Origin of the sequence: Streptomyces sp. NPDC056628 (assembly GCF_042792555.1) — a bacterium.
Lineage (GTDB): Bacteria > Actinomycetota > Actinomycetes > Streptomycetales > Streptomycetaceae > Streptomyces.
This window is the reverse complement of sequence record NZ_JBHTWG010000004.1, coordinates 240948-295427: the sequence shown is the minus strand read 5'-3', so window position 1 is coordinate 295427 and position 54480 is coordinate 240948. Positions and strand designations below refer to the sequence as shown.

Below are 54480 nucleotides of genomic sequence, written 5' to 3'. Positions count from 1 at the left end.
GCAGGAGCCCTGGAAGGTCGCCAAGGACGACAGCGCGCCGGGCCGAGCCCGACTCGCGACGATCCTCCACACCGCCGCGGAGTCGCTGCGCGCCCTCGCCGTCCTGCTGCACCCGGTCATGCCGGAGACCTCGCGGCGTCTGTGGGACTCCCTGGGCGCGGAGCCCTCCCTCGGCCCCCTCGCGGACCAGAGGGTCCAGGACGCCGGGGCGTGGGGCAGGCTTCCCGCCGGTACGCGGGTCACGAAGGGCCCGGCGCTGTTCCCGCGCCTGGAGGAGGCGGGGCGGGGGTGACCCCGCAGGCGCCGCTCAGCCCGTCAGGGGCCGGGTGGCCGGCTTGAGGCGGCTCGGCGGGCCCGACGGGAGCCGTACGTGGGCGCCTGCCCGGCCCGGTCCTCGTGTCCGGGGGCCGCGACGAGACGGTGTTCGCGTTCCGGCTGACGGACGACCGCGGCACGCGGATCCGGGCCGTACGCACCCCGGACCCCCTCCGGGCGTGGGACCTGTCGCGCCCGCGCCGCCCACGGCCGGGCCGGCGATGTCCGACCCGCCTGCCATGATCCCCGCATGCCGCTGATACCGGGATACGAGTACGGCCCCTTGGCCGAGGGGCACGCCTACCTGGACCACCCCCTCTTCTGGCCGGTGCACCTCGGGAGCTGCCTGCGGGGAGAGGCCGCCGAGGAGGCCGCGTTCGGTGCCGACTGGGACGCGGCCATGGAGCTGTACCGCACCCTGTCCGCGGAGCACGAGTGGCCCGTGTTCAGCGTGCCGCTGCGCTCGGGCCACACCCTGCACGTCGTCTACCGCAACCTCGACGGAGACCGGGGAGAGGACTACCTGATCCATCACCCGTCCTGGTCCGGCGCGGAGACGCTCGCCGTGGACGACGGCCACTTCATGGGACCGGGGACGGCCTGGCACGAACTGCTGGCGGTCGCGGACCAGCCGGCGACGACCGGCGTCGTCGACGCCGACGCCCGTCTGCTGCTGCTCTTCCCCACCCTCGGCGACGCGAGCCTCCCCGACGACGCGGCCCTCCGTCTCACGGCCGCGCTCGACGCCCTCACCGCGATGGAGGAGCCCGCCAAGGTGGCGGACCTGCTCCTGGAGCACCAGGGCCAGTGGGAACCCGCCCACTGGACGCGCACGGACGGCGTCTGGACCAACGACGGCGGCCACTCCTACCGCAACCCCGCGAACCCCTTCGCCCTGCCGGAGGCACGGCTCCGGGAGATCAGTGCGGCGCTGAACGGGTAGGCCCCCCGGCGGGTCCGAGCGGCCCTCCGGCACGCCGTGAAGGCGGCGGCGACTGCCCCGTCCGGGCCGCCCATCCCGTCAGCTGAAGGGGACCGCGTCCTTCGGCGCCGTGTGCCAGTTGGTGACGATCGCCCTGTCGACCGTGATGGTGCCGACCTTCAGGGAGACCGGGTTCGCGTCCGAGTCGTCGACGGCGACGATGATGGAGTCCAGTTCCTTGCCGTCGTTCGTGCTGGTGGTCTTCGGGTTCACACCGGCGTACGCGGTGGTGCCCCCGGTCAGCTTGATCGGCTCGCCGACGGCCTGCTCCACGGGGCCCGCCTCGGTGCCGTCGGACCCGAAGGCCACGATCGGGTGGGTGCCCGGCAGGTAGCAGGTGATCCCCGGCTTGGCCTTGGCGACGACCAGGATGTAGCCGCCCGCCTGGGTCTCGGACCTGGTGCTCCACGTGATGTCGTTGGCACCGCAGCCCTGCTCGACCGGCACCCGCGTGCCGTCGCCGGCGTCGACGCCGGAACCGGAGTCGGCCGCGTCGGTCCCCTTGTCCTTCGCACCGGAGCCCTTGCCGCTGCCGGCGGCCACCGAACCGGACGGCTTGGCGGCCGCACCGGCGTCCGACGCGGGCGCGGAACTCCGCGCGGCACCGGTGTCCTTGGCCGCGTCCCCGTCCTCGCAGGCGGTCATCAGCAGGGTGCCGCCCACGAGGGCGGCGGAGACGAGAAAGGCCTTGCGGTGCGTGCGGAACATCGGATCCCCCAGGAGAAACAGTGGTCAGTGGTGATTCATGACGCAGCCGCTTCCGGCTCCGTGGTCACTCGATGACTATGAGGGCCGCGCAGGCCGGAAGGGTCCGCCCGCCGTCGTTCCAGGACACCGTTGTCACAGACTGCGGACATGGTGAAGGAGATCTGGGGGACCGTCCCCACGCCGCGGCCGCACCCTTGTCCGACGAGGAACGCACCCGACGGTCCGACGAGGAAGGCACCCGATGGTTTCCCGACCGCGTCGGGGTGTGCGGTGTGCCCCCTTCCGCCGCCGAGGCGGGCGTAGCCTCGAGGGCGCCGAGGGCTTCTCGTGTGCCGGCGCATGTGCCGAGTGCCGTTCTCGGCGAACGACGACGCCGGACCGGACCTCGTCCGGGCCGGGGCAGGGTTCGCCTCATGACCGAGCACGTGCCGGACCGCCCGCCGACCGCCCGCACCGCGACACCGGGCCGACACGGGGCGCCTCCCGCGACACCGTGCCCGCCGCGGCGGCACGGAACCCCGCCGGAGAGAGGCGTGTTCGTCCGTCCGCTCACCCGGCGCCAGATCGGCGACCGGATGGGGGAGCTCGGAGAGTTGTACGGTCACACCTCGTCGAGCGAGCCGCACGATCCGGGGTTCCTGGACCCGTCGGACCGGGCCGGATCCGCCGCCTTCCGGCGGCGCCTCGCGGGTCATATGCGGCGGCCGGGGTTCGAGCTGCTCGTCGCGGAGGCCGTCCGCCCCTCGGGCGCCACCGTCCTCACGGCCTGTGCCTACGGCTTCCCCGTACGGGGCACCGACCCCTGGTGGCAGGGCCTCGACGGATATCTCCCGGAGGCCCTGTTCCGCACCGCCCTCTCGGGCAAGCTCCTCGCGGTCGCCGGCGTCCTCGTGGAGCGCCGTGTGCGCACCCAGGACCCGACCCGCGAGTGGAACCTCGCCCGGCGCCTGCAGAAGCGGCTGCTGGGAGACCACACCGGCGCACTCGGCGTCACCTTGGTCGACCGCGGTGACGTGGACACCTACCGGGCACTGCTGGCCTGGGGCTGGAGCGCTCTCCCCGCAGAGGACGGCGGGGCGTCCCGTTTCGCTCCGCGCCGCCTGCTGGTGCTCGGCTGAAGGCGTCGGGCTTGCAGCAAGTCACGGCGAGGCCACCAGGCTCCGTCCAGCGGACCGTGGCTGACGCTTCTGTGAGGAGGACGGGGCCCCATGCCCCCGTGGCGTCACGCGGACGACATCAGGCCCCGCCAAGTCGCCCTCCCGCGTGTGCAGCAGAGCCCCTTCGCGTTGCCTGATGTGCGGCTCGTCCGGCACGTCTGCAGGACCGGAGGAGCCTGGGCCGGGTCAGTCCCCAGGGGACGTCGCTGAACCGGCCTGGCACACCAAGTCCCCCACCACGCCGAACGCACACGTCCGCGGCACGGTTCTTTCAGATCTCCCGGTCTCTGTTTCTTGCTGCGCGAGCGGTGCGCGGCGCGGATCGCCTCCGACATCGACCAGGCGACCGTCACCGGTCCGGCAGACGCACGGCGAGCACAGCCACGTCGTCAGTGCTGCCGGGCGTCATACGCACGAGGAGCTGGTCGCACAGTGTGTCCAGCGGTGAGTGGGCGAGCGCGAGGGCGTGGCGGCGCAGCCGGTCCAGGCCGGTGTCGAGGTCGCTGCCGGGGATCTCGATCAGGCCGTCGGTGTAAAGCAGCAGGGTCGACCCCGGCTCCAGGGGCTGCGTGGCGTTCGGCCGGCTCTCGCCGGTGCCCTGGGGGGCGCCGAGGACCACTCCCTGTCCGGCTTCGAGGTAGCGCGCGTGTCCGCCGGGGGTCAGCAGGAGGGGCGGCGGATGTCCGGCGCTGGTCCACCGCAGGGTCCATGGTCCGGTGTGCGGGTGTCCTTCGATCCGGGCGAGGACGAGGGTGGCCATGGGGACGGTGGTGATGGCGTGCATGGCGTCGTCGAGCCGGTCGACGACCGTGCCGGGCGGCCCGGCGTGGTCCCAGGCCAGTGCGCGCAGGATGCCGTGCAGTTGGGCCATGCCGGCCGCCGCGGTCAGATCGTGGCCCACGACGTCGCCGATGACCAGGGCGAGCGTGCCGTCCTTCAGCTGGAACGCGTCGTACCAGTCCCCGCCCACCTGGGAGCCGGCCGGGGCGGGTTGATAGCGGGCGGCCAGCCGCAGGCGGCCGGGCTGGGGCAACGGGGGCAGCAGATTGCGCTGCATGGCCTCCGCGACGGCGCGCTGGCGGCCGAACCGCTGTGCGTTGTCGATGACCAGACCGACCCTGCGGCCGATGTCGCTCACGATCTCCAGGTCGTCGCTGTCGAAAGGGTGCTCCGGGTCGGTGCGCACCAGCGTCAGGGCACCGGTGATCGGCCGCCTGGCGCCCAGCGGCACCGTGACGGTGGAGGTCGCGTGCACGGTCCGCAGGAAGTCGCTGTGGGCGGCAGCCACGGGAGAACCGGGTGGGGAGGTCTCCGCCTCGTCCTCACCGATCAGTACTACGGGATCGCCTCCGTTCAGCACCTGGACAAGAGACGAGCGGTCTGCCGCCGCGCTCTCGGGAAGACGCTCGCGCCCGCCCTCCAGCTCTCCGGCCCGGCCCCCGGGACCGGTCACCGCCACCCGGTGGACCCACCCGGAACCGGTCCTGAGGTCCACTGCGGCCCAGTCGGCCAGGCGAGGAACCAGCAGGTGGCCCAGCCGAGCGAGGGCCTCGTCGGTGTCCAGGGTCTGCCCCAGCACGTCGGTGATCTCCGCGACGAGCGTCAGCCGCTCGGTGAGGTCCTCCAGAGCGCTGGTGTAGGCCGCCCGTTCCCGGCGGGCACTGCGGTCACCCGTGATGTCGTTCAACAGCACGACCACGCCCGTGAAGGAGACGCCGTCCGTCAGGGGAGAAGCGGACCAGGAGATCGTGACCAGACGACCGTCACCCCGCAGAAGGCGGTCGCCCTCCCCGCGCGCGGCGCCCCTCTCGGCCAGCGACCGGAGCAGTGGGCACCGCTCCCGCGGGACTGTGCCGCCGTCCGCGGTCCGGTGCAGCAGATCGTGCGCGTCCTTCCCGCGCATGGCGGCGACGGCTCGGCCCAGCAGCCGTTCGCCGGCCAGGTTGACGGCGAGGATCCGTCCAGCCGGATCCACCGTCATCAGGGCTGTGCCCAGCTGCTCGACGACCTGCCGCCAGAAACCCGGCTCGAACGCCGGCCCCGACCGCCCCTCACCTCCCGCACCGGGCACCGCGTCCTCCACGACACCGCCCTCCAGTCATGGCAGCCACCCACCGAAGCCAGCAAGCGCATCAGAGGAACCTTCGCACCGGTGACCGATGGTCTCCGTCAAACGACGGTCTCCCGACAGGAACCCACTCGCATGGCCGACACGGGCACCTGCCCCCCCACCTCCGCCGTGCGCGTTCTCCCCTGCCGGACAGCCGGGACGCTCCGGGTCGACCACGTCACGGTTGCGCCACTCGCGGAAGGTCGGCCGAACGCATCACGCCCCGCTTCGGAGACTTCAGGGAGGCCGCTGCCTTCCCTGCCTTCATACAGGGCCTTCATGCCGCTTCGCGGCGGTTGGGGCAGTGGCCGGGTGTCGTCGCTCACCGGGAACGACACCAAGGTGGAGCCGATGTGCGAAGTGCTCCCGACGAGTTCACGCTACTCCCGAGAAGAACCGGGCGGACCGGACAGCGTGCCGCGGGCCGAACTCCTCCTCAGCCATGCAGAGTTGCCGGTCAGCGGCTACGGGCCTGCGGGCCGGACCGCTCCGTTCGGGAGTGGCCGGGACGGTCGTGGGGAGAGCCTCTGGCAAAGCACAAGCCCCAGGCCGCTGACCTGGGGCTTCGAAAAGAGCGGGTGACGCGAATCGAACTCGCGCTCTCAGCTCGGGAAGCTTGGGTGCTTCAGGGGCGGGATGCCTGCTGATCTGCGGCGGAACGATAGCGGAGCCTGAGGCCCGCGGCCCGCGGCCTGCGTTCCCCGGTGTTCCCCGTCGCTTCCCGTACGACCTGGCACGGTTCTGGCACGTCTGCGGGGGCCGACACAGGAACAAGGTCGCTGTCAGTGGGGGCTGTTAGGTTCCGTGGCAGAGATGGGCCGGTTCGGTGTTCTCGCCGAGGAACACGGCGGCCAAGGGGGGTGGCCGGATAGGGGTCCCCGGACCATTGCGTCCCGGGACGCCGAACGGCTCCGCACCCACCCCCCTCACAACCTTCTGATCCGTAGCTCTGGAGAGGTCGGTCATTGGAGGTCATACGGGCCGCGGGGAGTTTGTGGGAACCAGTGTTGGGTGCTGGCGATTCCTAGGGTTGCAGTACTCCGCTGCTGTACAGAAGGAGCGGGTGATGTCCCGATCAGTGGGCGCGCACACTGCCGACCCGTGCCCTCGGTGCCGCGCTACGCCTGGGCCGATCGTCCACTGAGGTCCGGCGCCGATCGCTGCTGTTCGCGCTTGTTGGTGTCAGCCGCCGGTATCAGCCGCCGCACGCAGGCTTGACAGCGCATGCGGCTCTACTCCTCGGCGGAAAGAATCACGTCAGCAGCACGCGCGTACCCCTTCGGATCGTCCACTGCCACCCGCAGTCGCCACCGTTGTGGTCCCCCGATGTACTTGACGAATCGGCTCTCTCCGAGCACGTCCCCGATCACGAACCGCCGGTCCGCCAAGTAGAGCGACCCGTCAAAGACCGTGGTGAACGACGGATCAGAGGCAATGCCCTCGCCGTAGTCCTGGAACAGCCGCACCTTGATCAGAACCGTCTGTGCTTGTACACGGACAATGACGTGAGTATCGGAAGACGCGGCGGGGGCACCCCCCAACTCCAGATCCTCACGAATCCAGTCTGGGGACCCCAAGGCCATGATCGGATGATTGACGTACAAATCCACTCCCGCTATCTGCACGGGTCCCACCCCTCTGTCAGCCTTGGGCCTGCCGACATACTCGCGTACACCCGGCATCCAACCCGCGCCCCCCTACCTATCCCAGCTCCCATCCCGTCCGCCGTCGACCCACACACCGTGGAGCGGGCGTGGTTCATGGCGTCGAGGTGGAGCGCGCCACTGCACGAACGACCTTGACGCACTGAACCGCGTCTGCTCGGCTCTGCCTGGGTCGATGGCGGACGGGACGGGAACCCACAACGTTCGCCACGATGTGACCGCGACAAGGACACGATGGTCCGCGCCGGGCAGTCGTCCGAGAAGGCGGCGCCGATCTACCAGCACTCCGACGAGGACCGGCAACGGGAGGTCGCCGCCGGGCTCGACGCGACCGTCCGGAAGGCTCGGGTCGCCGCCGCTCGAAAGGCCGACGGGGATCGTTCTGGCACGGATCTGGCACGCGACGAGTGATCAGCACCAGCAGCAAAAAGGCCCTGGTCTCTGACCTGGGCCTTAATCATGGAGCGGGTGACGAGAATCGAACTCGCGCTCTCAGCTTGGGAAGCTGATGTTCTACCATTAAACTACACCCGCGTAAGACGCCCTGTCCGGGGTAACCGGGGGGTGTCCGATCGCCTCGTCACTCTACCCCATCTCCAGGCCCGGGCGCTGTCGCGTCGGGGCCTGAGTGCGTTTCAGGGCGTGGACGCGACTGCGGGGCACCGGAGTTGGGGCGTACCGTGGAGGAGTGGAAGGGGGTCCGGGCGGGGCCGGAGTGCCGCCTGGAGGGCCGTCCCTTTGGTCCCGTAATGTGGCCTCTCGTCGTCCGGCAGGTAGCAGCCGGGCGCGGCTCTTGGGGAAGGGACTCTAGGACTTGATGGAGCGCACCGTCGTCCAGTGTGCCGATGGGCACGTGTTCAGCACCGCGACGTTCCCGATGCAGCAGGCCGAGCGGCTCGGCCCCGGCCGGCTCGTCCGATGTCCCCGTTGCGCCCGGCTCCGCAGCGCGGTGCCGGTCCAGGGGGAGAAGCGGTAGCCGGCGACACGGACAGAGCGGGCGTGGGGCGCGCGGACGGTGCGGTTGGGACCGGTACGCGCGCCTTGCGTATCCTCAGGGCGTGCTTCTCTCAGACAAGGACATCCGGGCCGAGATCGACGCCGGGCGGGTACGGATCGATCCCTACGACCACTCCATGGTGCAGCCGTCCAGCATCGACGTACGGCTGGACCGGTACTTCCGGGTGTTCGAGAACCACCGGTACCCGCACATCGACCCCTCCGTCGAGCAGGCGGACCTCACGCGGCTGGTGGAGCCGGAGGGCGACGAGCCGTTCATCCTGCACCCCGGGGAGTTCGTGCTCGCCTCCACGTACGAGGTCATCACGCTGCCCGACGACCTCGCCTCGCGGCTGGAGGGCAAGTCCTCGCTCGGGCGGCTCGGGCTCGTCACGCACTCGACCGCCGGGTTCATCGACCCGGGGTTCAGCGGGCACGTCACCCTGGAGCTGTCGAACCTCGCCACGCTGCCGATCAAGCTGTGGCCGGGCATGAAGATCGGCCAGCTGTGCATGTTCCGGCTGACCTCGCCCGCCGAGTTCCCCTACGGCAGCGAGCGGTACGGGTCGCGCTACCAGGGTCAGCGCGGGCCGACCCCGTCCCGGTCCTTCCAGAACTTCCATCGGACCCAGGTGTGAGGACGGCATGAGCGACGCCCCCGCGCGGGAGAACCTGACCTACGAGCGCTTCGGCACCGCCGTCCGCGAGCTGGCGCAGACCATCGCCGACGACGGGTACGAGCCGGACATCGTGCTGAGCATCGCCCGGGGTGGCGTCTTCGTCGCCGGCGGGCTCGCCTACGCGCTCGACTGCAAGAACCTGCACCTGGTGAACGTCGAGTTCTACACCGGCGTCGGGACGACGCTGGAGATGCCGGTCATGCTGGCGCCCGTCCCGAACGCGATCGACTTCACCGACAAGAAGGTGCTGATCGCCGACGACGTCGCCGACACCGGCAAGACGCTCAAGCTCGTCCACGACTTCTGCGTCGAGCACGTCGCCGAGGTCCGCTCCGCCGTGATCTACGAGAAGTCCCACTCCCTCGTGAAGTGCGAGTACGTCTGGAAGCGCACGGACGACTGGATCAACTTCCCGTGGAGTGTCTTGCCTCCGGTACATAAGTCGGGTGAGGCACCCAAGGAGAACCCGGAAGCGCTCTGACCTGCGCGCATTGCGGGCTCCTGCGGTTCCGGCACAGCGAGAAGCCCTCGGCCGATCGCCGAGGGCTTCCACGTACGGGCTCTGCGGAACGCGGCAGCTACCCCACTCGCTCAAGGGTCAGTTCACTGCGCGTGGGCTCGGCTCGCCACATCGCCGCCAGCGGGGGACAAGCATGGATAGACCGGCGCATCTCCGCGAGTGCGGCAGTCCTGGCGGCCCCGATCTCGTCGAAGTCGTATCCGGTGTCCTGACGCCCGAGGCTGTCGAGATCGGCCCACGCGGGGTCCTCGGCGAAGACGAGCTGAAGTTCCACCTTCCAGTACTCGGCCTGCCACTCGGGATCATCCCGTCCCTCGGCCCCGGTGATCGCTAGCAGCCGCCCGAAGGACAGAGACGGCTGGTCGTCGTTCCAGTCCCACCGGCCCCATTCGGCGATGAAGCCGTCGCCGTCGTCCTCGGGCCGCTCGATCCCGTCGACCTCGAGCTGGCAGAACTCGCCGAAAGCGTCCCAGGCCGCATCGACGTTGCGTACGGCAGCGGGCTCGATCCCGCGCTGCCTCAGGATCTGCGCGAACATGTCGGCGCTGGATCTCCATGGAATGGGCATGCGGGATGCTACTGGCCCGGCCCGGTGCCGGGGCCTTTCGCGGTTCACGCGGTTCATACGGTGACGCGAAGCGGCAGCGCGTCCTCTCGGCCGTAGGCCAGGACCTGGGCAAGCACCTCGCGGAAGCGGGCGATGTCCTCGGCCGGCGCCTCCAGGACCGCCTCGATCTCCGCGTCCTCCAGGTCCAGCGCGGGCAGTGCCGCGGGATCCAGGGAGACGCGCAAGACGTTTCCGGTCAGCTCGACCGACCGTACGCACCCGTACGCCGTGCCCTGGTCGGGGGTGACCACGCAGTGCGTGTCGAAGCCCAGGGAGACGTCCTGCTCGTCCGGTTCATCGCTGCTGCACTGGAACAGCATGAAGAAGCCACTGCCGTCCTCTTCCTCCGCGATGGTCGCCTCTATGCAGCAGTCGTGGTCGAGGTCGATCTCCGCCCCGGCCGCGCGTGCAACGAACCTGTAGGTCATGGGCGTGTTCTATCAGCAGGAGACAGCAGCCCCGCACCTGGCTGACCTGTGGCATGGGAAGGGCCCCTGTCGCCGTCCGCGGCAGGGGCCCTTCCATAGGCCGAGGGCTAGAACGTGCCCAGTTTCACGATCGACAGCAGGGCCACCAGCTGGATCGCGCTCGCGCCCAGGGCCTTCGGCCACGGGAGGTCGTGGGACTTGGAGACCATCAGGGTGAGCAGGGCGCCGCCCGCCACCCAGGTGGCCCAGCCGAGGATCTGGACGAACGAGGCGTCGCCGCCCGCGAACATGGCGACGACCAGGCGCGGGGCGTCCGTGAGGGACATGATCAGCATGGAGAGGCCGACCGTGGGCTGCCAGGCGCCGTCGCCGCCGAGCTGGCGGGCGAGGGTGTGGGTGACGACGCCCAGGACGAAGGCCGACAGGACCATGGCGACGGCGGTGGTCAGGACGATCGGGATGGCGTTGGAGAGGGTCGCGTTGATCGCGTCCTCGCGGGCGCCGTCGAAGCCGAAGACCGCGAGCAGGCCGTACAGGAACGTCACGATGAGGGCGGGGCCCCACATCGCGTAGTCGCGCATCTGCAGGAACGTCTGCTGGGGCGAGAGGATCACGCCGCGCAGCAGGTCCTTCCAGTGCAGGCGGGGGCCGATCGGGCCGGCCGGGGCCGTGCCCGCGCGATAGGTGTCACCCTGGGTGTACGGATCGTCGCCCACGGTGAACGCCTGGGTGTGACCGGGGTTGTTCGCCGCGTACGGGTCGACGGGGGCGTGCGGGTAGCCGCCGTCGCCGAAGTACTCCGGCTCGCCCTGGCCGGCGGGGCCGTGACCACCGGGGCCGTAGCCGCCGTGCCCGCCGCCGTGCGCCTGCGGCCAGCCGCCTCCGCCGCCCGAGCCGCCGTACGGCTGCTGCGGCGGCGGAGGGTAGCCGTACGACGGTCCCTGGGGCGTCTGCTGCGTGTGCGGGGTGCCGTTGTTCCTGCTGCCCCGTCCGATCCTGAATCCAGCCACGTCTTCGAACGTACCTGGTCCTGGCAAACGGTGTGCCGGGCCCGGCGGTTCGGGCCCGGCTTTGCTGCCGAGCTGTGACATCCCCTAAGGGATGCCCCGAGGGGATGTCGTCAGTGGAGCATGTCCTGGCCGAGGCGCAGGTAGCCGGAGGGCAGGCCGAGCGAGCCGGGGCCGAAGCTGGTCGCGTTCGTCGTGGTCACGCCCGTGGCGGAGCCGCGCAGGCTGTAGATCGAGCCCGCCGGGTGGTTCTCGCCGTCGGCCCCGACGGACAGGTCGGCGCGGCCGTCGCCGGTCAGGTCGGACAGGCGTACGGAGGCGCCGAAGCGGTCGGCGGACTCGGCGGTGCCGGGGACGCCGGCCGTGTCCTGGGTGAAGGACTTCGCGCCGGTCGCGGTCAGGCCGGCGGCGGAACCGCGGAGCACGGTGACGCTGCCGGCGATCTCGGCGTCGCCGAGCGTCTCGTGGACGGTGCCGACGGCGAGGTCGGCGTAGCCGTCCTTGTCGATGTCGCCGAGGGAGAGGGCGTTGCCGAACCAGTCGCCTTCCTCGTCGGCGCCGGGGACGCCGGGGGTGTCCTGGGTGATCGTGGTCTGGGCGCGGGTGCTGATGCCGTTCGGGGTGCCGAGGTAGGCGCTGACGGAGCCGCCGAGGCTCTTCACGCCGTCGCCGTAGGTGGAGGCGACGATGTCGGCGTAGCCGTCGCCGTTGAGGTCGCCGGTGGCGGCGACCTCGTAGGCGCCGTTGACCAGGAGGGTCTGGCGGGTGAGGCCGGAGGGGGAGCCCAGGTAGACGAAGGTGCCGTTGTCGTAGGTCTCGGCCTGGGTGCCGCTGATGACCAGGTCGTCGGTGCCGTCGCCGTTGACGTCGCCGGCGGCGAGGCTCTGGGCGCCGTAGATGGAGCCGGTGTGCAGGTCGGTGGTGAGGGCCTGGCGGGACGCGGCGCCGGATGCCTTGAGGAAGCCGCCCTTGTGGATCCAGATGTCCTTGCCGGTGCTGCCGACGGCGAGGTCTGCCTTGCCGTCGCCGGTGAAGTCGCCGACGGTCAGGGACATGCCGTACTCGTCGTGGGCGGAGGGGGCGCCGTCGGGGACGGACTGGCCGCCGGACAGGCCGTTCGTGCCGCCCCAGACGATCGTGACGGCGCCGCCGTCCACGTCCGAGCCGACGTCCTCGCCGGGGCTGGCGATCACGAGGTCGGCGTAGCCGTCCCGGTTGAGGTCGCCGGAGGCGAGGCCCTTGCCGAAGCGGTCGCCCTGCTCGGCGGTGCCGGGGACGCCGGTGGTGTTCTGCGTGATGGTCGTGCGGTGGGAGGCGCTGAGGCCACTCTGGGAGCCGTAGGTGACCACGACGGCGCCCGCGTCGGTCTTGCCGCCGACGGGGGTGTACGGCGCGGCGGTGGCGAGGTCGCGGTAGCCGTCGCCGTTGAAGTCGTCGGCGTACTTCGCGGGGGCGGCGGCCGCCGGGGCGGCGGTCAGCAGCGGGGCGGCGGTCAGGGTGGCGGCGACGGTGGCCGTGGCGAGCGCGAGGGAGTGGAGGCGCTTGCGGTGGTGCCGGAGCATGTGGAGTCTCTCCTGCGGTGTCGGGGGTGGCCCGTGGGGGCCGGCCGCCGCGGAGGGCGGCCGGCCCCTGTCGGAGGTCCGGGGGTGGGGCGGGTCAGCCGGCCAGGACGTCGCCGAAGTAGGCGAGGCCGGAGGGGCCGCCCAGCGCGGTGCTGCCGAAGGACTTGGCGTCGGTGGCGGTGACGCCGGAGGCGGTGCCGCGCAGCGTCCAGACGGAGCCGGCGCCGTCGTTCTCGCCGCGGGCGCCGGCGACGAGTTCGGCGCGGCCGTCCTTGCTCGCGTCGGTGAGCAGGACGGAGTGGCCGAAGTAGTCGTAGGACTCGGCGGTGCCGGGGACGCCGCTGGTGTCCTGCGTGAACGACGTGGAACCGGTGCCGGTCAGGCCGGAGGAGGAGCCGCGCAGGACCACGACCGATCCGGCGTCCTTCTTGCCTCCGAGGTCCTCGTCGGCGACGCCGACCGCGATGTCGGTGTAGCCGTCGCCGTTGGTGTCGCCGGCGTCCAGGCTCCAGCCGAAGGCGTCGTTCGTCTCGGAGGCGCCCGGCACCTTCGCGGTGTCCTGGGTGATGCGGACCGGGGTGCGGGTGCTCAGGCCTCCGGCCGCGCCGTAGGTCACGGTGACGGCGCCGCCGTGGCCGCCGTCGGGCTCGTCGGCGGACTTCTCCATGAAGTTGCCGGTGACGATGTCGCCGTAGCCGTCCTTGTCGACGTCGCCGATGACGGACGCGTAGCCGCCGGCGACCTCGGCGCCGGGGGTGAGGCCGGAGGCGGAGCCCTTGTAGAGGACGCTGCGGGTGCGGTACCCGCCGCTGTACTCCTCCTGGCCCATGACGAGCAGGTCGGTGCGGCCGTCGCCGGTGACGTCGCCGGAGGTGATCTGGTCGGCGCTGACGCCGGTCTGCTCGTAGGGGTCGACGCCGACGAGCGCGGCGGCCTTGCCGGTGCGGGTCAGCGGGCCCTTGAAGATGTTCAGGTCCGGGGAGGCCAGGTTCACCGAGGCGAGGTCGGTGGCGCCGTCGCCGTCGAAGTCGCCGGTGGCCACGGACCAGCCGAGCTCGCTGCGGTACTGCGGGAGCGGGGAGGTGATGTCGGTGCCGGACTTGACGCCGTTCGCGCCGCCCCAGAGCACGGTGAGGACGCCGAAGTCGTCGGTCGAGCCGATCCGTTCGCCGTGCACGCCGACGACGATGTCGGTGTAGCCGTCGCCGTCGAGGTCGCCGGTGGTGACGCGGTCGCCGAAGTAGTCCTCGCTCTCCGGGACGCCCGGGATTCCGGCGGTGTCCTGGCTGATGATCTGCCGCTTGCCGGTGTTCGGGCCGGTGGCGCTGCCGTAGACGACGGCGACGTAGCCGGCCTTGCTCTTGCCGGCGACCTTGGCGAGGGGCGCGCCGACGACGGTGTCGCGGTAGCCGTCGCCGTTGATGTCGCCGGGCAGGCCCGAGGGGGCGGCGGTGGCCGTGGTGGCCGGGAGCGCGGTCAGCAGACCCGTGGTGAGGGCCGCCGCCAGCAGGAGGCTGCGCTTGCGCAAGGTCGGGTCCTCTTTCGTGAGGGAGGGGTTCGGGAGCGGAGAGCGGGCGGGGCGCGTCACGGGGCGATCGGCCAGCCGGGCGTCACTGGGCGATCACCGAGCCGACGTAGTAGCCCTTCACGGAGACGTCGGCGGCGGTGATGCCCTGCGCGCCGCTGGTGGTCAGGCCGGTGGCGGAGCCGCGCAGGGTCCAGACGCCGCCGGTGCCGTTCTCGCCGTCGACGCCGATGGTGAGGTCGGCCCTGCCGTCCTTGGTGACGTCGGTGAGGTCGACCGCGGAGCCGAAGCGGTCGCCGGTCTCGGCAGTGCCGGGGACGCCCGCGGTGTTCTGCGTGTACGACTTCGCGCCGGACGTCGTCAGCCCGGACGCCGAGCCGAACAGGACGGTGACCGAGCCGGCGTCCTGCGCGTTGTCGGTGTCCTCACCGGGGGCGGCCACGACGACGTCGGCGTAGCCGTCGCCGTTGATGTCGCCGGTGCTCAGGGCGGAGCCGAAGGAGTCGCCGGTCTCGCCGGAGCCGGGGACGTTCGTGGAGTCCTGGTGGACGACGGTCGGCTTCTGGGCGGGGTCGGGGCCGGTCGGGCCGCCGTACCAGACGGTGATCTGGCCGCCCTTGTGGCCGACGGGCTTGTCGGCGCTCGGGTCGGAGGAGTCGCCGAGGACGAGGTCGCCGTAGCCGTCGCCGTCGATGTCGGCGATGGAGCCGCTCATGCCGTCGGCCTGGGCGAGTTCGCCGAGCTTGTAGCTCGTGCCGGTCCAGCGGTAGGTGAAGATCGTGCCGCCGGGGTCGTCGTCCACCCCCATGGGGTAGACGCGTTCGGCGGCGCCGTCGCCGCTCAGGTCGCCGGCGATGACGTCGTACGTCGTGCCGACCTCGCCGACGCGCTGGTGGCTGAGCGGGCCGCCGGTGCGGGTGAACGGGCCCTGGTAGAGGCGGGTGTGGTTCTGCCCGGTCAGCGTGACGTCGATGTCGCCGTCGCCGTCGAAGTCGGCGGCCGCGGCGCCCCGCGAGAAGCCGCCCCACCGGGCGAGGCCCGACGGCTGGGGCAGGCCCTTGCCGCCGCTCAGGCCGGACTTGGAACCCCACAGGACGGTGCCGGACCCGACGCTCTCGTTGTCGCCGACGGTCTCGCCGGAGGAGCCGACGACGAGGTCGGAGTAGCCGTCGCGGTCGAGGTCGGCGGCGGCGAGGGAGGAGCCGAAGAGGTCGCCCGCCTCGGCGGTGCCGGGGACGCCGGTGGAGTTCTGGGTGAGCACGGCCTTGCGGCTCGCGGAGAGGCCCGAGGAGGAGCCGTACAGCACGATGACGGCGCCCGCGCAGGACTCGGAACCGACCTGGGCGCACTGGGCGGACACGGCGACGTCGCGGTAGCCGTCGCCGTTGAAGTCACCGGCCAGTTTGGAGGGCGCGGCCGAGGCGCCGGTCGCGGGGAGCGCGGTGAGGAGGCCGGTGGTGAGGGTGGCGACGAGGAGGAAGGGGCGCTTGCGCAAGGTGGGTACTCCTGGGAGGCGGGTCGGGGCCGGGCCCGTGGGGACGGGGGGAACGGGCCCGGCGGGCGGCGGGACGCCCGCGACCGTGCGGGTGACTCGGTGCGGGACGTGGGGTCCGCCGCGGGGGTGACCGTCCGTCTCCCTCGGCCGTCCCCCGCGTGGGCGGGGTGTGGTCGGCGGGGAGGGCGGGCGGCCGGTGGCCGGGCGTGGGTCAGGCGGCGAGGAGGGCGCGCGGGCGCGGGCTTCCGGAGGCCGGGGTGCGGCGGGCGGTGCCGCGCGGGACGGCCGGGCGGCCGGTCCGCGCGGCCGTGCCGGGGGCACGGCGTGGACCGGCGTGCCGGCGCGGGTGCGCGGACGCGTACGCGTGGTGCATGCGGGTTCTCCTGCGGCATGCGGATGCCCGGCGGGGCATCGCGGACGGGGTGCGACCGGCCTCGTTCACCTGGCCTTGGCCATGGCTTTACGAAGGGTCGACTCTGAGGAGACGTTCAGCCGGGCCCGAGGGTTGTATGCGAGTCGGCCGAGATTTCCGGGGCCCATCGGGTGAATGCGAACGCGCCGGGCGCTGGGCCCGCGGCGGGACGGGAAGGCCCTCGGCCGAAGCGCAGTGGCGGCGAGCAGGTCAGGAGTGTCCGATGCCGAAGTTCCTCATCCAGGCCACCTATACGGCCGAGGGCACCCAGGGGCTGCTGAGGGAGGGTGCGAGCGGGCGCCGCGCGGCGGTGGAGCAGGTCGTGTCCGGGCTCGGCGGGACGGTCGAGGCGGTGTACTTCGCCTTCGGCGAGCACGACATCGTCCTGATCGTCGACTTCCCCGACCCGGTCGCGATGGCCGCCGTCAGCCTGGCGGTCAAAGCGAGCGGCGCCCTGCACACCCGGGCCACTCCCCTGCTCGGCCTGGCCGAGGTCGACGAGGCCGTACGCCGCCAGGTGTCCTTCCGGGCACCCGGGGCGCCGGGCCCCGCCGGGGCCTGAGCTCAGTCGCCGGACCGCTCGGCCCGCGTGGGGGCGACGAACGCGTTGGCGTGCCCGTGCCCGAGGCCGTGTTCGGTCTTCAGCCGGCCGACCGGTTCCCTGTGCCGGGTCAGCGGCGAGGTGCGGATGAGGTCCTTCCAGTACGCGACCGGACGGCCGTACGTCTTCTCGATCGCGGGGAAGCAGGAGGCGGGGCCCTTCACCGGCGCGCTCATGTCGTCCCGTCCGTTCAGGTGGCTTTTCCTGTCGCTGTCCGGACCGGCGCGCAGGGCGGAGCTGATCGCCGTACGCCTGCGAACTGCGTCACCGCGGTCACCGGGTGGAGTGACGGCCCGTGCGGAACTCCGCGGGAGCGGCGGGAGTTCTCCACGTGACGTGCGGGAGCGCGCGGACGACCGAGCAGACGGATACGAAGCCGAGGTGGCACGCATGGCGATGTGGGACCGGATCAAGGACCAGGCCAAGGGGTTGCAGCAGCAGGCCCAGGGCCGCGGCTCCGGCGGGCACGGGCGGCCGGGCTCCGGGTCCGGGGGCTCGAAGGCCCAGCTGGTGAGCGCGCTGAAGTCCCAGCTCACCTCGCTCAAGACGGAGTTGAAGAGCGGCGCCTACCGGGACGCGAGCATGGCCATGTGCGCGCTGGTGGCCGCCGCCGACGGGCACGTCGACCCGGCCGAGCGGCAGCACGTGGAGTCGCTGATCCTGAACAACGACGTCCTGCAGAACTTCCCGTCGGAGCAGCTGCGCCAGCGCTTCAACAAGCACGTCGACCAGATGGCGGCCAACTTCCCGCAGGGCAAGGCGGACGCGCTCCAGGAGATCGCCAAGGCCGCGAAGAAGCCCACCGAGGCCCGCGCCGTCGTCCAGACGGGCTTCGTCGTGGCGGGCGCGGACGGCTATGTGGCCCCGGCCGAGGAGCAGGTGCTGCGGGAGGCGTGCGGGGTGCTCAACCTGTCGCCGCAGGAGTTCGGGTTCTGACGTCGAGGAGCCGGTGACGGCTCAGCCGTGGTGCGGTGGGCCCGGCAGGGTCGTGAGGTCCGGTGCCGGTTCGGGCCAGACCAGCAGCAGCGGGCACGGGGCGTGGTCGACGACGAAGCGGCTGACGGGGCCGAGGCTGTGCGGGCCGAGCCGGGTGCGGTCGCCGTCGCGGGCCAGCACCAGCAGGTCGGCGCCGTCCGCCGCGGCGACGACCTCGCGTTCGACGCGGCCGGTGCGCTCCGTGCGGGCGCAGGGCCGGCCCAGCCGTTCGGCGGCGGCGCCGAGGAGGCTCTCGGCGGAGGCGGCGGCGAGGTGCTCGACCCGGGTGCCGGGGTCGCGTTCGCGGTGCCCCCGGCCCAGCAGCCCGGCGAACGCGCCGTGCGCGGCGTCGGCCACGTCGTCCCCGGTGACGTGCAGCAGGACGATCTCGGCGTCCTCGGGCGCGTGCCGGCGCGCGGCGTCCACGCAGGCCGGCCAGGTGCCCTCGACGATCCAGACGACCACGGCCATCGGCTTCAGCCTCCTCCGATCACGGCCAGTGAGGCCCACAGTGCCACCACGGCGGCGCACAGGCTCGCGGGTACGGCGTACAGGCCGAGCCGGGTGAACTCCCCCAGCCGTACCTCGGTGTCGTGGGCGTGCACGATACGCCGCCACAGCAGGGTGGCCAGCGACCCCGCGTAGGTCAGGTTCGGCCCGATGTTCACGCCGAGCAGCACCGCGAGGACGGCGCCCGGCCCGGACCCGGTGGTCAGCGGCAGCAGGACCAGGACGGCGGGCAGGTTGTTGATGACGTTGGCGAGGACGGCGGCCAGCGCCGCGATGCCGAACAGCGCGGCCAGACCGGTGCCGTCGGGGACGAGGCGCCCGAGGGCGGTGTCGAGCCCGTTGTCCACGACCGCGCGGACGACGATCCCGAGGGCCAGGACGAACGCGAGGAACGGCAGGGACGCGGCGTTCAGCAGCGCCTTCGCGGTGGTGCGGCGCCGCAGCAGGGCCCGCACGGCGAGGACGGCCGCGCCCGCCAGGGCCGCCCAGGCCGGGTCGACGCCGACGGCGGAGGTCACCACGAACCCGGCCAGTGTGCAGGCCACCGTCACCAGGGCGAACAGCGGCAGTTCGGGGGCGTCGCCGCCGGACGGGGCCTGTGCGCCGGCGTCCAGGTCGGTGGCGAAGAAGCGCCGGAAGACGGCGTACTCGACGGCGATGGCGGCCAGCCACGGCAGCGCCATCAACGCGGCGAACCGGGTGAAGGTCAGCCCGCTGGCCGCGAACGCCAGCAGGTTGGTCAGGTTGGACACGGGCAGCAGCAGAGACGCCGTGTTGGACAAGTGGGTGCAGGCGTAGACGTGCGGTTTGGGCCGGGCGCCGAGCCGGGCCGCGGTGGCGAACACGACCGGGGTGAGCAGGACGACGGTGGCGTCCAGGCTGAGCACGGCCGTGATCACGGACGCGGCCAGGAACACCTGGCCCAGCAGCCGGCGCGGCCGGCCCGCCGCCGTCCGCGCCATCCACGCCCCGCACGCCTGGAACAGCCCCTCGTCGTCGCAGAGCTGGGCGAGGACCAGCACGGCCGCGAGGAAGCCGATGACCGGGCCGAGGCGTTCGGCCTCGTCCAGCGCGTGGGCGGGGGAGAGGGCGCCGGTGGCGACGACCAGTGCCGCGGCCGGCACGGCGGTCACCGCCTCGGGCAGTCCGAAGGGACGGACGACGGCACCGGCCAGCACGAGCACGAGCAGGGCCACGGACAACGTCTCCGCGAGCGAGGCGTTCAGCTTCCGGTCCTTCCGGGCGGGGCGGGGGTCCGCCGGTCGTTCTCGCCGCACGGTACTCCGCGCGGGCGGCCCTCCGTCCGTCCCACCCCCTGCGGCCGGCCCGATCCCGACCGCGCGGGCCACCAGGGGGTCACCGGCTCCCGCCCTACCGGCCCTCGGCCGCCTCGCGGGTGGGCGCCCTCGACGGCACCGTCCCCCGCGCCGACGGAGAGGCCGTCGTCTCCGCCCTGCGCCGGGCCGTCTCCTCGTCCTCCGGTGCGGGCGTCGCGCGGTCCCGGGTGCCCTCGGTGGGCACGGAGGGGTCCGTCCGCGCCGGGGGCGACGACGGGGTGCGCCGCGCGGACGGCTCCGTGCTGGGCGTCGGCACCGGCTCCGGTACCGGGGTCGCCGGTGCCGTGCGGCCGCTCGTGGGAGGCGCGAGCGGCGGGGCGGGGGTCGTCGGCGGGTCCGGGCGCTGCGAGGTGAACGGCAGTGCGGCCAGGAGCGCCACGGCACAGGTGACGCCCACCCCGGCGGCCGTACGCGCCAGGCGCCGGCGGGACGCGCGGCGGCGGATCGCCTCGTAGCGGCCGGGCGGCGGGGCCAGGTGCTCGGACGGCGGGCGCAGGACCACGACCAGCGGGTCGTCGTCGGCCAGGGCGCGGCCGTCCGGTTCATCGCCGTCAACGCGAGTGGTCAAGGCTTCTCCTCAGGTGGACGCGGAGCAGTTCGCGGGCCGCGTGCAGGTCGGCCTTGACGGTTCCTTCCTTGCGCCCGGTCAGCACGGACACCTCCCGGATCGGCATGTCAGCGTAGTAGTGGAGAAGGAGCGGGATGCGCAGCCGTTCCGGCAGGGACTGCACCAGCAGCCGGACCGAGGGGTCGGCCTGTTCGGGGTGCGGGGCGACGGCGACCTCGGTGGTCGCGCGGCGCACGGCCCGGCGTTCGCGCTCCAGCTTGCGCCAGTGGTCGCGGACCAGGTTGGCCGCGGTGACGTAGAGGAAGCCGCGCGGCTCCTCCACCCGGCTCCAGCGGGCCCAGAGCCGTGTGAAGGACTCCGACGCGATCTCGTGCGCCGTCTCGTCGTCGTCGACCAGCCGGCGGCACCAGCCGGCCAGACGGGGATAGAGGGCGGCGAACAGCTCGGACGCCGCCTCGTCTCGGGACCGTTTCAACGCTCTCCATGGTCGGGCCGGCGACCTGGTCCGGTGGCCGGGGTGTCACGGGGGAGGATGCCGGTACGGCCGCACGCGTTGCGCGTCCGTGCCGGTTTCCCGCCGCGCCGGGTCAGGGGGATGTGGAGCTCAGCACCGCGAACACGATCACGTTGTCGCGGTACTCCTGTCCCTCCTTGGGCCCGCCGCAGGTGATCAGCCGCAACTCGGGCCGGTCGACGTCCCCGTAGACGTCGTCGGCGGGGAACTGGGCCTTGGCGACGGTGCGGACGGAGCTGACGGTGAACCGCGCGGTGCTGCCGTCCGCCCGGCGCGCCTCGATCCGGTCCCCCGTGCGCAGCCGCACGAGGTCGCGGAAGACGCCGTCGCCGTAGTCGCCCACGGTGACATGGCCGAGGACGACCGACGGGCCGACCTCACCGGGGGTGGGCGAGTGCCGGTACCAGCCCGCGCGGTCGTGGGCCGTGACGGGCGGTACCTCGACGGTGCCGTCCCGCTCCAGCCCCAGCCGGATGAGCGGGGTGTCGACGTCGATGGCGGGGATGCGCAGCCGGACGGGGGCCGAACGCCCCAGGGCGCGTGCGGGGTTCGCGCTCGCGTCGGCGGACCGGTCGCCGGTCTGCCGGGTGCCCCGCGTCCGGCGGGCGGGCGCGCTCGCGGGCTCCGGGGCCCCGCCGCCGCACCCCACCAGGACCGAGGCGACCGCGGCCGTGCCGAACGCGCGCCGGGACAGCGGCGTCATGCGCCGTGCGTCCGCCGGCGCCGGACGACGAACGTCGCCGCGCCTCCGGCGAGGAGCACCGCGGCCGCGCCGCCGCCGACCAGGCCGCCCGCGGCGGTCCCGGACGACGTGCCGGCCACGCCCGTGTCGGGCGCTCCGGACGGGCGGACGCCGACCTGGCCGCGCTCCGCGGGCACCGCGGACGGTGCCCGGGTCGGTTCGGCGGTGGAGGGCACGGGGGAGGCCGCCTCGTCCGCGGGGCGGGTCGAGGGCACCGGCGAGGCGTCCTCCGACGCGCGGGTCGGCGCCGGGCGGGGGGTGGAGCTGTCGGCGAGGGCCGGGGCGGCGCTCGCGAGCAGGGCGGTGCAGGTGAGGGCCAGGGCACTGAACACGGTTCGGCGCATCGGGTCGCTCTCTTTCGTCGTTCGCCCGGCGGAACGTCGGGCGGGTGGTGACGGGTCGAGCGGAGAGACGACGCGGCCCCCGGCCGGGTTGTAAAGAGATGGCAAAGCCGTGTGAGGGGGTTCTCCTGGAACCCGGGACACCCGCACCTGACCGGGCGACAGGCGGCAGGCGCCGGGAATTCCCTTGCCGCGCCCGGAGGTTGACCGGTCACGTCCGCCGACGAAGGAGAACGCCGTGCCCGAGACCCCCGCCGAGCAGCCCGGCCGGGTGCGTGAACTCCGGCTCGTGGTCACGGCCGACGACTACGACGAGGCGCTGCGCTTCTACCGGGACGTGCTCGGCCTGCCCGAGCAGGCGGCGTTCTCGTCCCCGGACGGCCGGGTCACCATCCTGGACGCGGGCCGGGCCACCCTGGAGCTGACCGACCCGCACCACGCCGAGTACATCGACGAGGTCGAGGTGGGCCGGCGGGTCGCCGGACACGTCCGGGTCGCCTTCCAGGTGGACGACTCCCCGGCGGTCACCGCCCGGCTCGCGGCGGCCGGCGCCGAGGTGCTGGCCGAGCCGACACGGACGCCGTGGAACTCCCTGAACTCCCGCCTCGAGGCACCGGGTGCCCTGCAGCTGACGCTGTTCACGGAGCTGGGCGGGGCGGCGGAGGAACCGGCGGGAGGCGATTCCCCCCAGCCGTAGCCCATTCGTCCGTTTTGGTGATAATTGAGGCATGGATACGGCGACGCTTGAACTGGCGGCCACGGGGACCGAGGTCCTTCGCTGGATCGCCGCTCTGGCAGGTGGGATTTTCATCGCCGGCGCACTGGTATGGGCGGTGCAGTTCGGCATGCGGGTCCGCGACAAGGAGTCTCCGCGGCCCACCCCCGAGGAACAGACGCACCTCCCCGAGACCGGTGCCGTCCACGAGATCCGTGAGGTGCGGGAGCCCGACGAGGTGCCGCACGCGCAGGACGCGACCCGTCTCCTGCCGCACGAGCTGCACGCCGCGAGCAGCAGGCGCAGCGAGGACCAGCACCGCAGGCGCTGGGATCCGGGCCACAGCGGGTCCTTCGGAGGCGGTGGCATCGGCCACCGCTGACCCCTCGCGGGTCAGGAGGGGTCCGGGGCGAGGGCCAGGGCCAGGATCACGAAGAAGTCCACGGCCACCATGATCACCGACCAGACCGGCGCGTACGGCAGGAACAGGAAGTGGGCGACCATGCCGAGCGACGCCAGGAGGATTCCGGTGATCCTGGCCCACCAGGCGCCCTTCAGGATGCCGTAGCCCACGCACACGGCGACCACGCCGAGGGCGAGCAGGACCCAGCCCCAGGTCGTGAGGCTCGCCTCGAAGACGTACTGGCCGACCTGGGTGTAGACGTCGTCGGCGGCGAGGGCGGAGATGCCCTGCAGGATGGCGAGCACGCCGTCGACCAGCATCAGCACACCGGCGAAGACCAGCCCGCCGGTGAACCAGTCGGACGCGCGGCCGGTCCCGGCCGCCGGGGCGGGTCGTGCCGTCCGGGGCGCGGACAGGCCGGTGGAGCTGTGGGCCGCGTCGGTGGCGTGCGCCTGCGATGGCTGCTGCTGCTGGGTCATGGCTGCCGTACCCCACTTCTCGCGGTGTCCGCGATCGGTCGTCGAACGGGTGCTGCGGTCGGTACGACGATCCGGGCGCCCCGGGCCGCCCACCAGGGGACACGGGCCGATCGGGTGACGGCCGGGGTGCGCGCGGACCGGTCGCGCCCTTCACTTGAGGAACCGCCGGACATCCCCAGGAGTCGTCATGCACTCTCCCCGCACCCCGCGGACGCGGTCCGCCGTCCTGCTGACGGCCGCCGCGCTCACCGCCGTCACCCTCACCTCGTGCTCGGACGACGGCACCCCCTCCTCGGTGGCCAGCAAGGCGGCGTCCGCGGTCGCCTCGGCCACCGCGGAGGCGGGCCGCGCGCTGGATGAGATCAAGGGCGGCGTGAACGCCAAGGACGCCGTACGGGTGGGCGGCACCACGAAGGACCCCGACGGCCGTGCGAAGGCCGAGATCACGGTGAAGAACACCACCGGCTCGACGAAGTCCTTCGCCGTGCAGGTCGACTTCAAGGACGAGGACGGCAAGCTGGTGGACGCGGCGGTGGTGACCGTGTCCGACGTGGCGGCGGGCGCCACGGGCAAGGGCACCGCTCGCAGCACCCGCGACCTCAGCGGCCAGGTGCGCGCGGAGGTGGCGCGGGCGGTGCGCTACTGAGCGATGCCCCGCACGGACGTCCGGGAGCCGGCACACGGCCGTCAGCCGGCGACCATGATGTCGATCTGCTCGCTGGTCGCGGACATCCCGTTCAGCGTGGCCGTGGCCTGGAGGCGGCCCGGCCCGGCGGGCAGGGCGACGCCCGGCACGCACGACCAGGTGCCGTCCGGCGCGGCGGTCGCCGAGCAGACCTCCTGCTCCAGCGCGTCCAGCACGGTGACCTGGGCGCCCGGGTAGGCGATGCCGGAGGTCTCGGGCGAGCCGACCAGGGCCACGCCGGAGTCGGGGCGGGACAGGGTGGGGGCGGGCAGCCCGACCGTCACGGCGCAGCCGCCGCGCTGGTGGACGATCCCCTTGGCGTCCCGCAGGTCCAGGGAGCAGTCGGGGAGCCGGGTGCCGGGTTCGGCGTCCGGGGACACCGTCAGCATGAAGGGGAACGTACGACCGTGCCAGGCGCCGGCGGAGGCCGCCCCCTCGAAGGCGTACGAGGCGCTGTGGCCCCCGGCGGCCACCGTGCCCCGGTAGCCGGTGTCGGTGAACGGCACACCCGTCACCCGGGTGCCGGCCGGTGCCGTCAGCGTCAGCACACTGCCCGCCCCGAGGGGCGCGCCCTCGTAGCCGCCGACGTGGACGAGGCCCGCGTGGCCGGGCTCGATGGTGGCGCTCGCCCACAGTTCGTGGCCCACGGGGTCGGGCGAGCCGCCGGCCGCCTGCGCCGTGCCGGGCGGTCCGGCCGCGAGCAGCGTGCCGGCGGCGGCCAGCGCGGCGAGGATCGTCGTCTTCCAGGTCCTGCTCATCGTCGGGGGAGCTCCTCACATACCTCGGCGGTACCCCGCCCTCGCCCGCGATTCTCGTGGCCGGGGCCCCGCCCGGCCCGCGCTCGGCGGCCGGACGGGGCCGGTGGGACGACAGCTACCACCCGTCCGGGCGCGGCGGCGGGCGCTCCTACGCGAGCCAGGCCGTCGTGTCCGGGGCGAGCCGGCCCGACTCCAGCGGGGCGCTGCTGAGCAACACCTCCCCCGGCGGCGGCTCGACGGCCTCGGCGGAGAGGTTGGCGACGCAGCGCCAGCCGTCGGAGCGCGCGAAGTGCAGCACCCCGGCCGGGGCGTCCGGGAGCCACCGCAGCTCCTCGCCGTCCAGGAGCTTGCGGCGCAGCCGCAGGGCCCGGCGGTACAGCTCCAGGGTCGAGTCCTGCACGCCGTCCTGGGCCTCGACGGCGTACGCGGCGAAGCGCTGCGGCTGCGGCAGCCAGGCCCCGCCCGCGCCGAAGCCGTACGAGGGGCCGGTCGGCGTCCACGGCAGCGGCACCCGGCAGCCGTCGCGGCCCTTGCGCACCCGTCCGGTCTGCTCCCACACCGGGTCCTGCAGGACTTCCACGGGCAGGTCGGCCACCTCGGGCAGTCCGAGCTCCTCGCCCTGGTAGAGGTACGACGAACCGGGCAGCGCCAGCATGAGCAGGGTGGCGGCGCGGGCGCGGCGCAGGCCGGCCGCCTCGTCGACCTCGGGGGCGTGCCCGCCGGACAGCAGCCAGGCGTTGTCGTCGGTGCCGGGCGGCAGCATCAGCCGGGAGGTGTGCCGGACGACGTCGTGGTTGGACAGCACCCAGGTGGCCGACGCGCCGGCCGAGCGGGCGGTGGCGAGCGAGTCGGTGATGATCCGGCGCAGCTCCTCGGCGTCCCAGCCGGCCTGGAGGTACTCGAAGTTGAACGCCTGGCCGAGCTCGTCCGGGCGGGCGTACAAGGCGCGGCGGGCGCTCGGGTTCACCCAGGCCTCGGCGACCGCCATGCGGGGCGGGCGGTAGGAGTCGAGGATCTTGCGCCAGTCGCGGTAGATCTCGTGGACCTCGTCGCGGTCGTAGAAGGGGTGGCTGCCGGGCGGGAGGTCGGGGAGCGCGTCCTCGCGGCTCAGCTGGGGCGTGCCGAGGTCGCGCAGCGGTTCGTCCAGGTCCTTGGCGAGGGCGTGGGCGACGTCGACGCGGAAACCGTCGACGCCCCGGTCGGACCAGAACCGCAGGGTGGTCCGGAAGTCGGCGCGGACCTCCTCGTTCTCCCAGTTGAGGTCCGGCTGTTGAGGGGTGAACAGGTGCAGGTACCACTGCCCGTCGGGCACCCGCCGCCAGGCGCTGCCGCCGAACACGGACTGCCAGTCGGTGGGCGGGAGTTCACCGTGCACGCCGCGTCCGTCGCGGAAGACGTAGCGTTCGCGGGCGGCCGAGCCCGGTCCGGCGCGCAGGGCCTCCTGGAACCAGACGTGCTGGTGCGAGGTGTGGTTGGGGACCAGGTCGACGATGACCTTCAGGCTGAGGCGGTGGGCCTCGGCGACGAGGACGTCGAAGTCGTCCAGGGTGCCCAGGCGCGGGTCGACGTCCCGGTAGTCGGCGACGTCGTAGCCGCCGTCGGCCAGCTCGGACGGGTAGAAGGGGCTCAGCCACAGGGCGTCGGCGCCGAGGGCGGCGATGTGCCCGAGGCGCTGGGCGACGCCCTTCAGGTCCCCGAGCCCGTCGCCGTCGCCGTCGGCGAAGCTGCGCGGGTACACCTGGTAGATGACGGCCTGGCGCCACCAGTCGGGGTTGCTGGACGAGAGGTCGGGCGTGGAGGTGCGGACGGTCACGCGGTCTCCTCGTGGATGGGTACGGCGACATCGCTAACACTGTCCACTTGGCCCGAAAAGCGAACACCGCGCAGAGCGGATCGAATCATTCCTCCTGTGACGAGATCGTGACGCCCGATTGAACTTCCCTTGCGTTTACGCAGGTTGACACGAGTGATCCGCCCCAAGACGATGTGCTCACGCTGTGGCGCATGTGACCAGTGGGCCCAGTGTTTCTTCTTCGACCACTCTCCACCCCACGAGGGGATACGCATGTCCATAGCGAGACGTGTCACCGCACGGCGGCTGCTGGGGGCGGGCGCCGCGTCGCTCGCCCTGTGCGCCGCCACCGTCGCCTCCGCCTCCGGCGCCTGGGCCCACGGCTCCTCGGGCGGGGACGGCTGGAACTCCGGCGGCAGTTACCGGCCCGGCACCGGCGCCGGCACCCGGACCGCCACCGACCGCTGCGAGTTCTCTCTCGACGGAACGCACTTCACGGCCTCCGTGAAGGTCGACGACCAGAACCTGAAGGTCACCGGCGACGGCAAGGCCCACATCACCGTGCGCGCCGCCGCCGACGCCACGACCTGCACCGCCTCGCTCGCGTCCTACCTCGCCCACGGCTCGACCTTCGCCACCTCCGGCGAGCAGGTCTTCGTCGACTTCGACACGGTCACGGTGCAGCCGGGCGCCACCGACACCCTCGACATCGCCGTCCCGGACGCCGGCTGCTTCGCGCAGATCGACCTGTACCGCGGGGCCGTGAAGTTCGACGGGAAGCACGACGCGAACGACGGCTTCGAGCACGGGGACCTGCCCAAGGGCCCGGACCGCCCGGTCATCAAGGACAAGCTGATCGCGGCCTGGAACGGCGGCACGAAGGACTGCACGGCCGAACCGCCGGCCACCGAGGAGCCCCCCGCCACCGAGCCCCCGGCCACCGAGCCCGGCACGCCCTCCGAGCCGGCGCCGTCCACCCCGGCCGACGAGACGGCCCCGCCCGCCTCCGAGACGCCCGGTGACGAGTCGCCTGCCCCGGAGCCGTCCGGCTCGACCTCCGCTCCGGCGCAAAAGCCCCAGGGGGGCGGCGGTGACCTCGCGCAGACCGGTGGCAGCAGTGCGACCGGCCCGATCGCGCTCGGTGCCGTGGTGCTGGTCGCGGGCGGCGCGGCGTTCGTCGTCGCCTCCAAGCGGCGCCGCTCGGCCCGCTCCTGAGCGAGGACGCCGACGGGGCCCGGGGTTGACCGCCTCGGGCCCCCGTGCAGGTGCGTGAGGGGGCGCCGACGGACCGTCAGGCGCCCGCGACCGTCTCCAGATAGAGCTTCACGAACCGGTCCACGTCCACGTCGAGAGCCACGTCCACCAGGGACTGCTCGCGCAGCCCGGCGTGGATCTCGGACTCTCCGGGGCGGGGGCGCCGGTCCACCAGGGTCTGGCCACGGGCGGGTCCGGGCGCCAGGGAGACCTCCACCGGGAGCAGCCGGCTCGTGATGCCCGCCGGGTCCACGACCGTGCAGACCGCGCCCGCGTCCCCGATCCCGCCGGCCTCCGGGTCGCCGTCGACGTCCGGTGCGGCGGGCCGGTGCGCGAGCAGGTCCCCGGCGAGCCGGGCGCCCGGCTCCGCGCTCTCCCGCAGCCGGCGGACGTCCGCGCCCGGCACCACGACCCGCTGGAAGACGTCCAGGCCGTACATGGTGATCGGCACCCCGGCGGTGAGCAGGATCGCCGCGGCCTCCGGGTCGTGCCACACGTTGAACTCGGCCACCGGCGTGGCGTTTCCGCAGGCCACCGCGCCGCCCATGAACACGATCCGCTCGATGTTGTCCGTCACCCCGGGGTGGGTGCGCAGCAGCAGGGCGATGTTGGTGAGAGGCGCCGTCGGGATGAGGGTGACCGGGCGCGGGGACGCCAGGATCTCCCGGCGCAGCAGGTCCACCGCGCCGGTGCCGGCCGGGGCGCGGGTCGGGGCGGGCAGGTTCAGGTCGCCCATGCCGTCGTCGCCGTGCACGTGCCGGGCCGAGCGGGACGGCTCGATCAGGGGGCGGGCGGCCCCGCGGGCGACGGGGATCTCCGGGGCGCCGGCCACCTCCAGCACGGTCAGGGTGTTGCGCACGACGCCGTCCACGTCCGTGTTGCCGGCCACGCAGGTCACCGCGCGCAGGTCCAGCCCCGGATGGCGTACCGCGAACAGCAGCGCCAGGGCGTCGTCCACGCCCGTGTCACAGTCGATGATCACCGGGATCGGCCGGCCGTCGTTCGTCACGGCGGGTCTCCTTCTGGAGCAGTGCGGTGGCGGGCCCTACGAACCGACCTTACGGTGTCGTACAGGTGGAGTGCGTCGCCGTACGGCGTCGCCACGCGGACACGCGTGCGCGGCGTCGTACGGCGTCTTTGCTGTCCAGGACTCCTCCTCGTCCGTCCGGGACTCCCTCCTCGATCTGCCGCCGGCGCCCCGGGCACGCGCCGCGTCACCCGGACGGCCCGGCGCGCTGGTGGGACAGGGCCCGCGGTGGTGCTTTGGGAACACGTGCCGATCTTGAGCGCGTCCCTCACCCCAGCCCAGGGAGGCCTGCGATGCTCCGTCCCCCGGCCCGTGCACTCGTCGCCCCGGCCCTCTCGGCCGCCGCCCTGCTGACCGCCTCCGCGTGCGCCCTCACCGGTCAGGAACAGGCCGCGCCCCCGCCCGTGAACGTCCCCGCCTCCCAGTCCCCGGCCGCCGCCCCGACGCTCACGGAGGCTCAGGCCAGAGCCGCGCTCGTCACCGAGGCCGACCTCGGGGAACCGTGGGTGCCCACCCGGGGCTTCGCGACCTGGCGGGAGGCCATGCTGAAGGCGACGGCCGAGCCCGCTGAGTGCGGGGCCCTGCTCGACGCGCTGTACGCGGAGGAGTTCTTCGGCCCCGACGCCCTCACGCGGGCGGCGGTCGCGCTGGACGACGAGCTGGGCGACGCTCAGCTGCGCTACCAGGTCGTCGTCCAGCGCCCGGGCGGCCTGGACCAGGCGCTGCGCCGGATCGGCGAGCTGCCGCGGCGGTGCGGGTCGTTCACCGCCACCGCGGCGGGCGGTCCGCTGTCCGTGGAGGTCAGGGCGGTCGGCCTGCCGGAGATCGGGGACGCCCGGCAGGCCCTGCGGATCGTCGTCGGCGCCGTCTCCGAGTACGAGGACGCGCCGCGGCTCACCCTGGACGTGGCCGCCGTCCGGGTGGGCGACGACGCGATCACCGTCACCAACGGCAGCCTCGGCGAGGTGCCGTCCGACGCCACCCTGACCGCCGTCGAGCTGGGCACGAGGCGTCTGGAGGAGGTCAGGAAGCGGGGCCGGGCCACGGTCTGAGCCGGACCGCGCACCCCCGAGGCGGTGTCTCGCCGATCACGCGGGCTCCCGGCGCTCGCTGATCCGGCCTGATCGGCAGGACCCGGCCTAGGCCATGCGCTCCACGGCGTCCTTGGCCTCCGCGAGACCCGCGCCGGTGATCTCCCGGTAGACCTTGATCGCCTGGATCTTCCTGTCGTCCCGGAGCAGCGCCGCCACCTCCGCCAGGCGCGGGTCCTCCTCCCGCAGCCCCAAGTGCCCGAGGACCAGGTCGAGTTTGTGCTCGATCCGGGCCGCGCGCCGCTCCGCCTGGGACATCCGGCTCTGCACGCTCAGCAGGAGCAGGACGCCGGCGGCCACCGCGAAGATCACAGCCATCGTCTCCATGCCGTGGAGGACGCCGCCGGGGCCGCCGGGGTTCACTCGGTGTCGAAGCGCAACCGGTGGGCCACCACGTCCTGGGAGACGTCGAGGGCGGTACGGCCCTGCGCGAACGCGTGCGCCCGCAGCCGGGCCAGTGCCTCGTCCGTGCCCACGCAGAGCTGGGCCACGATCATGCCGGTGGCCTGGTAGAGCGGGTCGTGGTCGGCGGCGAGGCCGCCCAGCCACACCTCCTCGCCCTGCCCGTCCGGTGTGTGGGGGAGCGCCATCAGGGCCAGCGTCAGCATTCCGGCGACCAGCCGGGCCGTGCGCAGGTCCCGGCCGGACAGCTCGCCTGGGGTGTCGCCGTAGAGGTCGAGGGTGCCGACGCACACCTGGGCGTCGCCGAGCGGCAGGGAGTACACCGCCCGCACTCCGGCCGCCGTGGCCAGCTGGGCGAAGACCGGCCAGCGTGCCACGTCCCGCCCGGCGGTCAGATCGCCGGCGAGCACGGGGGCGCGGCTCCGCGCGGCCCACTGGCAGGGTCCGTCGCCCAACGTCGCCTGGATCTCCGTCACATACGCGGCCCGCGGGCCGGTCGCGCCGAGCTGGACCGGCATTCCGTCGTTGTGCAGCGACACACTGGCGCCCGCCACGGGCAACAGGTCGACGGCGACCCGGCACAGCCGGACCGGCGCCTCGCCGGGACCGGCACCGCGCAGGCTCTCGGCGATCACGTCCGCGGCACGCCGGGGCTCCGGCCCCGGTCCACCACGGTGATCGTCTCTGCGCCGCACGGATGCCTCCCGGTGTGGCAGCGGGCAGCGGTCCGGTGGCTCCCGGCCGCCCACCCCGGACCAGCCCCGTCTACCCGGCCCCCGCCCCCCGAAACCCCGGACACGCCCGACCGCCCCGGGACACCACGGCGGCTACGAGCGCACCCCTGCCCTCACAACGGCGGCTGCGCCGGGGCCGGGCCCAGGGTGGTGGTGCCGGGGGCCGTGCGGTGGCCGAGGCCGGTGCGGTAGGCGTCCAGGGCCGCCTCGACGCGGCCGGTGCGGCGGAGCAGGTCGCCGAGCAGGCGGCACAGGTCGGCCAGGTCGCCGACCGCGCCCGCGCGTTCCAGCAGGCTCAGGGCGCGGACGTAGTGCTCCTCGGCGGCCTCGGTGTCCCGGGAGTCCTCGGCGATGATGCCGAGCAGCCGGTGGGCGGCGGCGGAGTGCAGGGCGCCGCGCTCGGAGCTGAGGTCGCTGAGGACCTCGTGGAGCAGGGCGGCGGCCTCGTCGGACTTGCCGCGCCGGTGCAGCACGTCGGCGAGCTCGACGGCGACCTGGCTCGTGTAGAGGGTGGCGCGCTGGGCCGTCAGCATGGTCTGCGCCTCGCGCATCTCCGCCTCGGCGCGAGCCAGGTCGCCGTTCTGGGCGTAGACGTAGCCGCGCATCCAGTGGCAGTTGGCGAGCTCGGTGCGGATCTGCAGCTGCCGGTACAGCTCGGCGGCCTTCGCAAGGGAGGCGTCGGCCTCGGCGACCCGGCCCTCGGCGAGCAGGGTGCGGGCCACGGACCGGTGCATCCGGGCCACCAGCGCCGGGTCGCCGGCCTGCGGGGCGAGGGCCAGGGCGTACTCGGCGGCCTGGGCGGCGCGGGCGTGGGCGCCCATGTCCATGTAGGGACCGATGACGCTGGCGTACAGCAGCAGCAGGGCGTCCGGGTCGTGCAGTCCGCCGCGGTTGAGCTCGTCGAGCGCGGACTCCAGGAGGTAGACGGCGTACCGGAGTTCACCGGCGAGGTAGTGGGAGACAGCCCTCCCGCGCACGGCCGGGGCCCGGGCGGGCAGCGGCGCCCCGGCCGCCGTGAGCACCTGCTCGGCCTGCTCGAAGTGGCCGCGCGCGATGTCCAGTTCACCGGCGTCGAGGCCGCAGTCGCCGAGCCCGATCAGGGCGGCGGCCCGCTCCTCGGCGAGGCCGTGGCCCGTCGCCTCGGCGAGCAGGCCGGTGAACTGCCCGGCCGCCGCGTCGGTGTCGCCGACGGCGAGGACCCGCTGGGCCTCGGTGAGACCCAGGCGCAGATCGGTGACGAGGTGGGCGGGGCGGCCGGTGGCCAGCTCCTCGAAGGCGACCCCGAGCCGGTCGGCGATGTGCCGCAGCGCCTCGTCGGAGGCGCGCACCCGCCCGGCCTCCAGGGTGGAGATGTAGGCGGGGCTGTACGCCGGTTCGGCCAACTGCCGCTGGGTCAGGCCCCGATCGGCGCGCAGCTGCTGCACCCGGCGTCCGATGGTCCCCGGTTCATCACGGTCCGACACACTCAACTCCCCCTGGCGCCCTTGCCGTTCCACTCCCACAGCCCCTAGGTTAAACCGCGTATTAAACGTGGTTAACCCTTGGCTGTTGCGAGGTCGCCGTGCAGCAACGCACCAGCACCACCGAGCGCTACACCCGGGGCGTCGCCGCCGCCGTGGTCGCCGTGACGACCCTGGTCCTGGCGGCCAACGCGGGCCCGGCGAGAGCGATGGAGCCGAATCCGGCACAGCAGCGGAATCAGCATGTCATTCCGCCGGCTGCCGCGCGGTAGGTCTCACGGAATCACCACCGGCCCGGCCCCCGGTTCTCACCCGCTGACCTGGAGCTGCCGCAGCTGCCGGTGCACGTTCTCCAGGGCGCCCTGCCGGCGGCCCGGCACCCGGCTGCGCAGTTCCACCAGGATCGGGCCGAGTTCACGGGCGAGCGCCGGGTCGTCGATCCGGTGCCACTGGTGGTGGGCGTGGTCGACCGCGGACTCCACCGCGGGTGCGTCCGGGGACTGTCCCGCGGTCAGCCGCGCGGAGGCGACCGTCAGCCAGGTACGGCAGCTGCGCACCGGGTCCCCCGCCAGCATCGCCAGGTCCGCGCGGACCTCGATCCAGTGCAGGGCCTGCTCGGAGACGGGCCCGTGGGTGTGCACGGCCGTCTGCTCGTGCCGGGCGGCCAGCGCGTCCGCCTCCGCGTGCCGCCCGGCCCGCACGGCCTCGGAGATCGCGGTATGCGGGTCGCCCGGCGCGGGCGGATACGCGGTCAGCACGATGTCGACGCCCACCCCGGCCTCCGGCGCGATCCGCTCCAGGGCCTGCGCGTGGAGCCGGTCCAGCGGCGGCCGGAGCCCGCTGCGCAGCAGCGTGGCCACCGCCTTCATGTACGCCGGGCCGGCGGGCGCCCGGCGGCCCGGCGGCGGGGCGATCCGGCCGAGGACGGTGGTGCCGCGGCCGCAGTCCAGAGGGTGGGCGCGCAGCCACTCCCAGGTCTCGGCGTCGGCGTGCAGATCGAGGAGGAGGGACGTCGACCCCGGCGGGCGCAGGCGCAGCTCGTCCCGGAACCAGTGCCAGGGAAGCCCCGTGTAGCGGACCGTGGCCGGTGTCGAGCGGGCCAGCGCGAGGTGCGGCAGGCGCTGGCGCCGGTCCAGGTGCAGCTGGCCGGTGACGAACACGGTGAGCGGGCCGGGGGAGACGGCGGCGGCCCGCAGCCGGGTCAGGACGGCCTGCGGCTCCAGCGGGTCGGCGAGCTCGACCACGTTCGCGGTGCCCGTGCCGGACAGCACGGGGGGCGGCACGGCGGCCAGGACCGGGAGCACGGCGGCGGCGTCCACCAGACGCCCCCGGCCGGCCGGAGCGGCGGCGAGCAGCAGCACTGTTCCGGGCATCGGTCCCTCCCCGTCCCCCGTCGATCACGTACGGCAGCACCGTAACCGCTGTGCGTGTGTGCGGGGGATCTCAGGGGGGTGAACGTCCGTCCCCCCGCTGCTCCTTCCCCGCCGGGGGGAGGCGCCGGACCGCGAACACCGTGGTGTCGTCGCCGAGATGCCCGCCGCTGTGCCGCAGCGTGCTCTCCCGGACGAAGTCGACCAGCCGCCCCGGCTGCGCCAGGCCGGGGTCGGCGGCGACGGCCTCGGCGACCGTGCCGGCCAGCGGGAAGAAGGCGCCGCGCCCGTCCCGTGCCTCGGTGACCCCGTCGGTCGTCATCAGCAGCGTCTCGCCGTACCGCAGGGGCGCCCGCAGGACCGGCGGTGGCCCGGCGGCCGGGTCGAGTTCGCTCAGGCCGACCGGGAGGCGGGCGTGCGGCCGCAGCGCCCGTACTCCGTCGGGGCCGACGACGAGAGGGCTGTCGTGCCCGAGCACGAGGGCCTCGATGGTCTCCGGCTCCGCGTCGGGGAAGCCCACCAGGACGACCGTCGCGAACCGGTCGCCGTCCGCCCGGCCGAGCGCGGCCCTCATCCGCACGTGCCGCTGGAGGCGCACCTCCAGCCGGGTGGCGATCGTCGGCAGGTCCGGCTCGTGGTAGCCGGCCTCCCGGAACGTGCTGAGCAGCGCGGCGGCCACCTCGACCGCGCCGAGCCCCTTGCCCTGGACGTCGCCGAGGATCACGCGCGTGCCGTGCAGCCCGGTCTGGATGTCGTAGAAGTCGCCGCCGACCCGGGCCTCGCTGTCGGAGGCGAGATAGACGGCCGCGTGCTCCAGGCCGCCCCAGCCGGGCGGCAGCGGGCGCAGCACGGTGCGCCGGATGGTGGCCGCCACGTCCTCGATGTGCAGCATCCGCTCCTCGCCGCGCACCCGCACCACACAGGCCAGCGTGGCGAGGACACCGCCGAGGGCGGCGAGGATCAGATCGGGCAGACCGGCCTGGAACTGGTGCGGCAGCAGCGCGTCGGCGGCGAGGTACGTCAGGGGCGCGAGCACGGCGTACACGGCCGTCCCCCACACCCCGCAGATCGCGGCCGCGGTGCCGGGCACCAGCACGATCCAGGACAGGATGCGGAAGTCGCTGCTCGTGCGGAAGTCGACGGCGACGATGCCGATGAGCAGCAGCAGCGGCGGCACCCAGGCCAGGCTCCTGCCCCGCACACGAAGGGGCCGCGCCCGGTGCGTGTCACCCAGCGGGCTGACCTCACCGTCGCTGACGGCCCTCATGGGCCTCAGCGAAACACGACGTCCGGCGTGCCGCATCCGGGCACCCGGCCGGGTGGCACCGGGCCGGCGCGCGACGCCGACTTGCCAGGCCGCCGCCCCAGGTGTGCTCTGGAGGGCGGGGGCGGAGAGGAAGGAGTGCTCTCATGGCTCATGCGGCACCCGCGTCCCGGCGGCGCACGACGAGCACACGCCCGTCCACCGACGTCCTCAGCCCGCGCGCGCACCGCGTCGCGAGCGTGGCCGTCCCGGTCGGCCTCGGTCTGATCTACGGCTACTGGGTCGCGGCGGACCGCCGTGCCGGCGGCGAGATCACCGGCTGGAACCTGCTCCTGGGCTTCGTCTCCGCGGTGGTGTTCATCCTGTTGTTCGTCGCCATCCGGGCCGTCTCCGGCCAGATGCGGCGCGAGATGCACGCGATCATGTGGGCCGCCTTCACCGGCTGCGCGGTCGGGTTCCTGTACAGCCAGACCGGCCACAGCGTCGTCAGGTCGTCCCTGATGGGGCTCGCCTTCGGCGCGGCCTGCTTCGTCGTGCTGTTCTACCGCTACTACACCCACGAGGACGCCGAGGGCAGACGGACCTCCTGAGCGCGCACACGGTGCGGCCCCGGCCGCGCGCCGGGGCCGCACCGCTTCCCCCGCCCCCCACCCGGGGATCCGGGGGTTCCTCCTCGCTCCCCCGACCCCTGGGACACCCGTCCGGGTGAACGCTCCGCCGGAGAGGGGAACCCCGCGCCCGGATGCAGGCACCCGGCGGGCGCCCCGGACCGCGCGGCCCTTCGCTTGAGGGGTGTCCACCCGGCTGCGCGACGGTCTGTCGGCGGCGCTGATCGCGCTGTCGTGCCTCCTCCTGCCGTTCGGCGCGTCGGCGGCCTGGGCCGCGTACGGGCTCGCCGACACCGGCCGCTACGTCACGGCCATGGCGCCACTCGCCTCCGACCCGGCCGTGCGCGGCGCGGTCGCCGACGCCCTGGGCACCGGGATCATGCGCGAGGTCGACCGGCGGCTGCCGGGCGCGCCCGCGGCGCCCGCGCCCGGCACGGTCCGCCCCTTCGTCCGGGACGCGGCGGACTCCTTCACCCGCACCTCGGCCTTCCGTGCCGCCTGGGACGCCGGAAACCGGGCGGTGCACGACGCCGTCCTGGACGCCCTGCGCGACGGCCGCCCGGGCCCCGTCACCGTCGATCTGGCGCCGATCACCGCCCAGGTCAAACAGCGGCTGCTGGACGACCACGTGACTGTCGCCCGGCACATCCCGGTCGAGCACACCGAGGTGCCCGTGCTCGGCGCCGACGAGCTGGCACGCCTGCGGAAGGGGTACGCCGTGCTGGAGGTCGCCGGGTTCTGGCTCCCCGTGGCCGCCGCGGTCCTCGCGGTGGCCGGGATCACCGTCGCCGCCTGCCGCCGCCGCGCGCTCACCGCGGCCGCGCTCGGCTCGGCGCTGGGCGGCGCGCTCCTGATCCTCGCCGTGGCCCTCGGCCGCCGGCTCACACTCGCCGACCTGCCCGACGCCGCCCACCGTCCGGCCGCCGAAGCCGTGTACGACGCGCTGACCCAGCCGCTGCGCTCGGTGTCCTGGTCACTGGTCGCCCTCGGCCTGGCCGTGGCCCTCGCGGCCCGGCTCACCGGCTACCTGGCCCGGCGCCGCCGGGCGGCCGACCGGCCCGCCACCGACCCCGCCCGCCCGCCGACCCGCGCCCGGATCTGACGGGACCCGGGGGGGCACCCGGTGCTCCTGGCACACCGGCACCCCACCTCGTAACGTCGTCGCCGTGACAGACCGGGGGAACCAGAACGGACGCGGACGCCACACGGCCGGACGGTGGCCCGCCGCGCTGCTCCTGCTCGGCGTCAGCGTCGTCGTCGCCTGCCGGGCCGCCGACGCCGACGCCCTCACCCCCCTTCCGCAGCTGCTGGCCTTCCTCCCGTGGCTGCTCGTGCCCACCGTGACCGGTCTGCTGCTCGCCCTGCTCGCCCGCTGGTGGACCGGCCTGGTCTGGGCGGTCGCGCTGCTCGGCCTGCTGGCCTGGTTCACCGACCCGTACGGCAGGAGCCACCGGCCCGACGGCCCGCCGCTGGCCTCCGTGCGCGTCCTGACCGCGAACGTCGAGTTCGGACAGGCGGCCGACGCGCTCGCCGCCGCCGTCCGCCGCGAGGAACCGGACCTCGTGTTCGTCCAGGAGTGCGAGCAGACCTGCGACGCCGTCCTCCGCCGGGAACTCGCCTCCGCCTTTCCGCACCGCGTGGCGGAGGTGGCCGCCGGGTCCCACGGCTCGGTGCTGCTCAGCCGTTTCCCGCTCGCCCCCGCCGAGGGCGTCGACGGCACCATGGCCATGCCGGGCGCCGTCGCCGACGTCCGCGGGCAGCCGGTACGGCTCCAGCTCGCGCACCCCATGCCGCCGCTGCCCGGCCGGACCGGGCCCTGGCGCCGCGAACTCGGGCGGCTGCGCGACCTCGCCGAAGGACGCGGCCGCACCCCGCTCGTGCTCGCCGGGGACTTCAACGCCTCCCAGGACCACGCGGCCTTCCGCCGCGTCCTGGACACCGGTCTGCAGGACGCGGCCCGGCTCGGCGGCCACGACCGCACCCCGAGCTGGCCGGCCCGCACGGCACCCGCGTTCGGCGCGCAGATCGACCACGTGCTGCTCTCCCGGGACTTCTCCGTGCGCGCGACCCGCTTCCTCGACCTGCCCGGCACCGACCACCGCGCCCTGCTCGCCGACGTCACCCTGCACCGCCGGCCGGACTGAACACATGGGCGCGGCCGCCCCGTGCAGAGGGCGGCCGCGTCATGTGGGGGGTGGTGCGTGGGGGAACCGCCCTACCGGCGGGCTCCCTTGTCGAGGGCCTTGTCGAGCGCGGCCGCGAACCCGTTGGCCCACAACTGCTCGACCCGGGCCCGCTCGTTGGCGTCCGGCTGGGAGTTGGTGCACGACGGGCCGGGGCCGCCGCCCGACATCAGCTCGCTGCACGGACCCTGGTAGTGGTCCGGCAGCCCGAGGACGTGGCCCGTCTCGTGCGTGGTGACGCGGGTGGAGTCGTACTGCTGGTTCTGCCGGTAGTCGAGGAAGACGTAGCCGTTGCCGTGCCCGTCCGTCGAGGCGTACGAGCCCCGCGAGTCGTTGCCCTCGCGGTACGTGAAGTCGGCGTTCGAACCGGACTGGAGCTTGACGTTGGAGACCGAGCTGTTCCAGATCTGGGCGCTGCGGGCTATCTGCGCGCTGAACGTGGGCGCGCGCGAGGCGTCGTAGACGACGGTGACCGCCGCGGCGGCCGTCGGACGCGCCGCCTGCTTCTCGGCGACCGACTTCAGCACGGCCTGGAAGAAGGCCTTAGAGGCGTCGGAGTCGGCCGTACCGGCGACGAAGCCGGCCTGGACGGGAGCCGGGGCCGCGGTCGCCGGGGCGACCGTGCCGAGGCCGAGGGCCGCGACACCGAGAGCGGCCGCCGCCGTCGTACGGGCGGACAGGGCGAAGGACATGCGCATCGATGACTCCTAGGTGGGGGGTGAGTCGTCAAGGCGAGTGTCCGCGTCCGAAAAGCCGCTGTGATGATGGCAATCGGCGATAGCACGGCCCTATCAGGGCCCCGATTCGCCGCGTTCGGAGGGGGTTTGGGTGGCTGGTGAAACCAGTCCCTCCGCTTTAGTCTCCCAGGCCATGGAGCTCGAGGTGAGACACCTCCGCGCGCTGTGCGCGATAGCCGACACCGGCAGTCTGCACCGGGCCGCGCGGCAACTGGGCGTCGCCCAGCCATCGTTGAGCACACAACTGCGCCGCATCGAGCAGGAGCTGGGCGGCCCGCTGTTCCTGCGGGCCCGCACCGGCTGCCGCCCCACCCCGCTGGGCCGGCTGGTCCTCAGCCGCGCCCGCCCCCTCGTGTCGGAGATGCGTGCCCTCGTCACCGAGGCCCGGGCCGCCGCGCTGGGCGGCGCCGCCCTGCGGGTCGGCTCGACCGCGAGCAAGGCCCTGGCGGGCTGGCTGCGCCGGCTGCGCGGCCACGGCCAGGACCCCAGCCTCCACATGAACGTCTCCCCCAACGCCCTGCTGCGCATGGTCGCCGACGGGCAGCTGGACGTGGCCTTCGTGCACGAGGTGGAGGGCTGCCCCCTGCGCATCCCGCCGGAGCTGCGCCTGCGCGTGCTGATGGCACGCGAGCCGCAGTTCGTGTCCCTGCCCCCCGACCACCCGGCCGCCGCACGCCGCGAGGTCGACCTGCACGACCTCGCCGGCGACCGCTGGATGGTCGACCCCACGGTCGACGGCGAATGGGACGCCGTGCAGCGGATGTTCCGCGCGGCCGGCGTCAACCCGCGGGTCCTGCACGGCGACTACTACACCGCCGACGCGCTGGTGGCCACCGGCGAGGTGGTCGCCGTCTGCCAGCCCACCCACGCCGACAGCCCCACCATTGCGGTACGCCGGCTGCGCGGTGACCCCCTCGGCGTACGGCTGCTGCTGGCCGCCCGCACGGAGACCGACCTCGACGGGGTCTATCCCGCGCTGGAGGAGGCCTACTGGGAGGCGGCCCGGCAGGCACCCGCGTACCGGGAGTGGCTGGAACACGACGGCGAACGGCGCCCACCGCGGGTGCCGGCGCTCCCCTGACCGGCGTCAGACGCCGATGTCGCGCCCGTCCTGGCGCCACACCGCCACGACCGCGGGCCGGTTGATGCGGCCCGGCCCGTCGGGCCAGGCGCTCAGCGGCTTCTCGGCCGTCGCCCCGTCGATCTCGCCCGGATGCTGCACGGAGACGAGCACGCGCCGGTCCTGGACGAGCGGGCCGCAGGTCTCCGCGCCGTTCGGCATCGTCAGGAACTGCTTGAGCTCGCCGCGCCGCTCCCCGCGCGTGGCGACGCCGAAGAGGCCGTCGTGGTGGCCGAGGGCGTTGCCGTCCGTGGAGATCCACAGGTTGCCGTAGGAGTCGAAGGCCACGTTGTCCGGGCAGGAGATCGGCGAGACCTCGTCCTTCGGGAACCCGGCGAAGTAGGTGGCCGGGTCGTCCGGGTCGCCGGCCACCAGGAACAGCGACCAGGCGAACCGCTCGCTGTCGGCCCGGTTGCGGTGCTCGGTCAGCTCCAGGATCTGGCCGTGCTTGTTGGCGACGCGCGGGTTGGCCTCGTCGGGCTTGGGGTTCGACCCGACGCCCCGGTTGCTGTTGTTGGTCAGGGCCACGTACACCTTGCCGGTGTGCGGGTTGGGCTCGATGTCCTCGGGCCGGTCCATCTTGGTGGCGCCGACCTTGTCGCCGGCGAGCCGCGTGAAGACGAACACCTCCTCCGCGCTCATTCCCTCGACGTGCGAGACGGCCCCGTGCGCGGTGGCGGTGGCCAGCGGGATCCACTCACCGCCGCCGTCGAACTCGCCGTCCGCCGGGAGCTTGCCGGTCCCGTCGATCTCGATGGCGGGGGAGTCACCGGTGAGCCGGGCGACGTACAGCGTCCCCTCGTCCAGCAGGGACAGGTTGTGCTCGCGGACGTCCCGGCTCGAGCCCTTCCGCATCCGCTTGCTGCCGACGAACTTGTAGAAGTAGTCGAAGCGCTCGTCGTCACCGGAGTACACGACCGGCCGCCCGTCGTCGGTCAGCCGCACGGTGGCGCCCTCGTGCTTGAACCGGCCCAGCGCGGTGCGCTTGCGCGGCGTGGAGGCCGGGTCGTACGGGTCCAGCTCGACGGCCCACCCGAAGCGGTGCGGCTCGTTGGGCTCCTGGGCCACGTCGAAGCGCCGGTCGAACCGCTCCCACTTGCGCTCGGTCGCGCCGCTGCCCAGCCCGTACCGCTTGTCGGTCGCGCGGGTGGCGTGGGCGAAGTACTGGTTGAAGTTCTCCTCGCCGTGCAGGGTGGTGCCCCACGGGGTGACGCCGCCGGAGCAGTTGTTGAGGGTGCCGAGCACCTTGGTGCCGGTGCGGTCGGCGGAGGTCCTCAGCAGCTCGGATCCGGCGGCCGGACCGGTCACCCGGAACTCGGTGGTCGCCGTCACGCGCCGGTTCAGCGGGTGCCGGGGCACCGGAGTGAGCCTCCCCGACCGGCGGTCCTCCTCCACCACGACCGCGGACAGCCCGTGGGCCGCCCAGGCGACCTCGACCTGCTGCCGGGTCGGGTTCTCGGGGTCGTAGCCGCGGAACATGAGCACCTCGTCGGTGTACTCGTGGTTGGCGACGAGGATCTGCCGGTGGGGCTCGCCGTGCAGCGGGAGCAGGGCGAGGAAGTCGTTGTTGTACCCGAACTGCTTCGCCTGCGCCTCCGCGGTCTGCCGGTCCGGGTCGAAGGCGGGCGCACCGCGCAGGATCGGCTCGCCCCAGCGGATGACGACGTTCTGGGCGTACCCGTCCGGAATCGTCACAGTGTCAGCGGTGTTCGGCGCGACGGGCGTGAACCGCAGCCCGCGCGCACCCTGGGCGCCCGGACGGGCACCGGTCGCCGTGGCGGCGCTCGCCCGCGGTGCGGAGAGGGTCGCGGAGGCCCCGACCGCGGCGGCCGCGGTGACGACGGCGGCGGCCCGCATCACGGTACGGCGGCTGAGGGCATCGGCGACGACGTCCCCGACGTACGGGTTGGAGGTGGTGTTCGGGACCTCGTGGAAACAGGCGTCCCCACACCGGAAACGGCAGGTCAGGGCCGCTCTGGCACCGTGGTGCGCGGAGCCGTCGACGCTGATGATCGGCAACTGGATACGCATGGCTGCTGGTACTCCCCTTGCTTCCCCTTGAGATGCGGCGTGGGGGACGCTAGGGGTGCGTACGAGCGGCAGCGGGGCGCGAGCATGAACGAGGAGTGAACCGAGGGTGGCTGTACGCGACGCCGGTGCGCGGCTCGATGCGACCTTGACGGACGAATGAGCTTGTGTTCACCCCTCCCCAAGATCACCACCTGGGGCCGCTAACCTTACGTGTCCGTCCTGGCCAGGGATCTACGGGCATCAACTCACGCGAAGGGTTGCGCACATGGGCATTCTCACTCTCCTGCGGAACGCGTTCGGCCGATCACGCAAGGGGCGGACCGCTGAGGCGGAGGGTGCGACTCCTTCGCGGGAACCGCAGCCGACCGCCCCCACGACGGTCCCGGAACCGCGCTCGGCAGAGCCGACGGCGACACCGAAGGCGACGGCTACGGCTACGACCGCGGAGCCTGCGGCGACGGCGGCGACCGCGGCGACCGCGGAGCCGACGACGGAGTCGGACGACAACGAGCACGACCTGGTCGTCGCGGCCTTCGACAACGTAACGGTCCCCAAGCAGTCGCCTCCGGCGGAGCAGGAGCCTGCGAAGGAGGAGCAGCCGAAGGCCGCTGAGCCGGCCGCAGAGCCCGAGCCGGCCCCTGAGCCCGTGGCGGTGACGCCGAAGGCGGAAGAGCCGGCCACCGAGCCGGAGCCGGAGCCGGAAGCACCGAAGGCTGAGGAGCCGAAGGCCGAGAAGCCGAAGGCCGAGCCTGAGGCGCCGAAGACCGAGGAGCCGGAGCCGGTCGCCGAGACGACTCCTGAGCCCGAGCCGGTCGCCGAGACGACCCCGGAACCCGAGCCGGTCGCCGAGACGACCCCGGAACCCGAGCCCGAGCCGGAGGCACCGAAGGCGGAGGAGGAGCCGGAGCCCATCAAGGAGACGCGGCCCGAGGAACCCGCCGCAACCGCCGCCGCAGCCGCCGACGGCGAGGAAGCCCCACAGGGGCCACCGGCAGTCGACGACGAAAGCGTCACGGGTGGTGCGGGTGGGAGCACCGAGGCCGAAGGCGAAGCCGAGGCCGAGACAGCCGTACCCACAAACCTCCGCACCGCCTACGAAGCGGCAGCCGCAACCCTCACCACCCACCACCTCACCGGCACCAGCGCCAAGGTCTACCTGGTCCTCGACCGCTCGGCCTCCATGCGCCCGTACTACAAGGACGGCTCCGCCCAGGCCCTCGCCGAGCAGACCCTCGCCCTCGCCGCCCACCTCGACAGCACCGACCCGACGGTCCCCGTCGTCTTCTTCTCGACGGAACTCGACGGCACCGGCGAGCTCACCCTCACCAAGCACGAGAACAAGATCGACGAACTCCACGCCGGCCTCGGCCGCATGGGCCGCACCAGCTACCACGTCGCCGTGGAGGAGGTCGTCGCCCACCACGCCAAGACGGCCCCCGACACCCCGGCCCTGGTCGTCTTCCAGACGGACGGCGCCCCCGACGCCAAGACCCCGGCCAACCAGGCCCTCACGGACGCGGCGAAGAAGCACCCGAACGTCTTCTTCTCGATCGTCGTCTTCGGAGACCCCGAGCAGAAGGCGTTCGACTACCTCCGCAAGCTGAAGACGGGCAACACCGCCACGTTCTTCGCCGGCGAGTCCCCCCTGGAGCTCACGGACGAGCAGCTCTACGACGGCATTCTGGCGTCCTGGCGCCCGTAGAAGCCCCCGGAGCGCCACACGGAGACGAGAACACCCGAGCCGCCCGCTTCCCACCCCTCAGAACGGGAGACGGGCGGCTCGGCCATGTCGGCTACGATTTCAAGGTTCGAAAGTGACGGCAGCGGCCGCGAAACCCGGCACCCGTCACCCCGCGTAACGACCTGGGAGCAGCCCGCGATGGCTCGACACCTCATCACCAGCGCCCTTCCGTACATCAACGGGATCAAGCACCTGGGCAACATGGTGGGGTCCATGCTCCCGGCGGACGTGTACTCCCGGTACCTCCGCCAGCGTGGCCACGACGTCCTGTACATCTGCGCCACCGACGAGCACGGCACCCCGGCCGAGCTCGCCGCGAAGGAGCAGGGCCTCCCGGTGGCGGACTTCTGCGCCCAGGCGCACGACGCGCAGAAGGCGGTCTACGACGGCTTCTCGCTGGCCTTCGACCACTTCGGCCGCAGCTCCAGCACGGAGAACGTCGAGATCACCCAGCACTTCGCCCGCAAGCTGCACGAGAACGGCTTCATCGAAGAGCGCGCGATCCGCCAGGTCTACAGCCCGGCCGACGGCCGTTTCCTCCCGGACCGCTACGTCGAGGGCACCTGCCCGCACTGCGGCTACGACAAGGCCCGCGGCGACCAGTGCGAGAACTGCACGCGCGTCCTGGACCCGACCGACCTGATCGAGCCGCGCTCGGCGATCTCCGGCTCCACGGACCTGGAGGTCCGCGAGACCAAGCACCTCTTCCTCCTCCAGTCCAAGCTGCAGAACGAGGTCGCGGAGTGGGTGAGCCGCCACGACGGCGTCTGGCCGCACCTGGCCTCCTCCATCGCCCACAAGTGGCTGACGGAGGGCCTGCACGACCGGGCGATCACCCGTGACCTGGACTGGGGCGTGCCCGTCCCGGCGGACACCTGGCCGGAGCTGGCGTCCGAGGGCAAGGTCTTCTACGTGTGGTTCGACGCCCCGATCGAGTACCTGGGGTCGACGAAGGAGTGGGCCGACCAGGACCCGGAGAACCGGGACTGGAAGTCGTGGTGGTACGACGTCGACAACGACGTCCGCTACACGCAGTTCATGGCGAAGGACAACGTCCCCTTCCACACCGTGATGTTCCCGGCGACCGAGCTGGGCATCCGGGAGCCGTGGAAGAAGGTCGACTTCGTCAAGGCGTTCAACTGGCTGACGTACTACGGCGGCAAGTTCTCCACCTCGCAGAAGCGCGGTGTCTTCACCGACCAGGCGCTGGAGATCCTGCCCGCCGATTACTGGCGCTACTTCCTGATCGCCAACGCCCCCGAGTCGGACGACGCGTCCTTCACCTGGGAGCACTTCACCGCGACGGTGAACAAGGACCTCGCCGACACCCTGGGCAACTTCGTCAACCGCGTCCTGTCCTTCTCGAAGAAGCGCTTCGGCGAGGAGGTCCCGGCGGGGGGCGAGCCCGGCGAGGCGGAGACGAAGCTGGGCGAGCAGATCGCGGAGCTGCTGGCCGAGTACGAGTCGCACATGGAGTCGCTGCAGTTCCGCAAGGCGGCGGCGGCCCTGCGGGCGCTGTGGTCGGCGGGCAACTCCTACCTGGAGGAGAAGGCTCCCTGGCTGGAGATCAAGACCGACAAGGACGCGGCGGCGCTGACGCTGCGCACGGCGATGAACCTGATCCACCTGTACGCGGTGGTGTCGGAGCCGTTCATCCCGACGTCGTCGAAGGCCATGCGTGAGGCGTTCTCCCTGCCGGACGACACGGCGGCCTGGGTCACCCCGGAGGAGGCCAGGTCCCTGACCGCCGTCCCGGTCGGCACCCCCTTCATCGTCCCGCCGGTCCTCTTCGCGAAGCTGACGGACGACGACCTGGAGCTCTACAAGGAGCGCTTCGGCGGCGAGTAGACCGACGCCGGCCATCCGACGAAGCCGGCCCACGCCTCCGCCCCGAGCGCGAGGCGGGGGCCGGCGTCTCCGTACTTGGAGTCACGGACGTGCACGGTGCCAGGGGTGAGGGCGAGCTCGACGCAGGAGTTGCCGTCCGTGCCGCTGCTGTAGCTGCTCTTGAACCACACCAGCTCGGCAGGGGTCTCGCGGGTCATGTCTCTCCCAGCAGTTTCTCGATGAAGGCCAGCGACTCCCTCGGAGGGAGCGCCTGCGCCCGGATCGTGCCATACCGCAGCTCGAGGATGCGCAGCTGTTTCGGATCCCCGGTCGGCCGCCCGTTGAACGCCCCGTCGGAGCGTCCCAGTGCGGTGCCGTCCGGGAACTTCAGCAGCTCGATCTTGCCGTCCACGCCTGGGTGAGCATCCGTGTTCGTCGGCATGACCTGGAGCGTGACGTTGTTCAACCGCCCCACCTCCAACAGATGTTCGAGCTGCCGTCGCCACACCATTGTGCCCCCGACCTCCCGGCGTACCGGTGCCTCTTCCAGGACGAAGTGCAGCGACGGCGCCGGGTCCCGTTCGAAGACGGATTGGCGGGCCAGTCGCGCAGCCACCATGCGGTCCACGTCGTCCGCCGAGTAGGGCGGCTGGGCCGCCTCCATCAGGGCCCGGGCGTGCTCCGGAGTCTGCAACAACCCGTGCACGCTGTTGCACTCGTACACCCCGATCTCCACCGCCCGCGCCTCCATCTGCGCCAGGTCCCGCACCTTCTTCGGGTACCGGACCTTGGCCACGTCCTCCTTCATCGCCGCGAGCAGCCCGCCCGCCCCCAGCACCTCGTCCGCCCTGTCCAGATACTCCTGCCGCGGAATCCGCTTGCCGCTCTCGATCTTGTAGACGAGGTCCTCGCCGTATCCGACCGCCTTGCCGAACTCCCCGGCCCGCATCCCCACCGCCTCGCGCCGGAGCTTCAGCTGCCGTCCCACGGTGGCGACCACGGCCACGCCCCACTCGTCGTCCGGGTCCACCTCCCACCCCGGTTCGTCGGCCTCCGTCCTCAGCATGCGCACCCCTCCGTCGTACCGCCTCGTACCAGCCACGCCCTACCCGTACGCAACGCCCCGACAGGCCCGGACAGCACCGGACAACGACCGGACAGTCACCGTACGCAACCATGGCGTCACTCCCCACGGTAGGTGCGGTCGGCCACTCTGAGTGACGTGAATCAGAAGCTCGCCGCCCCCGCACACGCCATCCGCAACTTCAGCGTCCTGCTGTCCCCCACGCCCCGGGGCGCCCGTCTCGCCCGCCTGCTCGCCACCCAGCAACTGCTCGCCTGGGGGATGCCGTTGGACCCGGCCCAGCTCATCGTGGCCGAACTGGCGAACAACGCCGCCACCCACGGACGCGTCCCCGGCCGGAACTTCCACCTGCTGCTCTACGTGGTCGGCGGGACGCTCCGCATCGAGGTCACGGACACGCGCGGTGACCAACTCCCCTGCCGCCGGCCCACCGTCCCGGCCGCGGAATCAGGCCGCGGTCTGACCCTGGTCGCCGCCCTCGCCGACCGCTGGGGCGTCACCCGTGGCCTGCCACCCCGCAAGACGGTCTGGGCCGAACTCACCTTCGGCAGCGCGCAGTCACCGGAACCTGACCGCCCACACTCCGGTCCCACCTGCGGTCCCTTTGCACCACCCGCGGGGGAGAAAGCGCCCCACCAGGCCCCACCCCTCCCTCCCGCCGGGCAAACTCACTCCGGCGAGTGAACAGGCCCCCCCTTCCGGCCCCCTGCGCCACCGGCCCCGGAGCCACGGCACCCGCTCGGACCTGCGACGGGGAGGTTCTTCGGCAACTCCAACTCGGGACGTTGGGGAAGATTTGCCCAACCACTCGGCAACGATCGGACCCCACCGCCACCACCACCCCCGTGACGACCGTATGGTTTTCGCCATGGCAGTCCCAGAGGTCATTCCGATCGCCTATGAGCCCCACGGCCGCACCGAGGCGATCGGCTGTTACGAAGACGGACAGTTCATGGGGTCCGTCACCTACGCCTTCCCCAAGGGCTTCGAGCTCGGTCCCGGCTGGGAAGAACAGAAACGCCTCTACGCGGTACTGCACACCTTCGACACCGACGGCACGTACCGCGACTCGGAGATCTGGTGCGCGGGCACCTGGGCCGAGCAGCAGCGCGACCCGGCCGGCCCGGACTCGGTGCTCTCCCGGGCCCGCGTCCACCTCGCGACCCGGCTGCGCGGCCTCCCGCGGCGCACGTACACGGACATCGCCGTGCGGCCCTTCCAACTCACCTTCGACAACGTGCTGTTCGGTCTGGTGACCGGAGAGGACGAGGGGGAGGGCTGGGCCGAGCTGTACCCGGACCACCTGGGGTTCGGTGAGCCGTGGGACGGCTCGTACGACACCTGATCGGACGCCTGTCCGCCCCTGTCGCCTACGATGACAGGCCTACAGAGGGGGGTCTTCTCATGGCGCTGTTCGGCAACGCGCACACGATCGACCAGGGGCAGGCGCAGCAGGACTACGCACGGCTGCTGGGCCACGGCGAGCAGGTGCACGCCGCGTACCTGCTGATACGCGACACCATCCTGTTCACCGACCGCCGGCTGATCCTGGTCGACAAGCAGGGCATCACCGGCAAGAAGGTGGAGTACCACTCCATCCCGTACCGCAGCATCACGCACTTCGCGGTGGAGACGGCCGGCACGTTCGACCTCGACGCCGAGCTGAAGATCTGGGTCTCGGGCAACTCCGTCCCGATCGAGAAGACGTTCACCAAGGGCGTCGACATCTACGAGGTGCAGGCGATCCTGACGCAGTTCGTCGCCGGCTAGGACCATAATCGGCGGACCATGATCCCGCACCGCCGCCAGCTGACCACCGACGTCCTCACCGTGGGCGCCCGCTACGCGCTCGTCCTGGCCGGCGAGTGCGCCGTACGCGCCCACGGGCTCGCCCCCGCCCCGCAGCGGGAGACACCCCCGCGCGAGGTGGGCGCGGAGCCGCTGGAGTTGCCGGGCGGGGACGACGGCTGGGCCCGGCGCCGCCGCCGGCCGCGCCGCCCGCGTCCGGTGGAGGTCGCCACGCAGGCCGCCGAGCCCATGGACCGGGTCGCGGCCGTGCTGCGCGCCGGTCTCGCCGAACGCGGCTGGGAGGTACGGCCGGTGGAGACCGACCCGCTGTCGGCGCGGTTGCTCGTCACCGACCCGGACACCGGTGAGGAGCGCACGGTCGACGTCGTCAAGGAGACCTTCTGGCGGCCCCCCGTCACCACCGGCCTGGGTCCGGCGCTCGCCCTGGAGGACGTCATCGGCACGAAGGTCCGCGCCCTGGCCGACCGCGGCACCGCCCGGGACGTCGTCGACGTGTACCTGGCCGCGCCCGGCTGGAGCTTCCCCGACCTGGAGGAGCAGGGCCGCCGGCACGCCTGGGACGCGTTCGACCCCGCCGACCTGCAGTCCCGCCTGGAGGCCACCGACCTCCTGGACGACCGGGAGTTCACCGCCCGGGGGCTCGCCGAGGATTCCGTGCCGGCGCTGCGCCGCTGGATCAGGGCCTGGGCCGACGACATCGCCGAACGCCTGCTGGAGGAGGAGGCCCTCCGGCCGCCCCCCGAGGAGTGAGCCGGGCTCTCCGCGAAGAGCGGTGGCCCGGAACCGTTCCCGGTTCCGGGCCACCGCCCTTCGTGTGTCCGTCTACTTCGGCTGCGGCTTGATCACCGCCAGGTGCAGCTCCCTCAGCCGGGCTTCGTCCAGCTCCGTCGGCGCGCCCATCATCAGGTCCTGGGCGTTGCCGTTGAGCGGGAAGGCGATCGTCTCGCGGATGTTCGGCTCGTTGGCGAGGAGCATCACGATGCGGTCGACGCCGGGGGCGATGCCGCCGTGCGGCGGGGCGCCGAAGCGCAAGGCGCGCAGCATGCCGGCGAACTTCTCCTCGACCGTCTCGCGGTCGTAGCCGGCGATCTCGAACGCCTTGAGCATGATCTCCGGCTCGTGGTTCCGGATGGCGCCGGAGGACAGCTCGACGCCGTTGCAGACGATGTCGTACTGCCAGCCGAGGATGTCCAGCGGGTCCTGGGTCTCCAGGGCCTCCAGACCGCCCTGCGGCATGGAGAACGGGTTGTGCGAGAAGTCGATCTTGCCGGTCTCCTCGTCCTTCTCGTACATCGGGAAGTCGACGATCCAGCAGAAGCGGAAGACGTTCTCCTCGAAGTGGCCGGCGCGCTTGGCGGCCTCGACGCGGACCGCGCCCATGATCTTGGAGACCTCGTCGAACTCGCCCGCGCCGAAGAACACCGCGTGGCCAGGGGCCAGCGCGAGGCGCTTGGTCAGCTCGGCGACGTTGTCCTCGGTGAGGAACTTCGCGATCGGGCCGGTCAGCGAGCCGTCCTCCCCGACCCGCACCCACGCCAGGCCCTTGGCGCCCTGGGAGACCGCGAAGTCGCCGAGCTGGTCGAAGAACTTGCGGGGCTGGGCGGAGACGTCCGGCACCGGCAGCGCGCGCACGTGCTTGCCGGCGAACGCCTTGAACTCCGAGCCCTCGAAGATGTCGGTGATGTCGACGAGCTCCAGCTGGGCCCGCAGGTCCGGCTTGTCGGAGCCGTACTTCAGCATCGCCTCGCGGAACGGGATGCGCGGGAACGGCGACGTCACATGACGGCCGCCACCGAACTCCTCGAACAGCTCGGTCATCAGCTGCTCGATCGGCTGGAAGACGTCCTCCTGCTCGACGAAGCTCATCTCGACGTCGAGCTGGTAGAACTCGCCCGGCGAGCGGTCGGCGCGGGCGTCCTCGTCGCGGAAGCAGGGCGCGATCTGGAAGTAGCGGTCGAAGCCCGAGATCATCAGCAGCTGCTTGAACTGCTGCGGCGCCTGGGGCAGGGCGTAGAACTTGCCCGGGTGCAGGCGGGAGGGGACGACGAAGTCGCGGGCGCCCTCGGGGGAGGTCGCGGAGAGGATCGGCGTCGCCATCTCGTTGAAGCCGAAGGCGACCATCTTCGAGCGGATCGAGGCGATGACCGACGACCGCAGCATGATGTTCTTGTGCATGCGCTCGCGGCGCAGGTCGAGGAAGCGGTACTCCAGGCGCCGCTCCTCGTTGACCCCGTCCTCGGTGTTGACCGTGAACGGCAGCGGGGCGGCGGCGCCGAGCAACTCGACCTCGCTGACCTCGACCTCGATCTCACCGGTCGGGAGGTCGGGGTTGACGTTCTCGGGGCCGCGGGAGACGACCTTGCCGTCGACGCGGATCGTGGACTCCTTGGAGACCTTGTCCAGGGCCTCGTAGGACGGGGTGCCGGGGCGGGCCACGAGCTGCGTGATGCCGTAGTGGTCGCGCAGATCGATGAAGAGGATGCCGCCCAGGTCGCGCCGATTGTGCAGCCAGCCACTCAGCCGGACGTCGGTGCCGACGTCAGAGGAGCGGAGCTCGCCGCAGGTGTGGGACCTGTACCGATGCATCGTCGTTCATCCAGTCTTCGCGGATCGGGGGCGTGGTTCCCGTGAAGGAGAGGCTTTGTTTCACGTGAAACTCCACCCCAGCCTACCGGGCAGCCCATGATCACCTCCCCACCGTTTCCCCGCGTCCCCGGGCCCCGACCGGCCGACGGGCCCGCACGGCTTCGGTGGCACTGTGCGATCAGCTCTTCTTACAGTGGGGCCATGCGCACTGGTGAGGCCCTGCCCGCCGTGGAGGAGGTCCTCACCGTCCTCGCGACGGGGCTGTGGCACTGGGACACGGACACGGGTCTGGTCACGGTCGACGCGGAGGCGGCACGGCTGCTCGGGCTGCCCGCCGAGGCCCGCACGCTCAGCCAGGCCCAGGTCCGCGCACGCCTGCACCCGGTGGACTGGAACGAGATCACCTCCGTGATCCAGCTGGCGGTGGCCGAGGGCACGCTCGGCGAGGTGCGCGTACGGATCATGGACGAGCGGGGGAGGGTCGTCCGGGTCGGGCGCAGCCGCTTCCACGCCGCCTTCGACAGGGAGAAGCGCGCGTACGAGGTGACCGGCTCCCTTCAGGAGGTCACCGAGCCGGCGCGGGGCACCTCCGCGAAGCGCACCGCCGTCACCGGTGACTGGCGGCGCTCGCGGGAGGCGTTCCTGCTGGACGCGGGCCGGGCACTGGCCGAGGCACGCTCGACGTCGGAGGTGCTGCGAGTCGCGGCGGGCCTGGCCATGCCGGGCTTCTCCCCGGACGGGCTCGCGGTGTTCGGTGTGACGGGCGACCGGCTGACGGTGATCGGCCACCACGGCCAGGAGCCCGGCGACGAGGACCCCTTCCAGGGGCTGACGCTGGACTCGGACTACCCGGCCGCCGAGGTCGTCCGTACCGGCCGCGCCGTCTATCTGTCCTCCCCCGAGCAGTACAAGGAGCGCTATCCGGCGACCTGGCCGCTGGCCGCGCACTTCGACCGGCGGTCCTGGGCGTTCCTGCCGCTGATCGTGGCCGGACGCACGATGGGGGCCTGGATGGCCGCCTTCGCCTATCCGGTCGCCTTCACCCCCGACGAGCGCTCGGTGCTCACGACGGTGGCCCGCATGCTCGCCCAGGCCCTTTCGCGGGCCGAGGCCGCCGAGTCCGCGCGCGAGCTGACGGACGGTCTCCAGCGGTCCATGCTGCCCCGGCTGGGCCACGAGATACCGGGCATGGCCGTCGCCGCGCGCTATGTCCCGACCGGCGGCGGGCTCCAGGTCGGCGGCGACTGGTACGACATGATCCCGCTGCCCGGCGGGCCGGCCTCCGGCGGTGGCCGCTTCGCCCTGGTCATCGGCGATGTGCAGGGCCACGACGTGCGGGCGGCCGGGCTGATGGGCCAGCTGCGGATCGCCCTGCGCGCCTACGCCTCCGAGGGACACCGCCCCGACGCGGTGCTGTCGCGCGCCTCCCGTTTCCTGCACGGCATGACGTTCGGCTCCCCCGACGACGACCCCGCCGCGCTGCGCTTCGCGACCTGTCTGTACGTGGAGGTCGATCCGGCGACCGGTCTGCTGGAGATCGCCCGGGCCGGGCACCCGGACCCGGCCATCCGGATGGCCGACGGCACGGTGCTGAACCGCCCGACGGCCGGCGGCCTGCCGCTCGGCATCGACCCGGACGCCGACTACCCGACCACCACGATCGCCCTGGGCCCCGGCGAGACCATGCTGATCTGCACGGACGGCCTGATCGAGACCGGCGGCCACGACCTGGACACCGGCTGGAACCGGATCCGTACCGTCCTGGCGCACCACGACGGCGATCTGGAGGGACTCGCCGACGCGCTCGTGCAGGCCGTCCACGGCCCGTCCTCGCACCACACCACCGGGCCGCTCGCCGACCGGCGCGAGGACGACATCGCGGTGCTGCTGCTCCGCCGGCGGTGCGAGGGCACGGCCGGCACCCGGGCCGCCGCACACGCCGCGGTCCGCCGCACGATGATGGCGGTGGCACAGGCGGAGCCGGAGCACGTGGCGGTGGCCCGCCAGCAGCTGCGGCAGCTGCTGCACGACTGGCCGGTCCCCGACCAGGTCGACTCGGCGGTGCTGCTGCTGTCGGAGATGCTGACCAACGTCCTTGTGCACACGGACGCGGACGCCCTGTTCCTCGCCGAGGTGCTGGGCGGGCCGGGGGGCCGCCGGCTGCGGGTCGCGGTGTCCGACACCTGTGACGATCTGCCGCACAGGCGCCGGCCCGGGGAGCTCGCGTCGTCCGGGCGGGGCCTGGTCCTGATCGAGCTGCTGGCCCACGCGTGGGGCGTGGACCCCCGGGGCGAGGGCAAGAGCATCTGGTTCGAGCTCTACGAGTCCGGCGGCGGCGACGGTTCCGGGACGGCGGTGGCGCCGGGCGGGTCGGGGCGGGCGTAACGCTCCCTCAGTTCGTGGGCGACACCGGTGGCGGCGGCCGTCAGGGGCACGGCGAGCAGCATGCCGAGGATGCCGGCCACGGACGCGCCCGCGGTGATCGTCACCATGACGACGGCCGGGTGCATCTGGACCGTGCGGCTCTGGATCAGCGGGGTCAGCACATGCCCCTCCAGCTGCTGCACGGCGAGCACGATGCCCAGGACCCACAGCGCGATGACGAAGCCCCGGTCGGCGAGCGCGACCAGGACGGCGACGGCACCGGAGATGAAGGCGCCCAGGTAGGGGATGTACGCCCCGATGAAGACGAGCGCGCCCAGGCCCACCGCGCCCGGCACGTCGAGGATCAGCAGGCCGACGGTGATGCACAGGGCGTCGATGAGGGCGATGAAGGTGGTCCCGCGCATGAACCCCTCGACGGCTTGGAAGGCCCGCCGGGCCATGGCCACGGTGAGATCGCCGCTGTGCCGGGGCACCAGGGAGCGCAGCGCGCCGGCGGCCCGGTGGGAGTCGCGCAGGAAGAAGAACACCAGCAGCAGCGCGAGCACGCCGATCGCGATGGTCTCGCCGACCACGCTGACCCCGCTGACGACCCCGGAGGCGGCGGTCGAGCCGAACTTGGAGAGCAGTTCGCGGGAGTTGCCGGCGAGGTCGTCGAGCGAGGTCCCGGCGGGTCCGAAACGCGCGGTGAGGTCGCGCCCGGCCTGTTTGAGCGAGGCGACGATCTCGTCTCCGCTGTCCACGACGGCGGCGGCGACGATGTAGACGGCCCCGCCGACCACGGCCACCACGGCGACACAGGTGAGCCCGGCGGCCAGGGAGCGGTTCATGCCCGCCTTGACCAGCCGCCGGTGCAGCGGGCCGAGCAGCGCCGTCCCGAGCAGCGCGAGCAGCACGGGCACGACCGCCGTGCTCAGCTCCACCGTCAGCCGGATGCCGACGTAGACGACTCCGGCGACGAGCAGGATGACGGCGCACCAGGCGGCGAGCCGCCGGACGGGCTCGGGCAGCAAGGGAGGGGGAGCCTGCACGCCTCAAGCGGATCACGCGCGGGCCCGGGTGTCGTGCGCGGGCGATCCGGGCGGGTGAAAAACGGCGAGAGGCCCGCGGCCGCACCCACAACGGGCGGCCCGCGGCGACGTGGCGCGGACGTCATTACGGCGCGGGGGCGGCGGGGCGCAA

General features: G+C 73.0%; 56 protein-coding genes, 1 tRNA gene and 1 pseudogene (1 of these 58 cut by a window edge). 25 read left to right on the top strand and 33 right to left on the bottom strand.

Annotated features, from left to right (window positions below):
• Together metG (ACFRAC_RS08985) and ACFRAC_RS08980 are read left to right on the top strand one after the other, a co-directional pair.
• Nucleotides 1-292, top strand: the end of a protein-coding gene (gene metG, locus ACFRAC_RS08985) for a methionine--tRNA ligase (RefSeq protein WP_382922621.1). Its footprint begins 1328 nt before the window's first position; only the last 292 of its 1620 coding nucleotides appear in the window; its start codon lies beyond the left edge, outside the window; the stop codon is at nt 290-292.
• A 273-nt stretch (nt 293-565) separates the two neighbouring features.
• Nucleotides 566-1258, top strand: a complete 693-nt coding sequence (locus tag ACFRAC_RS08980; RefSeq protein ID WP_382922619.1) for a hypothetical protein — start codon at nt 566-568, stop codon at nt 1256-1258.
• A 78-nt stretch (nt 1259-1336) separates the two neighbouring features.
• On the opposite strand, the gene ACFRAC_RS08975 is transcribed toward ACFRAC_RS08980, so the two are convergent.
• Nucleotides 1337-2005 (bottom strand): DUF4232 domain-containing protein, encoded by a 669-nt coding sequence (locus ACFRAC_RS08975; RefSeq protein ID WP_382922617.1) that lies wholly within the window; start codon nt 2003-2005, stop codon nt 1337-1339.
• A 533-nt stretch (nt 2006-2538) separates the two neighbouring features.
• On the opposite strand from ACFRAC_RS08975, the gene ACFRAC_RS08970 reads away from it, so the two are divergent.
• Nucleotides 2539-3123: a hypothetical protein gene (locus ACFRAC_RS08970; RefSeq protein WP_382922615.1), complete on the top strand. Its 585-nt coding sequence runs from the start codon at nt 2539-2541 to the stop codon at nt 3121-3123.
• 388 nt (nt 3124-3511) lie between these two features.
• On the opposite strand, the gene ACFRAC_RS08965 is transcribed toward ACFRAC_RS08970, so the two are convergent.
• Both ACFRAC_RS08965 and ACFRAC_RS08960 read right to left on the bottom strand, forming a co-directional pair.
• The gene (locus ACFRAC_RS08965) at nt 3512-5245 is read right to left on the bottom strand and encodes a SpoIIE family protein phosphatase (RefSeq protein WP_382922613.1); all 1734 of its coding nucleotides are present in this window, start codon (nt 5243-5245) and stop codon (nt 3512-3514) included.
• Between the two features lie 1259 nt (nt 5246-6504).
• Nucleotides 6505-6897 (bottom strand): hypothetical protein, encoded by a 393-nt coding sequence (locus ACFRAC_RS08960; RefSeq protein WP_382922610.1) that lies wholly within the window; start codon nt 6895-6897, stop codon nt 6505-6507.
• A gap of 264 nt (nt 6898-7161) precedes the next feature.
• On the opposite strand from ACFRAC_RS08960, the pseudogene ACFRAC_RS08955 reads away from it, so the two are divergent.
• Nucleotides 7162-7347: pseudogene (locus tag ACFRAC_RS08955) on the top strand (site-specific integrase); the annotation flags it as partial.
• Between the two features lie 49 nt (nt 7348-7396).
• Here the strand turns inward: ACFRAC_RS08955 and ACFRAC_RS08950 are convergent.
• A tRNA-Gly gene (locus tag ACFRAC_RS08950) sits at nt 7397-7470 on the bottom strand.
• Nucleotides 7471-7994: 524 nt separating this feature from the next.
• On the opposite strand from ACFRAC_RS08950, the gene dcd reads away from it, so the two are divergent.
• Both dcd and ACFRAC_RS08940 read left to right on the top strand, forming a co-directional pair.
• Nucleotides 7995-8570, top strand: coding sequence for a dCTP deaminase (gene dcd / locus ACFRAC_RS08945; protein ID WP_382922608.1), 576 nt, complete (start codon nt 7995-7997; stop codon nt 8568-8570).
• Between the two features lie 7 nt (nt 8571-8577).
• Entirely contained in the window at nt 8578-9093 is a 516-nt protein-coding gene (locus ACFRAC_RS08940; RefSeq protein ID WP_382922606.1) for a phosphoribosyltransferase, read from the top strand.
• 97 nt (nt 9094-9190) lie between these two features.
• On the opposite strand, the gene ACFRAC_RS08935 is transcribed toward ACFRAC_RS08940, so the two are convergent.
• From ACFRAC_RS08935 to ACFRAC_RS08905, 7 genes are all read right to left on the bottom strand, one after another.
• Nucleotides 9191-9670 (bottom strand): hypothetical protein, encoded by a 480-nt coding sequence (locus ACFRAC_RS08935; protein WP_382922604.1) that lies wholly within the window; start codon nt 9668-9670, stop codon nt 9191-9193.
• A gap of 83 nt (nt 9671-9753) precedes the next feature.
• Nucleotides 9754-10167 carry an Imm10 family immunity protein gene (locus ACFRAC_RS08930; protein ID WP_382922602.1) on the bottom strand — a complete coding sequence of 138 codons (414 nt, stop codon included), beginning with the start codon at nt 10165-10167 and terminating at the stop codon, nt 9754-9756.
• 107 nt (nt 10168-10274) lie between these two features.
• Nucleotides 10275-11258, bottom strand: a complete 984-nt coding sequence (locus tag ACFRAC_RS08925) for a Yip1 family protein (protein WP_382922600.1) — start codon at nt 11256-11258, stop codon at nt 10275-10277.
• Between the two features lie 29 nt (nt 11259-11287).
• Nucleotides 11288-12736 (bottom strand): FG-GAP repeat domain-containing protein, encoded by a 1449-nt coding sequence (locus ACFRAC_RS08920; protein WP_382922598.1) that lies wholly within the window; start codon nt 12734-12736, stop codon nt 11288-11290.
• Nucleotides 12737-12830: 94 nt separating this feature from the next.
• Nucleotides 12831-14264 (bottom strand): FG-GAP-like repeat-containing protein, encoded by a 1434-nt coding sequence (locus tag ACFRAC_RS08915; protein ID WP_382922596.1) that lies wholly within the window; start codon nt 14262-14264, stop codon nt 12831-12833.
• A gap of 82 nt (nt 14265-14346) precedes the next feature.
• Complete coding sequence (locus tag ACFRAC_RS08910; RefSeq protein WP_382922594.1) at nt 14347-15756, bottom strand: FG-GAP-like repeat-containing protein; 1410 nt, start codon at nt 15754-15756, stop codon at nt 14347-14349.
• 211 nt (nt 15757-15967) lie between these two features.
• Nucleotides 15968-16129 (bottom strand): hypothetical protein, encoded by a 162-nt coding sequence (locus ACFRAC_RS08905; RefSeq protein ID WP_382922592.1) that lies wholly within the window; start codon nt 16127-16129, stop codon nt 15968-15970.
• Nucleotides 16130-16391: 262 nt separating this feature from the next.
• On the opposite strand from ACFRAC_RS08905, the gene ACFRAC_RS08900 reads away from it, so the two are divergent.
• On the top strand, nt 16392-16730 hold the full coding sequence (locus ACFRAC_RS08900) for a GYD domain-containing protein (RefSeq protein ID WP_382922590.1): 339 nt from the start codon (nt 16392-16394) through the stop codon (nt 16728-16730).
• 2 nt (nt 16731-16732) lie between these two features.
• Here the strand turns inward: ACFRAC_RS08900 and ACFRAC_RS08895 are convergent, their stop codons facing one another.
• On the bottom strand, nt 16733-16945 hold the full coding sequence (locus ACFRAC_RS08895; protein ID WP_382922588.1) for a DUF4287 domain-containing protein: 213 nt from the start codon (nt 16943-16945) through the stop codon (nt 16733-16735).
• Nucleotides 16946-17159: 214 nt separating this feature from the next.
• Here ACFRAC_RS08895 and ACFRAC_RS08890 point away from each other — a divergent pair, with 214 nt between their 5' ends.
• On the top strand, nt 17160-17705 hold the full coding sequence (locus tag ACFRAC_RS08890) for a tellurite resistance TerB family protein (RefSeq protein WP_382922586.1): 546 nt from the start codon (nt 17160-17162) through the stop codon (nt 17703-17705).
• A gap of 21 nt (nt 17706-17726) precedes the next feature.
• On the opposite strand, the gene ACFRAC_RS08885 is transcribed toward ACFRAC_RS08890, so the two are convergent.
• The 6 genes from ACFRAC_RS08885 to ACFRAC_RS08860 form a co-directional block, all read right to left on the bottom strand.
• A complete protein-coding gene (locus ACFRAC_RS08885; RefSeq protein ID WP_382922584.1) occupies nt 17727-18215 on the bottom strand; it encodes a universal stress protein in 489 nt (162 codons plus the stop codon).
• Nucleotides 18216-18220: 5 nt separating this feature from the next.
• Nucleotides 18221-19480 (bottom strand): SLC13 family permease, encoded by a 1260-nt coding sequence (locus ACFRAC_RS08880; protein ID WP_382922715.1) that lies wholly within the window; start codon nt 19478-19480, stop codon nt 18221-18223.
• A gap of 145 nt (nt 19481-19625) precedes the next feature.
• Complete coding sequence (locus tag ACFRAC_RS08875) at nt 19626-20159, bottom strand: hypothetical protein (protein ID WP_382922582.1); 534 nt, start codon at nt 20157-20159, stop codon at nt 19626-19628.
• Complete coding sequence (locus ACFRAC_RS08870; protein ID WP_382922580.1) at nt 20143-20634, bottom strand: RNA polymerase sigma factor; 492 nt, start codon at nt 20632-20634, stop codon at nt 20143-20145. The genes ACFRAC_RS08875 and ACFRAC_RS08870 overlap by 17 nt, the downstream gene beginning before the upstream one ends.
• Before the next feature lie 112 nt (nt 20635-20746).
• Nucleotides 20747-21376 (bottom strand): class F sortase, encoded by a 630-nt coding sequence (locus ACFRAC_RS08865; protein WP_382922578.1) that lies wholly within the window; start codon nt 21374-21376, stop codon nt 20747-20749.
• The gene (locus tag ACFRAC_RS08860) at nt 21373-21759 is read right to left on the bottom strand and encodes a sortase-dependent protein (RefSeq protein WP_382922576.1); all 387 of its coding nucleotides are present in this window, start codon (nt 21757-21759) and stop codon (nt 21373-21375) included. The genes ACFRAC_RS08865 and ACFRAC_RS08860 overlap by 4 nt, the downstream gene beginning before the upstream one ends.
• Before the next feature lie 235 nt (nt 21760-21994).
• Here ACFRAC_RS08860 and ACFRAC_RS08855 point away from each other — a divergent pair, with 235 nt between their 5' ends.
• Together ACFRAC_RS08855 and ACFRAC_RS08850 are read left to right on the top strand one after the other, a co-directional pair.
• Nucleotides 21995-22453: a VOC family protein gene (locus tag ACFRAC_RS08855; RefSeq protein WP_382922574.1), complete on the top strand. Its 459-nt coding sequence runs from the start codon at nt 21995-21997 to the stop codon at nt 22451-22453.
• A gap of 31 nt (nt 22454-22484) precedes the next feature.
• The gene (locus ACFRAC_RS08850; RefSeq protein ID WP_382922572.1) at nt 22485-22853 is read left to right on the top strand and encodes a DUF6479 family protein; all 369 of its coding nucleotides are present in this window, start codon (nt 22485-22487) and stop codon (nt 22851-22853) included.
• An 11-nt stretch (nt 22854-22864) separates the two neighbouring features.
• Here the strand turns inward: ACFRAC_RS08850 and ACFRAC_RS08845 are convergent, their stop codons facing one another.
• On the bottom strand, nt 22865-23353 hold the full coding sequence (locus tag ACFRAC_RS08845; protein ID WP_382922570.1) for a hypothetical protein: 489 nt from the start codon (nt 23351-23353) through the stop codon (nt 22865-22867).
• Nucleotides 23354-23540: 187 nt separating this feature from the next.
• On the opposite strand from ACFRAC_RS08845, the gene ACFRAC_RS08840 reads away from it, so the two are divergent.
• Nucleotides 23541-23999: an FxLYD domain-containing protein gene (locus ACFRAC_RS08840; RefSeq protein WP_382922568.1), complete on the top strand. Its 459-nt coding sequence runs from the start codon at nt 23541-23543 to the stop codon at nt 23997-23999.
• 41 nt (nt 24000-24040) lie between these two features.
• Here ACFRAC_RS08840 and ACFRAC_RS08835 read toward each other — a convergent pair whose 3' ends face one another.
• Both ACFRAC_RS08835 and ACFRAC_RS08830 read right to left on the bottom strand, forming a co-directional pair.
• Nucleotides 24041-24796: a carboxypeptidase regulatory-like domain-containing protein gene (locus tag ACFRAC_RS08835; RefSeq protein WP_382922566.1), complete on the bottom strand. Its 756-nt coding sequence runs from the start codon at nt 24794-24796 to the stop codon at nt 24041-24043.
• 148 nt (nt 24797-24944) lie between these two features.
• Nucleotides 24945-26609 carry an alpha-amylase family glycosyl hydrolase gene (locus ACFRAC_RS08830; protein WP_382922564.1) on the bottom strand — a complete coding sequence of 555 codons (1665 nt, stop codon included), beginning with the start codon at nt 26607-26609 and terminating at the stop codon, nt 24945-24947.
• Nucleotides 26610-26861: 252 nt separating this feature from the next.
• Here ACFRAC_RS08830 and ACFRAC_RS08825 point away from each other — a divergent pair, with 252 nt between their 5' ends.
• Nucleotides 26862-27803 (top strand): LAETG motif-containing sortase-dependent surface protein, encoded by a 942-nt coding sequence (locus ACFRAC_RS08825; protein ID WP_382922562.1) that lies wholly within the window; start codon nt 26862-26864, stop codon nt 27801-27803.
• 76 nt (nt 27804-27879) lie between these two features.
• On the opposite strand, the gene ACFRAC_RS08820 is transcribed toward ACFRAC_RS08825, so the two are convergent.
• Nucleotides 27880-28851 carry a nucleoside hydrolase gene (locus tag ACFRAC_RS08820; protein ID WP_382922560.1) on the bottom strand — a complete coding sequence of 324 codons (972 nt, stop codon included), beginning with the start codon at nt 28849-28851 and terminating at the stop codon, nt 27880-27882.
• 311 nt (nt 28852-29162) lie between these two features.
• Between ACFRAC_RS08820 and ACFRAC_RS08815 the strand changes: the two genes are divergently transcribed.
• Nucleotides 29163-29921 (top strand): hypothetical protein, encoded by a 759-nt coding sequence (locus ACFRAC_RS08815; protein WP_382922558.1) that lies wholly within the window; start codon nt 29163-29165, stop codon nt 29919-29921.
• A gap of 87 nt (nt 29922-30008) precedes the next feature.
• On the opposite strand, the gene ACFRAC_RS08810 is transcribed toward ACFRAC_RS08815, so the two are convergent.
• The 3 genes from ACFRAC_RS08810 to ACFRAC_RS08800 form a co-directional block, all read right to left on the bottom strand.
• On the bottom strand, nt 30009-30287 hold the full coding sequence (locus tag ACFRAC_RS08810) for a ribosomal protein L7/L12 (RefSeq protein ID WP_382922556.1): 279 nt from the start codon (nt 30285-30287) through the stop codon (nt 30009-30011).
• A gap of 32 nt (nt 30288-30319) precedes the next feature.
• The gene (locus ACFRAC_RS08805) at nt 30320-31057 is read right to left on the bottom strand and encodes a GAF and ANTAR domain-containing protein (RefSeq protein WP_382922554.1); all 738 of its coding nucleotides are present in this window, start codon (nt 31055-31057) and stop codon (nt 30320-30322) included.
• A gap of 152 nt (nt 31058-31209) precedes the next feature.
• A complete protein-coding gene (locus ACFRAC_RS08800; RefSeq protein WP_382922552.1) occupies nt 31210-32559 on the bottom strand; it encodes a tetratricopeptide repeat protein in 1350 nt (449 codons plus the stop codon).
• Between the two features lie 98 nt (nt 32560-32657).
• Here ACFRAC_RS08800 and ACFRAC_RS08795 point away from each other — a divergent pair, with 98 nt between their 5' ends.
• The gene (locus tag ACFRAC_RS08795) at nt 32658-32828 is read left to right on the top strand and encodes a hypothetical protein (protein WP_382922550.1); all 171 of its coding nucleotides are present in this window, start codon (nt 32658-32660) and stop codon (nt 32826-32828) included.
• A gap of 36 nt (nt 32829-32864) precedes the next feature.
• On the opposite strand, the gene ACFRAC_RS08790 is transcribed toward ACFRAC_RS08795, so the two are convergent.
• Nucleotides 32865-33929 carry a hypothetical protein gene (locus ACFRAC_RS08790; RefSeq protein WP_382922548.1) on the bottom strand — a complete coding sequence of 355 codons (1065 nt, stop codon included), beginning with the start codon at nt 33927-33929 and terminating at the stop codon, nt 32865-32867.
• Between the two features lie 70 nt (nt 33930-33999).
• The gene (locus ACFRAC_RS08785; RefSeq protein ID WP_382922546.1) at nt 34000-35193 is read right to left on the bottom strand and encodes a PP2C family protein-serine/threonine phosphatase; all 1194 of its coding nucleotides are present in this window, start codon (nt 35191-35193) and stop codon (nt 34000-34002) included.
• Between the two features lie 143 nt (nt 35194-35336).
• On the opposite strand from ACFRAC_RS08785, the gene ACFRAC_RS08780 reads away from it, so the two are divergent.
• From ACFRAC_RS08780 to ACFRAC_RS08770, 3 genes are all read left to right on the top strand, one after another.
• Nucleotides 35337-35780, top strand: coding sequence for a hypothetical protein (locus ACFRAC_RS08780; protein WP_382922544.1), 444 nt, complete (start codon nt 35337-35339; stop codon nt 35778-35780).
• Nucleotides 35781-35982: 202 nt separating this feature from the next.
• Entirely contained in the window at nt 35983-36900 is a 918-nt protein-coding gene (locus ACFRAC_RS08775; RefSeq protein WP_382922542.1) for a hypothetical protein, read from the top strand.
• A 64-nt stretch (nt 36901-36964) separates the two neighbouring features.
• On the top strand, nt 36965-37942 hold the full coding sequence (locus ACFRAC_RS08770; RefSeq protein ID WP_382922540.1) for an endonuclease/exonuclease/phosphatase family protein: 978 nt from the start codon (nt 36965-36967) through the stop codon (nt 37940-37942).
• Nucleotides 37943-38013: 71 nt separating this feature from the next.
• On the opposite strand, the gene snpA is transcribed toward ACFRAC_RS08770, so the two are convergent.
• Nucleotides 38014-38679, bottom strand: a complete 666-nt coding sequence (gene snpA, locus ACFRAC_RS08765) for a snapalysin (RefSeq protein ID WP_382922538.1) — start codon at nt 38677-38679, stop codon at nt 38014-38016.
• 172 nt (nt 38680-38851) lie between these two features.
• Between snpA and ACFRAC_RS08760 the strand changes: the two genes are divergently transcribed.
• Entirely contained in the window at nt 38852-39799 is a 948-nt protein-coding gene (locus ACFRAC_RS08760; RefSeq protein ID WP_382922535.1) for a LysR substrate-binding domain-containing protein, read from the top strand.
• Nucleotides 39800-39805: 6 nt separating this feature from the next.
• On the opposite strand, the gene ACFRAC_RS08755 is transcribed toward ACFRAC_RS08760, so the two are convergent.
• Entirely contained in the window at nt 39806-41869 is a 2064-nt protein-coding gene (locus ACFRAC_RS08755) for a PhoX family protein (protein WP_382922533.1), read from the bottom strand.
• Nucleotides 41870-42134: 265 nt separating this feature from the next.
• Between ACFRAC_RS08755 and ACFRAC_RS08750 the strand changes: the two genes are divergently transcribed.
• Together ACFRAC_RS08750 and metG (ACFRAC_RS08745) are read left to right on the top strand one after the other, a co-directional pair.
• A complete protein-coding gene (locus ACFRAC_RS08750; RefSeq protein WP_382922531.1) occupies nt 42135-43571 on the top strand; it encodes a VWA domain-containing protein in 1437 nt (478 codons plus the stop codon).
• 177 nt (nt 43572-43748) lie between these two features.
• Entirely contained in the window at nt 43749-45458 is a 1710-nt protein-coding gene (gene metG / locus ACFRAC_RS08745; RefSeq protein WP_382922529.1) for a methionine--tRNA ligase, read from the top strand.
• Here the strand turns inward: metG (ACFRAC_RS08745) and ACFRAC_RS08740 are convergent.
• On the bottom strand, nt 45431-45655 hold the full coding sequence (locus ACFRAC_RS08740) for a DUF397 domain-containing protein (RefSeq protein WP_382922527.1): 225 nt from the start codon (nt 45653-45655) through the stop codon (nt 45431-45433). The genes metG (ACFRAC_RS08745) and ACFRAC_RS08740 overlap by 28 nt on opposite strands.
• Nucleotides 45652-46503, bottom strand: coding sequence for a helix-turn-helix domain-containing protein (locus ACFRAC_RS08735; RefSeq protein ID WP_382922525.1), 852 nt, complete (start codon nt 46501-46503; stop codon nt 45652-45654). Before ACFRAC_RS08735 ends, ACFRAC_RS08740 begins: the two co-directional genes overlap by 4 nt.
• Nucleotides 46504-46659: 156 nt before the next feature.
• Here ACFRAC_RS08735 and ACFRAC_RS08730 point away from each other — a divergent pair, with 156 nt between their 5' ends.
• From ACFRAC_RS08730 to ACFRAC_RS08715, 4 genes are all read left to right on the top strand, one after another.
• Nucleotides 46660-47205 (top strand): ATP-binding protein, encoded by a 546-nt coding sequence (locus ACFRAC_RS08730; RefSeq protein ID WP_382922523.1) that lies wholly within the window; start codon nt 46660-46662, stop codon nt 47203-47205.
• 184 nt (nt 47206-47389) lie between these two features.
• Nucleotides 47390-47866: a hypothetical protein gene (locus ACFRAC_RS08725; RefSeq protein WP_382922521.1), complete on the top strand. Its 477-nt coding sequence runs from the start codon at nt 47390-47392 to the stop codon at nt 47864-47866.
• 59 nt (nt 47867-47925) lie between these two features.
• Nucleotides 47926-48291 carry a PH domain-containing protein gene (locus ACFRAC_RS08720; protein WP_055621131.1) on the top strand — a complete coding sequence of 122 codons (366 nt, stop codon included), beginning with the start codon at nt 47926-47928 and terminating at the stop codon, nt 48289-48291.
• A gap of 18 nt (nt 48292-48309) precedes the next feature.
• Nucleotides 48310-49080 carry a nucleotidyl transferase AbiEii/AbiGii toxin family protein gene (locus tag ACFRAC_RS08715; protein WP_382922518.1) on the top strand — a complete coding sequence of 257 codons (771 nt, stop codon included), beginning with the start codon at nt 48310-48312 and terminating at the stop codon, nt 49078-49080.
• A 72-nt stretch (nt 49081-49152) separates the two neighbouring features.
• On the opposite strand, the gene aspS is transcribed toward ACFRAC_RS08715, so the two are convergent.
• Nucleotides 49153-50916, bottom strand: a complete 1764-nt coding sequence (gene aspS, locus ACFRAC_RS08710; RefSeq protein WP_382922516.1) for an aspartate--tRNA ligase — start codon at nt 50914-50916, stop codon at nt 49153-49155.
• Nucleotides 50917-51117: 201 nt separating this feature from the next.
• Between aspS and ACFRAC_RS08705 the strand changes: the two genes are divergently transcribed.
• Nucleotides 51118-53301, top strand: coding sequence for a SpoIIE family protein phosphatase (locus ACFRAC_RS08705; protein ID WP_382922514.1), 2184 nt, complete (start codon nt 51118-51120; stop codon nt 53299-53301).
• On the opposite strand, the gene ACFRAC_RS08700 is transcribed toward ACFRAC_RS08705, so the two are convergent.
• Entirely contained in the window at nt 53235-54329 is a 1095-nt protein-coding gene (locus tag ACFRAC_RS08700; protein WP_382922512.1) for an AI-2E family transporter, read from the bottom strand. The genes ACFRAC_RS08705 and ACFRAC_RS08700 overlap by 67 nt on opposite strands.
• Between the last annotated feature and the right edge of the window lie 151 nt (nt 54330-54480).

Excerpts from the sequence above, each read along its gene's own strand:
- ACFRAC_RS08750 (WP_382922531.1), top strand. The coding sequence starts at position 42,135 with ATGGGCATTCTCACTCTCCTGCGGAACGCGTTCGGCCGATCACGCAAG.
- ACFRAC_RS08925 (WP_382922600.1), bottom strand. The coding sequence starts at position 11,258 with ATGTCACAGCTCGGCAGCAAAGCCGGGCCCGAACCGCCGGGCCCGGCA.
- ACFRAC_RS08760 (WP_382922535.1), top strand. The coding sequence starts at position 38,852 with ATGGAGCTCGAGGTGAGACACCTCCGCGCGCTGTGCGCGATAGCCGAC.
- ACFRAC_RS08900 (WP_382922590.1), top strand. The coding sequence starts at position 16,392 with ATGCCGAAGTTCCTCATCCAGGCCACCTATACGGCCGAGGGCACCCAG.
- ACFRAC_RS08755 (WP_382922533.1), bottom strand. The coding sequence starts at position 41,869 with ATGCGTATCCAGTTGCCGATCATCAGCGTCGACGGCTCCGCGCACCAC.
- ACFRAC_RS08850 (WP_382922572.1), top strand. The coding sequence starts at position 22,485 with ATGGATACGGCGACGCTTGAACTGGCGGCCACGGGGACCGAGGTCCTT.
- ACFRAC_RS08940 (WP_382922606.1), top strand. The coding sequence starts at position 8,578 with ATGAGCGACGCCCCCGCGCGGGAGAACCTGACCTACGAGCGCTTCGGC.
- ACFRAC_RS08845 (WP_382922570.1), bottom strand. The coding sequence starts at position 23,353 with ATGACCCAGCAGCAGCAGCCATCGCAGGCGCACGCCACCGACGCGGCC.
- ACFRAC_RS08935 (WP_382922604.1), bottom strand. The coding sequence starts at position 9,670 with ATGTTCGCGCAGATCCTGAGGCAGCGCGGGATCGAGCCCGCTGCCGTA.
- ACFRAC_RS08780 (WP_382922544.1), top strand. The coding sequence starts at position 35,337 with ATGGCTCATGCGGCACCCGCGTCCCGGCGGCGCACGACGAGCACACGC.
- ACFRAC_RS08825 (WP_382922562.1), top strand. The coding sequence starts at position 26,862 with ATGTCCATAGCGAGACGTGTCACCGCACGGCGGCTGCTGGGGGCGGGC.
- ACFRAC_RS08810 (WP_382922556.1), bottom strand. The coding sequence starts at position 30,287 with ATGGAGACGATGGCTGTGATCTTCGCGGTGGCCGCCGGCGTCCTGCTC.
- ACFRAC_RS08720 (WP_055621131.1), top strand. The coding sequence starts at position 47,926 with ATGGCGCTGTTCGGCAACGCGCACACGATCGACCAGGGGCAGGCGCAG.
- ACFRAC_RS08840 (WP_382922568.1), top strand. The coding sequence starts at position 23,541 with ATGCACTCTCCCCGCACCCCGCGGACGCGGTCCGCCGTCCTGCTGACG.
- aspS (WP_382922516.1), bottom strand. The coding sequence starts at position 50,916 with ATGCATCGGTACAGGTCCCACACCTGCGGCGAGCTCCGCTCCTCTGAC.
- ACFRAC_RS08980 (WP_382922619.1), top strand. The coding sequence starts at position 566 with ATGCCGCTGATACCGGGATACGAGTACGGCCCCTTGGCCGAGGGGCAC.
- ACFRAC_RS08885 (WP_382922584.1), bottom strand. The coding sequence starts at position 18,215 with ATGGCCGTGGTCGTCTGGATCGTCGAGGGCACCTGGCCGGCCTGCGTG.
- ACFRAC_RS08905 (WP_382922592.1), bottom strand. The coding sequence starts at position 16,129 with ATGCACCACGCGTACGCGTCCGCGCACCCGCGCCGGCACGCCGGTCCA.
- ACFRAC_RS08815 (WP_382922558.1), top strand. The coding sequence starts at position 29,163 with ATGCTCCGTCCCCCGGCCCGTGCACTCGTCGCCCCGGCCCTCTCGGCC.
- ACFRAC_RS08740 (WP_382922527.1), bottom strand. The coding sequence starts at position 45,655 with ATGACCCGCGAGACCCCTGCCGAGCTGGTGTGGTTCAAGAGCAGCTAC.
- ACFRAC_RS08930 (WP_382922602.1), bottom strand. The coding sequence starts at position 10,167 with ATGACCTACAGGTTCGTTGCACGCGCGGCCGGGGCGGAGATCGACCTC.
- ACFRAC_RS08790 (WP_382922548.1), bottom strand. The coding sequence starts at position 33,929 with ATGCCCGGAACAGTGCTGCTGCTCGCCGCCGCTCCGGCCGGCCGGGGG.
- ACFRAC_RS08715 (WP_382922518.1), top strand. The coding sequence starts at position 48,310 with ATGATCCCGCACCGCCGCCAGCTGACCACCGACGTCCTCACCGTGGGC.
- ACFRAC_RS08735 (WP_382922525.1), bottom strand. The coding sequence starts at position 46,503 with ATGCTGAGGACGGAGGCCGACGAACCGGGGTGGGAGGTGGACCCGGAC.
- ACFRAC_RS08785 (WP_382922546.1), bottom strand. The coding sequence starts at position 35,193 with ATGAGGGCCGTCAGCGACGGTGAGGTCAGCCCGCTGGGTGACACGCAC.
- ACFRAC_RS08865 (WP_382922578.1), bottom strand. The coding sequence starts at position 21,376 with ATGACGCCGCTGTCCCGGCGCGCGTTCGGCACGGCCGCGGTCGCCTCG.
- snpA (WP_382922538.1), bottom strand. The coding sequence starts at position 38,679 with ATGCGCATGTCCTTCGCCCTGTCCGCCCGTACGACGGCGGCGGCCGCT.
- ACFRAC_RS08895 (WP_382922588.1), bottom strand. The coding sequence starts at position 16,945 with ATGAGCGCGCCGGTGAAGGGCCCCGCCTCCTGCTTCCCCGCGATCGAG.
- ACFRAC_RS08890 (WP_382922586.1), top strand. The coding sequence starts at position 17,160 with ATGGCGATGTGGGACCGGATCAAGGACCAGGCCAAGGGGTTGCAGCAG.
- ACFRAC_RS08725 (WP_382922521.1), top strand. The coding sequence starts at position 47,390 with ATGGCAGTCCCAGAGGTCATTCCGATCGCCTATGAGCCCCACGGCCGC.
- ACFRAC_RS08860 (WP_382922576.1), bottom strand. The coding sequence starts at position 21,759 with ATGCGCCGAACCGTGTTCAGTGCCCTGGCCCTCACCTGCACCGCCCTG.
- ACFRAC_RS08975 (WP_382922617.1), bottom strand. The coding sequence starts at position 2,005 with ATGTTCCGCACGCACCGCAAGGCCTTTCTCGTCTCCGCCGCCCTCGTG.
- ACFRAC_RS08835 (WP_382922566.1), bottom strand. The coding sequence starts at position 24,796 with ATGAGCAGGACCTGGAAGACGACGATCCTCGCCGCGCTGGCCGCCGCC.
- metG (WP_382922529.1), top strand. The coding sequence starts at position 43,749 with ATGGCTCGACACCTCATCACCAGCGCCCTTCCGTACATCAACGGGATC.
- ACFRAC_RS08705 (WP_382922514.1), top strand. The coding sequence starts at position 51,118 with ATGCGCACTGGTGAGGCCCTGCCCGCCGTGGAGGAGGTCCTCACCGTC.
- ACFRAC_RS08920 (WP_382922598.1), bottom strand. The coding sequence starts at position 12,736 with ATGCTCCGGCACCACCGCAAGCGCCTCCACTCCCTCGCGCTCGCCACG.